Raw genomic sequence first — 57,671 nt, forward strand, 5'->3', positions numbered from 1 at the left:
AAGGACAACAGCGCAGGCACACCGGAGCTGATTAAGGAATTGCAGAGTCATGTCAAGGAAATGACAGCCCCTTATAAATATCCGCGCAAAATTGAATTCATCACAGATCTTCCGAAGACTACTTCCGGCAAAATACGGAGAATTGAGCTGCGGGAGCAGGAGAAGCGGTCCGTGCAGGGGTAATGGATTTAAGTATCGTATCAGTGTGTAATCGAGTAGGAGGGGGCGGTAAACCCCCGTCTCCGGGTAGAAGGGCCACCCAACTGGTGACCCGAACCCCCACAGAACCCGGCGTGCGGATTTCCCGCACCGGGCTCTTCAGAACTGGTTTTACAGCATCGCGTATGTCTTCAACCGTTGATATGGGATGAAGATTTTCGGTCGCATCAGTGGAAACAATGAACGTAGTCGCTGGTATTCCTCCCAAGTCACGTAGCTCTTCCGGCTTCGTCTACTGAGTACCTTCCGCCAATAGGTGACGGCTGTGGCGTACACTTTACTCAGACACCTCATGTTGCCTGCCATTCCATAGTAAGCGTAATGTCCTTGCAACATTTGGTTAATCTTCTTTGCCTGTACCTCCAGCGGTTCATGCTGCATTCTTCTCATGGTTTCCTGCACGTTTCCCATACTTCGCTTCAGTCGCTTCTTCTCTGTCTTTCTGCCCACCATGAAATTCCCTTGCCGGTTTCGCGTACAGTAATGCGTAAACCCTAGAAAGTAGAGCGTATCCGGCTTCTTCTTCCCTTTTCTTTGGCTATGTTTGCTCGCAAATCTCCCAAACTCGATTAATCTGGTTTTGCTCGGTTCCAACTCCAGCTTGAACTTATGAAGCCGATTTACCAGCGCTTCCTGAAAACGGATGGCGTCGCTTCGGTATTGAAAACATACGATAAAGTCGTCGATATACCGAATTAGATAGGCTTCGCCTCTAAGCCGCGGCTTAACTGCCTTCTCAAACCATAAGTCCAGCACATAGTGCAGGTACACATTGCTTAAAAGCACACTAATGGAGCCGCCCTGCGGCGTACCTTCTTCACTGGCGTGGACTTTCCCGTCTTCCAATACGCCAACTTTGAGCCAGCGCTGGATCAGCCGGAGGATTCGCGGATCACCCATGCGATGTTCCACAAATTTCATCATCCACTCATGATCCAGGCTGCCGAAGAAATTCTTTAAATCGGCTTCGAATACCCAACCCACCTTTTCTCCGGCTATGATCTCATTCAGTGTTGCTAACGCGTTGTGCTGCCCTCTGCCCGGTCTGCCTCCAAATGAACAATTTAGAAAATCTTGCTCATAGATAGCGGTTAGTATCTCTGCTGTGCACCGTTGTAAAGCTCGGTCTGCCACGGCCGGGACACCTAACGGACGTTTCTCCTTCTTTCCAGGCTTCGGTATCCAGACTCTTCTTACGGCTGGCGGTTGGTAGCCTTTCCGGTGTATGGACGTGAGCATTTCTTCTGCCCACACCTCGAAGCTTTTCACAGCCTCGTCTCGGGTAACCCCATCCACACCGGGAGCCGTTCGTCTGGGAATATGCTGCAGACAGTCTTGTAGCCGTTCTTTAGAGATGTGGTGGGTAAGCGAAGTGAACTGAAGTTTCGTATCTTCTCGTGCTTTTGCTGCTATTCTTTCCAATCCTGTTGTCATGGCTAGGTTCTTCCTTCCGTTGTATGAAGGCCTGTGTCCTCCCGTTGTATGGAGCCCATGTTGCCTTAGAAAGATTCCATTTCTGCTGACCGCTTCCCCATGTAGCAGGCTCTCCCTGCCTCGGAGTACTATCCGTCAGTAAGACTTCCGGCAAGTCTTTGAGCCTCCCTTGCTTTGTAGGCTTGTTCGGCTCTACCAAAAAAAAAAAAAATTGGAACTGCCGGATCTCCCTTGTTCCCAAGAAACCCTTGGACAGCATGCTGTAGGTACGAACCCCGGAAGCCCCGGTCACCCTCTTGCCCTATCGATGATGCCGGTTCTGCCTTCTCCACAGAGAAATAGGATCGGCTGCTTCAACCACGTTTGATTTCGGGGCTAATTATCCTCTTCACTTGATTCCGGCCTACTGTCTCCCTGTCTACGCTTCGCCGTACATGTTACCATGCACCACGCAAGACTCGGTACAGGACTGCTGGCTAGGCTTTGTCCTGATCACCATTTCAGGCGATACGTGTTTCTTGAACTTGCAAGGCGCAACTCTCACACCACCGTACATGCGGGTCCGCATACGGCGGTTCCAAAAGGTTAACAAAGTTCCAGATAACGTGAAAGCAAACTTTTCAGCCCTTTCGCTTCCCAATAGGAAGTCGGAAGGGCGTTATTCGTGTTCCGGGACATTTCCCATGCGCCTCGTCTCGAGTTAGCCATCATAAAACAGACCCACTCTGGAACCCCAAGCGCCCGGAGTTCGCGGATTCGTGTGCGTACTCGTTTCCATTGCTTCCATAGACACATTCGGAGTCTTCTCCGAATCCACTGGTCCAGCGTTTGGAAGTGTTTCTTAGCTGACGCTAGATGGAAATAGCCGATCCACCCCATCAAATACCGGTTCAGTCGGCTAATCCGTTCTTCCATTGAAATGGACCATGTTCGTTTGGTTAGCTCGCGAACTCTTTCTTTAACTGTTGAAAGAGTCTTTGGGGCTAGTCGAATCGTTGCCTGTTTCTGGCTTAGGAAACTGAATCCTAAGAACTTCCGATGCCAAGGTCTGGCTACCGCACTTTTCTCCCGGTTCACTTTCAGTTTTAACTTTCCTTCTACAAATCGGCTAACCGATTCCATGACCCGTTCGCCTGCTCGCTTACTCGCCACAAAGATGTTGCAGTCGTCCGCATAGCGTACGAATCGCAACCCTCGCCCGGTCAGTTCCTTATCCAGATCGTCCAGTAGAATGTTTGCTAGAAGCGGACTGAGCGGACCGCCTTGTGGCGTTCCCTCCCGGCTGCGCTTAAGCTTTCCATCCACCATGACTCCGGCGTTTAAGTAGGTACGCATTAGTGTCAGCACACGTTTGTCCGTTACTTTCCGCGCAACTCTTGCCATTAGCATGTCGTGATTCACCTGGTCAAAGAATTTCTCCAAATCCAAGTCCACGACCCATCTCAGGCCACTTTGAATATACCTTTGGGCTTGTTTAACTGCGTCATGCGCACTCTTCCCCGGCCGAAAGCCGTAGCTGTACCAAGAGAACCGTGCGTCAAAGATCGGAGTCATGACTTGTAGAAGTGCTTGCTGGAGAAAACGGTCCATCACGGTCGGGATGCCTAGCAGCCGTACGCCACCTCCGGGTTTGGGGATTTCCACCCGTTTGACTGGCGCAGGTCTATAAGTTCCCGCCAGGAGTTCAGTTTTCACCGTTTCCCAGTGCGTATTCAGGTAAACTTGTAGATTCGCTACCGTTACACTTTCCACACCAGGTGCTCCTCCGTTTTGCACCACTCGCTTGTACGCGAGCCGAAGGTTATCTCCTTCGAGCATTCGCTCCAGCAAGTTGTTCTGGTCTTCGCGAGAGGAAGGGGCGACTTGTGCCGACGAAGAGCTCGGCGCTCCGGCATACCCTGGCGGCTTCACCACTTCTCTTTGCCGCAAGCTCTCTTGCGAGATATTCTGCTGTCGTTGCTCTTCATACGAACGCATCGTTTTCCTCTCTCCTTTCGGTTCAGCCCTTCCGTAAGCTGTTGCAACAGCTTACGTACTATGGCCTCTGCTGACTCCTGCCGGTTCAGCGCAGCCTCTCGGCTACGGTTACAAGTTTTTTTTCTTGCGTATCCGGCAGGTCTCCCCAGATAAGAACGTCATCTTTCCGCCCGCGCCTGCCCAAGTTTACGGCTGCAGTCTTTGGCAGCTTAGGATTTCGTCATGAGTGGGTGACTCATCCGGCTGCAACCGCCTCAAATTGGATTCGTGTACCTCAGGCCGTGCTTTTGCCTCCAGCTTCCTTCAGATTCCGCCTCACGGTGGACACCCTTGCTCTTGGCTAACGGTAGGCGCTTGCCAGCCCCCGTTCGGGACTTTCACCCTAGAGATGACGCCCATGCTGGGCGTACAACCTAACAAAGAGCAGCCCGGATCCGGGCTGCTCTTTGTTGCAGGTACAGTATCTATTTTATCATTCGGACTGCTTAACGCAGCAGCAACATCAACGATTAACTGAACCGAAGCCCTTGCCCATCGTATTCCTCATCCCCGCTCCGCGTTTGACAGCCAATAGCATAAAAACAAAAACCAACCCAAGCACAAGCGTTGTTACAAGACTTCCCTCTACTCCAAAATCTCCTCCGGTCATCCAATCGGCACCCGTTAATTTCAGCGAATACAACCCATGTGGTGTATTTCCGCTGACTGCGATGCCCAGTACATACCCTTGAAACAGATTCCACGAGATGTGCAGGGCTATCGCAAAATATAAGTTTCCTGTCCGGATGACCATCGTTGAGAAGATAAGGGCTATCAACACAATATTAAGAAAGCATATCCCGTTGTAGCCCGGATTGGCCATATGCGCCAGTGAGAACAGTACTGAGGTGATGGCTACGGCCCAATAAAGGCCCACGCGACTAGCCAGCAGATGCTGAATAAATCCTCTGAACAGAATTTCTTCGCAGATTCCAGCTATGACTGCGGTGATGACCAGATCAACCATATCTAGCCGCATAAATTGAGGGTTGGCCCACTCCCCCTGAAAGGTTGCTGAGCCGAACCCCCACAGCAGCAGAGAAATACATGTCAAGAGTAGCATTCCGCTAATAAATCCTTGAATGAATCTGGCTCCGTCAGGCCGCGGGAGTCCAATAGAGATTAAGGGAAGTTTATGCAGGACACGTACCGTAAACCATACGGTGATCAACATATAAAGACCATTTGATTTGAATATCCGCACCCAGCCGTCCTGGTCGAACCATTGCCGGGAATCCACCCGCAGCGAGACCCCAAATGAGACAATCATTGTAATAGCAAATATTGCCGCTGTCAGCAGCAGTATCTCCCATCCTGCTCTGATTTGGCGGTTTTTATTTCTAAATAGATTATGCATCTAACCTGCACCTTCCCTTTACCAGTCTGTCCATTAGACGGTAAAAAAGAAAGAAAACCTGCAACAGATTTGGATTATTCCGCCCAATATTCCGCAGCCGGATTGAGGGCTGAACCTACCTCGCCTTCTTTGACTAAATCGCAGTCGAGATAACCTTCCTCATCTAAAAAATAAACTTCCTGCTTATAGAATTCGCATAACGTCTCCAGAAATTTCTGCGGTGAATCATACATCACAACCAGGTCGCCGTAGTCATGCAGCAGGTCGCAAATCCGCTCTGTTCCGTCAGTGGAACGGTAGTAGCAAATAAAGTCGCTGCCGTAATTGGTCAAGATCGGAAGAATCACTCCGTCTGTCCGGTGGCCCTTCTCCTCCAGAATGCCTGCCAGCACCTGCATTTCCTGCTTATATTCCTTGATATGAATCAGCCTGTATCCCGGTATGAACTCAATCAGGCTCGGTTCTTCCTCATCGCTGCCGGTACCGGAAACCGTGCTGTAGATTACTTCTAGAAGCTCCGGCACTTCGGGTACGATGCTGCTGATTGAAGAGTTACCGTCTTCCGGACGGCTTCCCAGGCTGGCAATATAATTGGGGCGTAATTCCCCGGAGAGCTTAAGAAATTCCTGAAATTGCTCAAAGAGCGGTTCGGTTGATGGGTTTGTGTTCATGTTGTCATCCTTTGTGTAATTGATATAGGAAAAGATTGCTGCTGGAACAAAAACGAAAGAGCCAAGGGCTTGTCCAGTCCTTGGCTCCCCGCTATATTACTGCTAACTATTTCGTCGCTGAAATCCACAACTTCTCCAGCCATTGATCAAAACCCTCGCCCTTCTCACCTTCGTAAGCATCGTAGACGTCGATTCTCATCTTCTTCAGCTTTTCCTTGAACTCTTCATACGAATGGTCTTTAGGGAGACTCTTCTTGATGCGCAGCGCAATCTTGGATACGCCTCTGAACAGCTCTGCCTTATTCTTCGACGGCACCTTCACATCTTCGCCGAAGGCTTTCAGCTTCTCATACGCAGCTTCTTGAACGGTATATACAGGATCGCTAATCATCAGGCGATTCAGAATATCGATAATTTGTTTGTGCTTCGTCTGTCCCAGCTCTTCCACTGCAGCAAGACGCGCTCTCCAATCCGCCGAACGGCCGGCGGCTTTCTTCAGCTCCTCGTAATTCTCGGGCAGCTCTTGGTTCACTTCTTCATTATTCAAACGATACAATCCCCTTCTTGGTTAAATCTGCTGATAGTGCAATTCTACCGTACTGCACTCCTTGATTTCAATCTTTTGGCCAAACATTAATACGCCGTAAAAAAAATCCTGCAGAATCGCCTTCGACTTCTACAGATTGCGGGCATCTTCGATGTGCCTTATGCCTGATACCAGCGCGGAATGACTCTACTGAAATAATCATAATCCTCCAGTGCCATTCTGCCGCGTGTCATCATGCATTCAATGTCGGCTGCCCCAAAGGGGATCGACCACTTAATCGAAAAAAGCGAGCTGTAGGCCACGTACAGTGCCTGCCTGTTCCAAAATTCCTCTGGAGGCGTTCCTTCGAAATATCCTTCAAGCTTGCCTACGGCAAACGGAACGCTCCGGTCTCTGTCAAAAAACTGCAGCTTATAGAACTCTTCAACATAATCTCCGTTATCCCAGCGGTTAAAGTCAATTACTCCAATCCCGCCTTCAGGAGTGTAGATGAGATTGCCCATGTGAAAGTCCCCGTGCTGGTAGACCTTTTTCACATTATCGATAAGCCCGATATTTTCTTTTACATAAGCAATAGCTTGCTCATCGCCCTCCAAATGATACGGGCAGTCTTCGTATTCTTTGATCCGGGCCAGAATCTTCGCCTGCATCTGTACTTCCCATTGAGGAAGGTCATTGCAATTCGGGATGGAGTGCATCAGCTTCAATATCTTTCCCGCCTCCACACCAAGCTCATACTGTTCCTTGGCCGTTAGCGTAAGCAGACAGTCCTCCAGCGGACGACCCTCTACCCACGTCAGCAGCATATAGGTATACCTGCCTTGGCCGCATATTCCGAAATCAATCACCCGTGACATCGGGAAATCAAGCTCATTAAACAGCTTTACAACCTGATGCTCTGCCTGCTTCCGCTGGAAGGCTTCAATGCCTGAGATCCTCAGCAGCAGCTTGCGCCCGGCCTCATCCTCAACATAGTACTTTTTATCCTTCGACCAGCCCTTAAGTACCGGTTCAATGATTGTCCACGATTCCGCCCCGTGAATTCCGCTTAGTTCCTCATGCAATTCCCTCTCCCCCTTAAGATCTAGAAGTCAGAGATTCCCCAAACAAGCTTCTACTTATAACTATTTTTTATTCAGTTCGGGCAACGTCAGTGTCGCTCTCCACATCTTGTGGCACCGGATAAATATCTTAGCATAAATGGACGCTACTGGAAATGCAGTATTAACTGGCCAAATCAGAATTATACACTCGAAAAGTGGGGGATCTCATTCCCCTGTAATGGATGAAAGTGGTAAAATATTTGCACAGACGGATTCACTTCAGCCCTAATCTGTTCGAAATAAGAAATAGGAGAAGGTGATACTCATTCCAGCAGTTATTGCAGCAGGTTGCATTGCGGTCCTTGCATTGGCCGGACTAGTCTTGAGATTCCTACAGGTACGGAAGCAGATGAGCGCCTGTGAGATCATATTTTCTGAGCGTTTAGCTAATTTCTATGGTCTTTCTTCCCTAGGCCCAGGTCAATTCCGCGGAAACGGCTGGCTGGCCTTGACCAAAGATTCCCTGATCTTCAAGATGTATTTTCCGGCCAAAAGCTTAACCATCCCTCTTGAAACGATAAACAGGGTGGACACCGTACGTACCCATCTGGGCAAAACCGGAAAAGCGGGTTCCTCCCTGCTCCGTATCAGCTATCTCTCTGGAGATCACGAAGAAGCTGCTGCCGCCTGGAACGTGGACCATACCGCACAATGGATCGAAGGGATTAGGGCAAACGGTAGAACTGGCCTCTTTTCCCGGGAAGGAAATCGGCATCTATAAAGAGGCATCCGGGTGCTCTACAACGAGATGAAGAATGGCCAATCCGTCCGGCAGACTGCTTCCAGTGTTTGAATTTTCATTGCGGATTTGGGCAATCCTAGAGTTTCTTACATGCTTCTATTGCACATTGTATGTTTAATTAATGACATATCCAATGCAAGAACAATACACATCATCCACATAAAAATTGACAAATTTCGGATGACGGTGTTACGCTCACAATGCGTTCTTTAAATAGAACAAATCCGCCAACGGATCTGTTCACATTCCACTAAGGAGAGTCTCTATGACTGACCGGTATACCCTTGATAAAAGGAGCTTATCTAAGGAAGTATTACTTCTTCTTGCACTGCTTACAGCTGACAGCATCGATGATATGGCGGAGCGGAATCCGGAGCGGTTCGCGGATATCGACTGGGAGCTGATGATCCGGCTATCGCTGCATCACCGCGTTTATCCTTTTTTATATCCCAAGCTTAGCCGCATGCAAGGTGAATCTGTACCGTCGTTGGTTACCCAGCGTTTGAAATGGGAGTACCGTAGAAATACCGTCCAGATGCTTCAGCTCAGCGGTGAGATGGGGAATATCGGCGAATCGCTTGCCCGGCTGAATATCCGTTCTCTGTTTCTGAAGGGTCCGGTGCTTGCACAGGATTTATACGGTGATATCTCGCTGCGCACCTCGCGTGACCTCGATTTTATTGTGCCGATGGAACAGCTGACTGAGACAGAAGCATTGCTGGTCTCTCTCGGTTACGTGAAAGAAGAGGAATTCGAGAGCATATTGGGAGACTGGAAGTGGCGCGAACATCACAACACCTTCAATCACCCCGCCAAAAACATCAAGGTTGAGGTTCATTGGCGATTAAGTCCAGGGCCTTCTAAGGAGCCGGATTTTGATGAGCTTTGGAAACATGCACGGACAAGCAGCCAGCTCGGACAAAACGTCCATTACTTGGGCAGGGAGGATTTATTCCTGTTTCTGGCTGCGCATGGGGCAAGGCATGGCTGGTCGAGGCTGAGATGGCTGCTGGATATCAAACAGCTGCTTCTGCAAGAGCCTGACGCCGGCGTGTTGACCGGGCTGCTCCGGCGTTATAATTACGACAGCGTTGGCGGACAAGCCTTGATCCTCGCGGCGGATTTGCTGGAAGCGCCGAGTGCTCCTGGTCTGTCCGGGTTGACGGACAAACCGAAGGCTCGCCGGTTGGCACAGCTTGCACTTTTCTATGTGGCACGTATGGTTAACCTGCACAATCCGCCCCTGGAGCCCGAGGTGGAGCGGCATTACAAATATTATCAGCCGGCGATACTTACGCCATGGCATCAGTTCCTGTATGCAGCGGGCTTCCTTTATCCTTATGCGGTGGATAAGAACACGCTGCCCCTGCCGAAGCCACTGCATTTTCTTTATTTCCCCCTACGCCCCTTCTTATGGACTTGGCGGAAACTAACCGGCAAAGAGAATTAACTTTTTACATAAGTGTGATAAGGCAGCTGCTACAGGGCGGGCCAAATACAATTGTACAACGTGGACGGAGATACACGCCTGTGGTTTGGGTTTGGGTTTGGGTTTGGGTTTGGGTTTGGGTTTGGGTTTGGGTTCATAGTGCGGGTTCGAGTTCATAGTGCGGATTCGACTTCATAGTGCGGATTCGAGTTCATAGTGCGGTTCGAGTTCATAGTGCGGTTCGAGTTCATAGTGCGGTTCGAGTGCGAGTACAGGTGGGAGTGCGAGTTCGGGTTCCACCCTTTGTTTGGTTAGTTGTATTTCGTGCAGTTATAATCCAGCTTTTCGTGTTCGATATGGATATAATTGCACTCCTTACATCTATTTTGAGGAATTCAGCTAAAAGTGAGCAAATTCCTGTTTTTAGTTGCACAGACTACATCTAACTCCTAGAAACGGCCGCCGCGGCACCAAATAGCTGCAGTAACTACATCTAACTCGGCTGCTGTCCAAATCAAACCTTCATCTATATAAGCTAACCTTGAGATTGCGGCGGAGTGATGATTTCGCGTGCTTAATCGGAGGACGGCACAAGAGAAGTATGTGTGTGGCGATGGGTGAGCAGGGTATCGGGTGTGCGAGGCGTTGGGTGAACTGAGTTTTGAGTGAGCGGAGTATTGCGTGTGTGGGATGTTGGGTGAACTGAGTTTGGGTGAGCCGAGCATCACGTGTGCGGGGTGTTGGGTGAACTTATACAAAGTGCCGAGCATGGGGTGAGTAAGCATCGCGTGTGCGGGATGTTAGGTAAACTGAGTTTTGGACGAGTCTAGCTTTGCGTGTGCGGGTTGGGTGGTCGAACATCTAGTGCTGTATGTGGCAGTTAAGCCCACTAATAGCGTCAGTGGGCTTAGAGAGCATTTTCAGTATTTATAATAAGAACTATCAAGGAATCTGGTGTACTTCATACACTAGATTCCTTTCTTTTGGAGCTCAACTTGCATTCTGTTGTATTTCGTACACTAGATTTCTCAAATATAGCTGCATATCGGCGGTTCTGCGAAATTTGACTGCACAAAGTACAGTAGAACCGAAATATACTTGCTTTCAGTGAAATTCTGCTGTACAAAGTGCAATCATTTTCAAGTTCCATGCCAAATTGGCTGATAGATGTGACACCAAAAGCCCCTCCCTGCCGATTTCGGTAGAGAGAGGCCATGCTATTCGTCCATTCGTTCATTCGTTCATTCGTTCATTCGTTCATTCGTCCATTCATCCATTCGTCTACTCATCTATTTGTCCATTCGCCTGTCATCTATCTATCCCTCTAAGATGTCCAGTCGTCAACAGGCTTCGCCAGCTTCAACCCGAAACTGTGCGTCGCCTACATCGCCTCTTCCTGACTGCTGAGCAACCGGCTGAACATGCCGCCTTTTTCTGAGGCCAGCCCGCCGAACATGCCCTGCTGGATGACCCGCCCCTGGTCGATGACCAGAATCTGATCGGCTCCCCGGATGGTGGACAACCGGTGGGCGATCACGATTACCGTCACGGAATGCTTTAGCCGCTCGAGCGCTTCCTGAATCCGCTTCTCGTTTTCGGTATCGAGCGCGCTTGTTGCCTCATCCAGGACCAGGATGGAAGGCTTGCGGATAATCGCGCGTGCCAGCACCAGACGTTGCCGTTCGCCGCCGGACAGGCGGATGCCCCGGTCACCGATCAGCGTATCCAGTCCTTCCGGCAGCTTGCGGACAAAATCGGCCGAAGAAGCAAATTCCAGCGCTTCCCACAGTTCTTCCTCGCTGGCATCCGGTTTGATCATCGTCAGATTATCACGGATCGTCGCGTTGTAGAGGAAAGGATCCTGCGCTACATAACCAATGGAGCGCCGGTAAGACAAGAGGTTGTCTCCTGAAATAGACTGACCGTCGGCCAAGATCTCGCCCGATTCCGGCTGCATCAGGCCCATGAGCAGATCGACTAGCGTGCTTTTTCCTGCGCCCGAACGTCCGACAATCGCCGTCATCTTATTAGCCGGAATCACCACATTTACCCCCTGGAGCGAATATTGCGGCTCCTGCGGATCATAACGGAAGTTCACATTCCGGGCTTCCAGGCTTTGCTTCAAAGCCATAGGTGTAACTTGCTTCGCACTTTCCCCTTCCGCACCGTGTTCAGCAGCCTGCAGGCATTCTTCCTGTAGCGCCTGAAGCTGCTTGAAGGAAGGCAGAACGGAGGCGAGCTGCTCCATCAGCGACTGAAGGACAGCAAAAGTCGGCCACAGCCGGGCAAACACGAGGATAACCAGCAGGAAAGATGGGCCTTCCGCGTGCAGAAACCGGAAAGACACGAAGATAAACGCAGCGATCAGGAGCGTCGACGACATTTTGTACAGCAGCTGGGAATTCGAGCGCAGTCTTGTATAGTCCAGCTGCTCTTTTTTGACCTCAGCGGTAAACCCATGAAGCCAGTCCAACCGGGAATGCTCCAGATTATTGCTTTTGATATCCTTGATTCCGTTCAGTTGGTCCGTGATTCCGGCTAAATACATCTGGCCGAGCTGGGAGCTGCGACTGCCCAGCCTCTTGGCTTTGCGGATGAATCTGCGGGAGAACAAGGACAGCAGGACCGCACATACCAGTACAGAGAAAGTCATCTTAGGGGACAGCCAGAAGGCGAAGCCGATCTGCACCAGTGTGAACAGGAGCGAAGTGAGAAACTGCAGAAAACAGCTGATTCCAGCGAGCACCCTCGCCATTTCCGTGGTCATTACATTGATAAGGTCCGAGGTGCGTTTTTTGAGGAAAAAGGCCCACTCTGACCGCAAAAGTGCGCTGTAAACATCATACCGCAGCTGCCGGCTGTAGCTCTGCTGAATCTCCACATTACGGACCGCGACGAAACGCGAAATCAAATTTTGACAGAGTACGATAAAGACATACCCGCCGAGCACAATCCCAAGCGCCGTCGTCTGCGGCAGCTCTGACAGAAAACCGAGCATAGGTATACTGTACCCCGCTCCTGTTCCGCCTAGCTGAATACCGGCCATTCCCAGCATCGGTACAAGCAGCAGAATGGCTGAGCTCTCCAGCAGTCCGCTGATGACCATGCCAAGTAGGTTAAGGTACAGTTTAACTCCGGACAAGCGCTGAAGCTGCCGGATGTAATAGATTATGGCTTGCATGGTCCCACCTCGATTACTCGGCTTGTAACACTTTGGCAAACTTCTCCACAACTACAAAACCCTGCATGGCATCATCGCCGGATACATAATAAGCTCCGCTGCGCAGCCAGGCATGGGCGATCATTTGACCTTGCTTATCTCTGGCAACCCCCATATAGAGTGTGCTTTCAATCCCGCGTCTCTCTAACATCTGTAGTCCAGCCACTGCACGGACCATACAGGTGCTCTTCCAGGGCGTATAACGGCTGATGACACGAATCGCTTTCGTAATATGCTTAATCCGGGGAATATCGGCCGCATTGGACACCGCAGAAGTCTCCTGGGACTGTATCCCCAGCCGCGGAGCCGTTCTTGCAAACGGAAAAAGCAGCTGGATTCGCACCAGAAAAAGCCTCCATAATGCCTCTGGAATCAGTGCCACAGCAGCCTTGTCAACGGTCAGCAACAGGCGGATGCGACGGAGGGTTGTCATAATCCGCTAACAGTTACGACAAGATCCTCATCCAGCAGACTTTGCACAAAAGCAACCACATCCTGCTCGGCAAGCTCCGCCGAAACTTCAAAAATCTCCTGGATGGTCTCCACAATCCGTCTTACGGTAACCGGTGATGCCAGGGCCGACCAAATCTCTCCGCCAACCTCACCCAGATTGTAGTACTTGCCATTCTTCACATTCAGCATGACTTTCTCGCCGTCCATGTCGCTGGCGATATTGCCCTCACGCTGCACAAGGACCGTTTCGAGGGACAAAATATTTGTAGTATTCATAGGTTCATCTCTCCTCCACTTGATGTTGGATCGTTTCATATATAAGCGAAGCTTGTGCCGGGGCACTGAAGCCTGCTTCAGGACGGGTAAGCCGGTACATCGGCAGCCGGTTAACGAAAGAGGCCAACATGCCAAAATGCCATTCGCGGATCCCAATCCGGTCAATCATTGCCTTTTGATAAGTGTGATTAAATAAAGTATGGAACCGTTCCAGGCCGCTGATGGCGTGTAGGGTTACCGGGCTTTCTCCGGCCGCCGACAATTCAAACACACCTGCGAGCGGCAGCGGTTCAGCCTGGAAGCGGTCATGCACAGGAACGGCAAATTTAGTTTCACGTTCGAATAACGGGCGGTAAGAGGACGAATTCATTCCCAAATAGTCCAAGCTTTGCTGCCACAGCTTTTGCTGCGGATAACCTGGAACTGCTAATGGATGTCCATTTTGCACCATAACGGGAATAACGTCGTCGCTGATCAGCAGGTGGCCCTGATCCATCAAATAGGAGGCGAGTGTCGATTTACCTGCCCCTGAACGCCCAACCAGCGCGTAAGCCTTGTTGTCCAGTACAAGCGCACTGCCGTGAAGAGGGAGAATTTTTTTTTGCATCAGCAGAACGCCCATACAGCTTCCCAGAATAAAGAGCCGTACACAGTCGCCGTCCGCACCTGGTGCAGGTGACACTGTAATCGTACTGCCGCCCCGAATGGAGAAAATAGCGGTGTCCTTGGCTTCAAACATAACTTCGTTCCCTGATACACCCAGGCTGGGTGTGATCTTCGGAATGGCCTGCCAACGCTCCGACAAGTCTTCTTGAAGGACCGACACACTGCCGATCAACCCCGGCTGGTCAGTAAGAGGAAGCTCCGGCAAGGGGAATTCACTATGAATTTGCAGACCAAATGCTTTATAAGCCAAGCCTTGAACGATACTCGCCATACGACTCACTCCATCCTGTAAATTCACATGTTCTAAAAGGTGATGATGAAAAGATAGCCCTTCTCCCCCTTCAGCAAGCATAGGGGGATGAGGGCCGCACGACCAAAAGCAGTCTTAGGAGTAGTGCACAATCTCATCCGGATCATCTTGGAAGGAGTCGGCGAGTTTAAATCCTGGTCCAGCCATAGTCATTTTAACGTCGAGCACTTCCAAAGCAGGCTTGCTGTATTCCTTTTTCATATTCTTTCACCCCCTTTCAGGCGTCTTGCTATCAGGATAATGATTTCAGAAAGCGGTAAAATACAAGTCCCCGTGTAAGGAGGCGGAACTCCGAATTGTAAATCATCTCCGGTTTAGGCTCACTAATCCGGTCCAAACATCCCGCAAGCACATTGTTGTTCAAGTAGGCTGCAGTCCGGGGGTCCTTAATCATTTCCCGAAGCTCTTCGAGGAAGCTGTCCCACTGCGGCAGCATCCGGAGAATCCCGTCTGCTCCCTGCACCCCGCGCTGCTTCCGGTTCATTCTGACCTCATCCGGCAGACGTCCCTCCATGGCCCTGCGAATCAGGGAACGGTCCACACCGTTCTGGACAAACTGTCCCTCCGGCACGGACAGGCAGAAGCGGATCACGCGCAGATCATTCGTGGGATCACGGTCCCATACCCGGTACTTCAGCGACATCTTGGTAGCCACTGTTCCGTTGACATTCCAGATATGCGGCTGCTCAAAATGCTTCTGGCGGATATCATAAACCGTCTGCGAGGAGGGTCTACGGTCCATATTGAATTCCCGAAGACGTTCATGGACCTCCGTTCGTTTGGCAAAATCGGGATGAATCAGCTCAAGCTGCATCTCCCGTTTGCGGGGCAGCAGCCGCTCAAGCGACGGAAAGGCCTTTTTGCCGACGATCTGCAGCACCTTTCTGCGGTTCGCTTCCATCGACTGATTGTATTGCTTATTCTCACGGTAGAAAGAGAGCCACCGGAATTCACGAATCAGCTTGGCCTGATAATCCAGCGCAGGTCCCCAGGAAACACTCCAATTGCCTCTTTGTCCACTCAGCAGAACACCAAGTCCCTGCTGTTGTGCCTGTTCAAATATGCCTTTAAGCCAGTAAGAATTTTCAATGAACTTGTAGGGCATCTCCAGAATATCCAGCCATTCGTCAATCTCGGTATAAGGACTCTGCCCGGGAAAGTTCAGAAAGCTCGGCTCAATATTCCCTACATGATCAATCGTCTCCTGAATAAAGGGACGCTCATCTGCTACCCTTTTGCCCAGATTAAAACCGGTAAAGCTGTCTACAGGATAATAACTGAAGGTATGCAACGGTTTCCCGCGGCGACGGAGTTCTTCAGCAGCGAAGCTGACTACCGAGCCGGAGTCAAGCCCCCCGCTCAGGTTGGCACCGGCGGCAAGATGGGTCCGAAGCCTGTCTTTGACCGCCTGTCCGAATACTTCGCGGAAGGCTTCCTCGTATTCCCCGTTGGAGCCAAGACGCAGTTTAGGCGGTGCCTGCAATATAAAGTAACGGGAGAATGTAATTTTCTCCCCGGTGATGGTCATGGAATGTGAAGGAGGCAGCTGTTCAATAGCTTGATAAACCGTTGAAAAGCAGTCCGTGGCATCGACTCTATTCTGAATAGCCAGAAACTCTGAGACCCATTCTTCATTCAGCTTATGGCTTACACCCGGCATAGAAAGCAGCGGATGAATAACTGTGCAAAAAGCGAAACTTTCAGTGGATCTATGAAAATAGAGCGTCCGGTTGCCGGAGAAGTCTCTGGCTCCGAAAAGGGTTTGCTTGCGCTCGTCCCAGATCATGAAGGCAAAGTCTCCTACCAGATGAACGGGTGTCTGATCTCCCCACTTCTCGTAGGCGAGCAGGATGAGCAAGCTGTCGGGTATGGTGTCCCGGTCTTCATAGGGCACCTGAAGCTGCCCAAACAGCTCGCTGCGGTTGTCGATAATGGCATCCGCTGTAATTGCCAGCCTCCGCTCGGGATCATAAAACGGCAGCTTTTCGTTCAAGGATTGTGGAGTAATCCACTGCGCACGGCAACCAAGGAAAATCCCCTGACCCTGCCAGCCCCTGGCATCATCCGCAGGATAACGGCTCAGCTGCTGCATAAGACTCGGTCCCTGATCAGGATTCAGATTATGGCGCTGCAATTGGCAGATACCGGCGATTGCGCTCATTTTGTGGCCTCCACCTGTATAAAAAATCTCCACTCGGCTCTTAAAACCCGGCAGGAGTTTTCCAGCGTTTATATTTTAATAGTTCTTAATAAAGAACACTTCTTAATATATAAGATAACGGTATTGCCATTCATTGTGAATAGCACCTAAGACTACTTTTAGGTATCCTTTAGCGTATTGACCTCAGTAGACTTTTGTGGTAGGACAAAATAACACTTTTGACCGTAACGGGTTATCAATCACTTAGTGCCGTCGGTTGATTGTTGTTCGGCCATTGCTTACTATAATTAATAGTATCGGCAACCTGATCAGTCAGCCACAGACAAGCAATCATCCTAAATATAACGATTAAGGAGTGTCTATTGTGTCAAATAAACTGATCGGCGCGGCAGCAGTCATCCTGAATCTGGAAGGGCATGTCCTTCTGGTTAAACACAGCTACGGGAAATACAATTGGGAACTGCCCGGAGGGTTATCCGAGGCACAAGAGTCGGCAGAGGAAAGCGCGCGGCGCGAAGTGCTGGAGGAAACAGGTCTTAAGGTCACTCCAGAGTCTTTAACCGGGGTCTACTATGACCCGGGTAATGACATGCACCATTTTGTTTTCACTTGTAAAGAAGACTCATATCAAGCACCTAAGCCCTGCTCGCCGGAGATTGTGGAGTGCAAATATTGTGCTGTAGACGATCTGCCCCGGCCCATTAGCGATTTCACAGTGCAAAGAATCCTGCACGCGCTGAATCCCGCCAGCCAGCAACTTTTCCATGTGATCGGACCCAGACAATGGACCGAGTAAAACCAAACAGGATTCATATCATTGGTCCCGTCGGCAGCGGCAAATCCACCTTAGCAAGAAATCTGTCCTCCGCATTAGATATCCCTTATTACGAGCTCGACAACATCGTATGGAGGCGGACAGAAGGCGGTGATGTCAGGAACAGCGTGGAAGACAGAGACCAGATACTGAATAATATCCTTGCCTCTGACAAGTGGATCATTGAAGGCGTGCATCATAAATGGGTAATGCAATCCTTCGAGCAGGCAGAGATGATTATGTATCTGGACACGCATATCTGGAAAAGGAATTACCGCATATTCAAACGATTCGCCATACAAAAACTGGGGTTTCAAAAAGGAAATTATAAACAATCCTTTGAAATGCTGAAAAAAATGTACATATGGAATTACGGACATCAGCAGAAAGAGCGGCCTGACATTTTTGCAGCCTTGAAGCCGTATCAGGATAAGCTGCTTGTGTTACGGGACAACAGCAAGCTTCACAAGCACATTAAGCTATAAATCCGCCTGTATTATTGCTGGAATCGTCCCGTAACCCTATAGTTCGGTATATCAAGCGATACATTAATGTTGAACGCAAAGTCAATTTTGTTGTCATGGAAGGCTATTGTATAGGTGACCACATATGGCGTTTCGATGTAGAACAGGATGAGTTGAAGCTTGCTGGCATTTTCCCAGAGTGCATACGTGACCACCTCCTGCCGCTCTTGGGATAAGTCTTTAGGGAATACATCTACCCCATGAAGCGGCTTGGAAAAATGAAACAGAATGACGTTATCCCGCTCATCCCCATAGAACATATGAAGCTCAAGTTGTTCGTCTTTCCACTCGAAAATGATTTTTTGGAGACCGTGGGGATTTTCATTGATTAAATAACCTCTGTTGACCAGATTCGGTATATTTTCCGGTATAGGCTTGAAGGCAGGAACAGGATAAGCCATAGCCCCCAACCGGTGCTGGAGCTTGAGCATATCCTCAGAGTGACTGGAAATCCGTTTGACCCCACCTTGGTCTAATCGATCGATAATGAACTTATAAATCAAGTCTAAAAGATGCTGCAGCTTCGTCATATTCTCAAAGGCCGAGGTGGCGGCAATGACTATTTGCTGTTCAGGAGCCACAAAACAGAGCTGGCCAAAAGAGCCGTCCCCCCGAAACGCCCCACGCCGGCATAGATGAAATTGGTATCCATAGCCTTGTGCCGAGTCGACCCGGTCTGCTCTGGCGAGGCGGCGGTTGTCACTTTGTTCCGTAGTAGCTAATTCGATGTACTGCTCAGAAACAATTCTTTTTCCCGCATACAGTCCTTTATTCAGCAGCAACTGGCCCAATTTCGCGATACTTTCAATAGATAAGCTTAATCCCATCCCGCCTGCTGTAATGCCCAGCGGACAAGTCTCCCATGATGGGCGGGGTATGCCCAAAGGCTCAAACAATCTTGGCATCAAATAATTGACCAGACCCTGTCCCGCAACCTGCTCCATAATGGCAGACAGCATATAGGTAGAATGCGTGCTGTACACATAATAACTTCCCGGCTCATGCGGAACGTCCTGTGCCAGAAATGCCCGCACAAAGTCCTGCTCCCTGGCCACAGCAGCATAGATATTATCATGGTGGCCTGCGTTCATGGATAAAAGATGGTGCACCGTCATTTTCGCCAAGTTGGCAGAGATCCGCTGCGGCAGCTTGTCCGGAAAGAAGGAGATCACCGGGGCCTCCAGTTCCATGAGTCCCTCGTCACAGGCGATGCCTACAGCTATGGAGGTGACGCTTTTGCTCAGCGAATACAGCAATTGCGGGCAATCCGGACGATACGGTGTCCGCGAGAACTCAGCCGTTACCACTCCGTTCTGCAGCAGCATAAACTGGTTCACCTCAAGCTCCCGTTGTTCGATCGCAATGAAGAAATCTAAGAGGTCTCTGGAAGATATCCCGTGATGATCGGGGATACCTCTGGATAACTTCATGGTTTATACCTCCTAATCTAAAATATTATATAGAATGAACTTAAAAACTTGAGATAAGGAAAAGGAGCAACGGAGGGGGATTTTGGAACTGGAGGAGCGGTAGTGTCCGCCTTTGTCTTCGGATTTCTACCGCTAATAGCGGTTAAAATCAAGAAATTCTTACGACAACAGCGGCCGGAAGTCCAAATATTCACCGTAGTTGCGACTGATCCTGTACTCTAAAACCTTAAGTTCAATCTATATAGTTGTTTTATCGTTACTATTTGTTTTCCGAGTGTATTAATTCATAGTATAGAACAATTACGATAGAATATAGTCTAGTCAAATCTAATCAAGGAGTTGGACCTATGGACACCGCAGATAGCAGCCTTATTATGTTATCCATACCTGAAAGCTTTGAAAGTGAACGGCTGCTGATCCGCGCCCCACATTGGGGAGATGGTCTTGCTGTAAACGAGGCCGTCAAAGAAAGCATTGAGGAATTGCGTCCGTGGATGCCTTGGGCAAACAAAGTGCCTACCGTTGAGGAATCCGAAGCAAGCATCCGCCGCTCGCGGCTGGAATTCCTGGAGCGTACAGATCTGAGGCTGCTCTTATTCCGGAAGGAAACGGGGGAATTGATCGGCAGCAGCGGCCTGCACCGGATCGATTGGCAGTCACGCAAGTTCGAGATTGGATATTGGGTTCGTTCCGCTTTCGCTAGACAGGGGTACATTACAGAAGCCGTAGATGCCATTACGAAATACGCGATTCAGGAGCTGCAGGCGAACCGGATTGAAATCCGCTGTGATTCCCGCAATGTGCAGAGTGCAAGAATTGCTGAGCGTTCAGGCTTTACCTTGGAAGGGACGCTGCGCAACGACAAATGTGATGTAACGGGTACTTTAAGACATACTATGATATTTGCCAAGGTTCGGGGTGTAGAGTACGGAGGGGAGTGAATTCCCCCATTGTTCCTAGCTATAATAACGAAAAAAGCAGGCGCCGTTTGCATAACAGCGTCTGCTTTTTGGACTATCCTGATTACGGCGTCGGCATCCCGCCATTGGCATTCAGCGTTTCACCACTGATGTAGCTGGACTCCTGGCTTGCCAGGAAGACATAGGCCGGAGCCATTTCGGCGGGCTGGCCGGGACGGTTCAGCGGCGTCTTCGCCCCGAAGTCCTTCAGCACCTCTTCCGGCTGGCCGCCGCTGACCTGAAGCGGGGTCCACACCGGACCGGGAGCCACAACGTTCACCCTGATCCCCTTGCCCGCCACCTGCTGGGCGAGTGATTTGCTGAACGTATTAATCGCAGCCTTGGTGGTTGCGTAGTCCAGCAGAATCGGTGCAGGCTGATACGCCTGAATCGAAGAAGTATTGATGATCGTGCTGCCCGGCTTCATGTGTTTGATCGCCGCCTTGCAGAGCCAGAACAGCGAGTACACATTCGTCTTGAAGGTGGCGTCGAACTGCTCCGTAGTGAGATCGGCGATATCGGTGACGAATTGCTGCTTGCCCGCAATATTGGCCAGAATATCGACTCCGCCCAGTTGTTCGACAGCGGCGGCAATCACCTGCTCGCAGTAGCCCTCATCCTTGAGATCGCCTGGCAGAGCGACTGCCTTACGGCCGGCTTCCTCTACAAGCTTGACCACTTCCTTCGCGTCAGCCTCTTCCTCCGGCATGTAGGACAGGACTATATCAGCACCTTCGCGGGCAAAGGCAATCGCCACCGCGCGGCCAATCCCGCTGTCTGCTCCGGTAACAATCGCTTTGCGTCCGGTAAGCCGTCCGCTGCCGCGGTAAGTTTCCGCACCGTCATCCGGCTTCGGATGCATCGCCTTCTCCAGTCCCGGAGCGGGCTGCTGCTGCTGGAACTCCGGCGTGGCTTTCTGATATTGTTTCACAGGGTCCTGAATCGTATATTGATCACTCATCGTAAATTCCTCCTCAGTCCAAAATGATTCGACTCTTTTCTCTTTATGTAACCAGAACTGGGTCCTCTAAACGAAAGATTATTTCCAATCCGCAGCAAAAGGCACAACAAAAAGGCCGCCCTTACGAATAAGGATGCGGCCTGATGCTGTTAGGATCGGGAGAGAGTCCCGCTATAATTTGCTGCCTAGTTCACCGGAATCGTATAGAATAGCCGCGAACTATTGCTGTTGGTGTACCAGACAATATTGCCCCCGCTGACGACCGGATTGCATTCGGATAATACAAAATGCTTAATCGTCTGGATCGCACCTGCGGCTTGCCCCGAACCATCGATGAATACATATTTCAAATCACCCGGATGATTGTCCTTATCAAATTCCTGCCACAGCACCATGAATTTGTCATCCGTTATCTTCACCAGTTTCGGTATGGAGGCAATACGATCGGTGCCTGCATACTTAGCCAGGGTGATATGGTTAACGGAAGCGCTGGCAAGGCTGTTCTTGGGCAATACATTCAGCATAATATCCCGCTGATCCTTATCCAGCCCAACCATCTCATAAGAGGTGTAGTCTTTAACCAAGGAATGGTCGATGCTGTTCATAGCGACAATATAATTGCCTGCGGACATTTCGAATCCGCCAACCGAAACCCCGGTGGCATTCGCCCCGGTTCTCCCCGGAATCTGGAACAGGTCCACCTCGCTGTAACTCTTGCCGTCGCCTTTATTCAGGACAATTGAACGGGGATAGGCATCGCCATGATCCACAAGCACATGGCTGCTTCCATCGAACAGCACATATTGATCGAAGGAGTGGCTGACATGATTTTTCTGAAATCTTCCCATATCATTGGTCACGGTCATGGTGCCGGTGTTCACGATAATTGTGAGCTGGGACTGATGGTTTAATCCGTCTTCTGTCGTGTATCTTTCACGGCTGGTGTGGAAGACAAGCGTATCTCCCTGCTCGGCCATCCTTCCGGAGGCTGCATCAAAAGGTACTACCGTGTAGCTCTCCCCGCCTTTAACGGACACACTGTCGATACGGTTGAAGCTTTTATCATAACGGACGATGCGAATGACCTCTTTGCTGTTATCCTCTTCACGGTTCTCTTGTCCAAACGCAATATAGTTGTACTTCACACCACTGTAGAAGCCGCCGAACAGCGGAAGCTCATATGCTACTTTTTGAGTTGCTGTCAATTCATATTTGGCATTGTACGTTTCAATCGCAACCTCCTTGCCCGCCTCAATGACGCTTACTGTCCCGTCGCTATTGTTGACAAGGTAGGACTCTATTGTACTTTTCCATCTGGGAAAATTAGAAGATTCGGCATTGCTCTCCACCGGAGCCCCCGTCTTCACGCGGTACGCATGGTCCGGAACCTTAGAGTACATCGCCAGCTGGTTCAGCTTATTGTCGTATTCGAGCTCAAAGGGAATCTTGGCGGCCAAATCTCTCAACTGAAAATAATTTCTGCCGTCAATCGTGTAGGCCTTAATAGACTGCAACTGCCCGTCAAGCACCACCTTGGAATTGGACAGTGTAGCGCTATAGCTGCTGCTCTGGCTGTAATATTTGCTGCCTCCGCTCTCCTCAGGCGTATAGGCTTGTCCGGTTATGATCTCAATCGCGTTGTTTTTCTTATTCCAGGTAATATCGAACTGGCTGGAGGTTCCCGAGAAATGTTCGGCGATATCACGCAAGCTGTAATAATTATTGCCGAGTATCGCGAATCCGTTAGACTGTTTCTCTTCTCCATTAATAAATGTGCTGCTCTCTGCCACCTTAGCCTTCACCGCATTGTCCGCAAAGGTTGTGCTGCCAAAGGCTGGTGTAACCATTAACAATATAAGCAGCAGACTAAATAGCTTTTTCATTCGTTGTTTCCTCCATCGACTATAATTTTGCTAAGAATACTCCTGCCTGCTCCAACATTGAACCTTACCGAATGCCCCCGTTTCCGCTTGGTCTAAGAACCGCTATACTATGTATGTTTTTGTTGCTTTGGTGCCTTATGAAATAGAATATTTACTTACTTACGCAGTTTCTCCCTTTTTTCTTGGCCCGGTATAAGGCGGTGTCCGCAGACTTCATGACCGTATCCGGCGTTTTGTTTTTTTCATTTTTTTGGGCAACGCCGATGCTTATCGTTATGTATATGGGCCTGGCTGATCTCGTGCTTGCAGATTTCGATTTGCGCTTTGTTTTGCCTTTTCCTCTATTCTTCCCCCGCAGTGTAAAAGCACGCTTAGCCACTTTCTCGCGCAGCTCTTCCAGATGCGGCAAAGCATCCTGAATGCTTTTACCCGGGAACAGGATCGTAAATTCCTCACCGCCATAACGGAAGGGCCTTCCGCCTCCGGCAACCTCTCTTAAAGTAGAAGCCACCAGCCTTAGCACTTCATCCCCCGTATCATGGCCATAAGTATCATTGAATTTCTTAAAGTGATCGATGTCCAGCATGGCAATCGCATAATTCATCCCCAGCTTCATCATATCCTGCTTCAAGGCCCGCCTGGAAGGAAGTCCGGTCAGCTCATCGGAGAACGCCATCGAATACGAATCCTGAATGATCGAGGTAATCAGAATGATCCCCGACACGCCCCATAATATGGCATACCGGATAGGATCATACTCGCTATGCAGCACATATAACATTCCCGCCAGCACCGCAATGAAAGAAATATCCTGCGATGACTTCTGGGAAACTTGCCTGATGATAAGTCTTATCCCCGCCAACACAAAAGCAACCAGCGAGGCTTGCGACAATGGGGTGAGATCACGCAGCGTTACAGGCAGCAGATCCTTGCCGATCCGGTGCAGAATGGCGCTTTGGTCCGGGTTCAACAACCATACGGCTGCTGCTGCCTGAGCCAATATAAATGCAATGCGGAGAAGTCCCCATAGACTGAATATCCCGCGCTCCTTAAAGAAAGAGAAGATCAGGACATTAACAGGAATCACCAGGCAAAGAATGGAGTGAAGATCGGACACCGACACCTCGCCACCCGCGCCGGGCAGCTCCCGCAAATATTGCAGTGAGGCCAGACTGAGCGTAAAAATAAGGAGCAGAAAAAACTCCCGGCTGCGGTTGAATTTCCAGGAGAGGACGCCTCCGATCAGAAAGATGGGGTAGGGGGCAAGCCTCACAAGCTCCAGCTGCGGCTGGGAAAAGGTATGTGTGTTATTGGCAAAGAAGTACGCCAGCACAAGCAGAGCAAACGGCAGTATGATCGTGGATGCGACTTTGAGTATATTTTTCAACGTTCAATAAATCCTCCGTGTCCATTCAACTATACTTATTTATCGGTTACATGCCCGCGCCCGCTTAATTATGAATCGCACCTTTTTACCCGCCTGCACATAAAAAAACCTATCCATTACCGCGGATAGGTTTGTCCGATCTATAGCATTTGTGAATGCACATGCGTTAAGTACGTTTAGAATTCCTCATAGGTCGCCGGATCTTGATCCGCGATACGCCCGGATGCTGAGGTTAGTCCCGAAATTGTCTCCATTTCCGCTTCAGTCAGAGCGAAATCAAACACGTTCAGGTTATCCCGCTGATGCTCTACAGATCCTGCTTTGGGAATCGGAACCGCTCCAAGCTGGACATGCCAGCGCAGGATGACCTGGGAGATTGACTTGTTATATCTTCCGGCAATTTCAGCAAGCTTGTCATTCTCCAGAATACTGCTGCCGCGTCCGAGCGGACTCCAGGATTCGGTCACGATTCCGTGCTCTTTATGCCATCGGCGCTGCTCTTCCTGGTTAAACAGGGGATGCAGCTCGATTTGGTTCATGCTTGGCGCTACTCCGGTTTCCTTGATCAAACGCTCTATATGCTCGGGCAAAAAGTTGCAGACCCCTATGGAGCGGATCAGCCCTTGCTTCTTGGCCTCGATCATCGCCTGCCAGGCCTCAACGTATAAATTCACATTGGGGTTCGGCCAATGGATGAGATAGAAATCATAATAGTCCAATCGGGCCCGATATAAGGATTCCTGGATCGTTGCCACCGCTTTGTCATAAGCGTGATGGCGCCCCGGCAGCTTGGACGTAATGAACAGCTGATCCCTCGGCACAGAGCTTTGGCGAACCGCTTCGCCAATCGTTCCTTCATTCTCATAATTAAAGGCGCTATCCAGCAAGCGATAGCCGGCATCAATCGCTGTTGTAAGACTTTTTACACCAGCCTCACCCTTCAAGCGGTAAGTCCCAAATCCAATCGCAGGCACCTTTAGTCCATCGTTCAATTCAATTTCCGGGATTCTTTCAGTCATCGTTACTCTTCTCCTTTGTGTCGTGCAATCCCCAAACGGGCTGCACTCTATTTATGTTGAAGACGCAAACGCGCTTGCACCCAGTTTTATTTTACCTTATTTAGTCTGGAAGTGTCGCCTCTACTCCCCTTCGAATGCCCGCTTCAGCGCCGCGATATCCAGCTTGCCCATGCCCATCATCGCCTCTGTAACTCTCTGCGCTTTGAGCGGATCGGGATCTTTCAGCATTTCTTCGAGGACGGTGGGACAAATCTGCCAGGACAGGCCGTATCTGTCCTTCAGCCAGCCGCATGGCCCTTTGGAGCCGCCTTCGGACAGTTTCTCCCACAGATGATCAACTTCTTCCTGTCCCTCACAGTTGACCAATAAGGAGATGGCTTCGCTGAACTTAAATTCCGGTCCGCCGTTAAGTGCAGTGAACGATTGCCCGTCAAGCTCGAACGTCACCGTCAGAACCGTTCCGGCGGGCCGCTGCTTCCGCTTCGGTATCGAACCATAAATTCGTAACTATTTTCTGCATCACAGACTCCTCCAATAGTTTCATATTCCGCTCGTCTTATTCTTCCACGTACCAGAACTCCCTATACTGGCGGACTGCCAATGGATAATCTTCTACATTACTCCACGCTGTGTTGCCGTATCGGTTCACCGGGGCTAGAGTTCCTTAGATAGTTTGGGCCATTAACAAAATAGCAGCTATAACCAGGACAATAATTATGCTGTAACTTCCTCCCATATGAATATCATTTTATACGACTACACATTAAAAAAGAGACGTGGCTCTCTCACGTCCCTTTTTCTTCCCAGTTCTACATTCTCATTTTTTCGCTAACAGAGAATCCGCATATTAAACAAAATGTCTCGTATCATTATTCCGACCAAAGTTATAGGTCGCGAGCAAGAAAAAGACCACGGCAAAAGCGAATAAAATCAACAGATTAAATCCTATCCCGCCGAAGTTCTCCCCGCTCTGCAGACTTTCGAACGACTCCAGTACCCAAGTCTGGGGCAGGAAGCTCGCAATCCGCTGTACCGCCTCCGGCATCACACTAACCGGGAAGAAGCAGCCGGAGATGAAGCAGGTCGGAACGATAATCAGATTCTGCAGCGCACCCGCAGCAGCCGTACTTTTCGCCACAGACACGATAACAAGCGAAATGCTGACGGATACCAAGGCGAATAAAATCAACAGCCCGAACATCTCCCACATAGCTACGCCCGGATCGAGCCGGAATACTTCCCGCATAACGAACAAAGTAACAGCGATTTGGGCAATCATTATCAGCAAATTCACTATAATATTGGACAGCACATATGTCCGGGCGTGAACAGGTGAAGAGAGAATGCGGAAATACGTGCGGTTCTCCCGATTTTTCAGGATCAGCTCCGACAGGTTTACCGCCGAGGTCATCATGAACATGATCAGGAAACCAATGGATTGAAAAGACATTTCCTGCGCAGCAGAGGTATCCTCCACCCATTCGGACTGCAGCTGGAATTCTGCGCTCCGGTACTCCTCATACAGCTCATTAAAAGCAGTCTCCTCTCCACCGGATGCTCTGCCGATAGCCGCCACATGATCGATATATCCATACAGCATCGACTTGATATATAAGGTTGCTTCCGCCCCCTTTAGCGACTCTATTTCGATATGACCGGGTTCGCCTTGCAGCACACTCTCGGAATAGCCGGATTCCATAATGAGCCCGCTGTCCAGTTTGCCGCTGGCAAGCTGGGTTGTGAGTTCATTTTCCGTCACCTCTGCTAGTTGTATATTATCCAATCCCCGCATGAAGCCTAGCGTATCTGCGGCAATTCTGCCTCCGGTGTCCTTATTCACAATACCCACCTTGAGCACAGTTGGCCCTTGCGAGCCATAGAGCAGTGTACACAGTAGAATTCCGGCAACCGGAAGGCCAAAATATAAAATCAGAGCGGAACGTTTCCGAAAAGTAGCTTTCAAGGTCCTCCAGACCAGAAACCAGATATCCTGCTTCATTTACATGCCCTCCTTATGCCGCATAATCACAATCGCCGCCCCCAGAAACAATGCCGCCAGTCCCAGGTTCAGGCCCATAACCGGCCAGGCAGCTGACAACCGGTTTCCATAGATCACCTCAGTCAGCGCATGATTGGCCCATTGGATCGGTGACAGCTTAACCACCCATCCCATCAGCCCCCCTCCATCGCCTACAGGAAAATATGCGCCTCCCGCCAGTGAAGCAATCTGCAGTACAATCATAATAATGCCTTGTGATGCCGCTCCCTTTAGAATATAACTGCCGGCCAGTCCGAAGCTGATCGCCATAACCACTTCCGACAGCAGCACACCGAGCACGATTGACATATGTTCTCCCCAATAGGCATTGAACACGTATTTGCTGAACAGGATTAACACAAGGACACATAACATATTAATAACCAGACTGCCCATCAGCTTGCCCGTCAGCATCTCCCGCTTCGATAAAGGTGCCGTCATCAGTCTGGGGGCTGTGCCCCGTGTAATTTCATTCTTAATCAGCCCCGATGCAGGCATTGCGCTCCATAATCCGATCATCACGGTCATCGCCAGCGCATAATAATCAATCGAACCCGGCTTCCGGTCAGGAACAATCGATACCTCTTGAATATAATTCCGCTGTGCAGGGTCAATGATCATCAGTTCCGCCTTCCCCGGCTGGAGCCGGCTCACAGTCTCAGCTGCATTATAGCTGTCTGTAAACGAAACCAGCATTCCCTGTACTATGCTGCTCTCAAGTGTACTGCGGCTGCTTCCATATAGTTCAATCCCGCTATCCTTAAGCTCTATGTAGCTTGCATACCGGCCCTTCTCTACTTCTTCACGTCCGTTCATCCCTGTCTGCAAAGGATCCATCTGTATCCCGGATTTATCTGCTTCTAAAGAGAACAGGCTGAATGCCCGGGATAAGGGTTCATTTGCGCTCATATCCTTCACAATCACCTTTACATTCCCGATACTGACATTGCTGTTAAACGCATTAGTCAGTGTGAGCCCGAGAATAAGGATCAGCACAATCGGGAAAGCGAGCATGAACAGCATCGTGCCCCAGTCGCGGACCCCCTGTTTTATCTCCTTGAATGCAATCGACAACATATTCACCGGTTATCCTCTCCTTTCCCAGTCAGTCCCGCAAGCTGCGTCCTGTGAGTGTCAGGAACACGGTTTCCAGACTTGGCTCCCGCTCCTCCACCGACCGGATTTCCGCCCCCTCGTCCATCAGCTTCTTCAGGATCCGGTTCAGATTGTCCACCGCCGCATCGCTTTGAATCACAATAACCTGCCCGTCCTGCTGCACGGTACGGATGCCCGGTATGTCTTTCAAATGTTCTCCTTCCCCTCCGCCTGATGACTTCAGCTCCAGACGGATATCCTTCCTATCCGTAATGCTCGCTTTCAGCTGTTCCTTGGTGCCTTCGGCTATAATCTTGCCATGGTCCACAATGGCGATCCGTGAGCACAGCTCCTCGACTTCCTCCATGTAATGGCTTGTGTAAATGATCGTGCTGCCCGTTTCATTCAATTGCCGTACGGAGGACAGGATGTAATTGCGCGACTGGGGATCAATTCCCACGGTTGGCTCATCCATAATAATCAGCTTCGGCTTATGGGCGATCGCACAGGCGATATTCAGGCGCCGCTTCATGCCTCCCGAGAAGGTCTTGGGAAAGGCCTTGGCTTTATCGCCCAGCCCCACGAACTCTAATGCCTCAAGCACTCTTTCCTTCAGCACAGTTCCTCTCAGTCCATATAATCCGGCAAAAAAACTCACATTCTCATAAGCGGTCATATCCTCGTAGATGGCTAAATCCTGCGGCACAATGCCAAGATTCAGCTTGGCGAACCGGCTCTCCTTCATAATATCCTTGTCCAGAATGCGGATTTCACCTCCACTGGGCCGCAGCAGGGAGGAGATCATATTAATGGTTGTGCTTTTCCCCGCACCGTTAGCTCCGAGAAATCCGAAGATTTCGCCTTCCCGGACCGTTAAGGACAGGTTATCGACAGCCAGAAAATCGCCGAATTTCTTCGTCAGGCCTCGAATATCCAATACATTCATGCCGGAATCCCTCCAATTTTTCAGTGGCTTGCTGCCTGTTCTTCTTGTGCAGTTCTATTGTAAGAAAAAAGGATGCCCTTATGTCAGTGCATAAGTTCATCTTTAAGGTATGAGAATCTACTATTCTTCCAGGGAGCAGGGTGAATAATCTCACCTGTCTCCGTATGGAATCAATGTGGTAACCGTGAATCCCCGCTTGCCGTCTGCAATCACAGTCCCGCTTACCGCCGCCGTCCGCTCTTCCATTCCGCTTAGTCCAATCCCCTTGATGATCCTGGCCGCCCCTTGACCATTGTCGGAGACAACAGCTTTAATATACTGCTTGAGTACCCTGATCTCGACATGCACTGCTGAAGCCACAGCATATTTAGCTGTATTGGTCAGCGCTTCGGATACATTCTTATGTATAATTCCCCATTGCAGCGGAGTAATGACCTCCATGTCACCAGCATGTACAACTGATGTCATCAGACCTGCCTGAGCACCAAAGGACTCCACAGCCTTATTTAAGCGGTGCAGACCCAGCTGCTCCGTGGCCGGCTTGTTATTGTGCAGCGTGAGCCGGATTTCTTCAATTCCCTGCTTGGAGATGTTTATAGCGTTCTGAAGTAATCCTCCTGCTGTTACAGGATCCGTGCTTAGCAGCCTCTTCGCTGCCTCCATCTGGATCAGCGCACCGGTCATCGAATGCCCGATACCGTCATGAATCTCCTGAGTCAGCCGGTTACGCTCCTCCAGCTTGACTGTGTACTCCGAAGTTTTGATCAAGTCATGGCTCTCCAGCAGATGCTTGGCCTTCTGCTCCAGGTCCGTGCGCAGCTGCTCCAGTTCTCTGGACTGTGTGCAGACCTTAGCCACCGCTTGTCTCAGCACCGCATAGCTGAGAAAGCTCAGTACAGCAAGGCCGCTGTAGAGAACAAGCATGGAAGGGGGCAGGTAGAGCATCGGCAATAGCACCAGCAGTAGTCCCGCAGACAACCCCCACCTGCTTCTGGCGCTGCGGAATTCCGCGAATTCATAGACAATAAGCGGAAACAGCATCCAGAAAGACGGATGTGTGTAAATTGCACAGCCTATAAGATAGACCATGAGCAGCAGAAGAAGTGCCTGCCGGAACAAAGCAGTATGCACAATTGAGATCAGCAGATTCATGGCAATGTAGATCAGAACAAGCAGCACCAGCCAGCGATCAGGCTCCACAACTGTGAAATATGCCGTAAAGATGACCAACAGCAGCAGCAGTATTTTGTTGCCGGCTATCCATAATTGCATCATGCAGCCACCATCCTTTCGCTCAGCGGGCCTGTCCCTTCAGATAATAGATGGCGATCTGGGTACGGTGCTGCAGCGCCGTCTTATTCAGAATCGAGGTAATATAATTGGCGGTTGTTCCTTCGGAAATAAACAGCTGGCCGGAGATCTCTTTATTTGATAAGCCCTTGGCAATCAGCGCCATCACCTCCAGCTCCCGCTTGGTGAACAGAGTACGGTCAAAGGGTCCAGCCCCAAAAGGAGTGGTGTGCAAAGACTCTTCCTGCGGGCTAATCGCTGAGGACTTCGGTGTTTCTGACGTCTCTGTCATCGCAGCCCTCAGCTTATCCAGCATCACATCCTGAATCACGTTGTTCCCGGCCTGCACACTCTTAATAGCATCACGGATACGCTCCGGATCATTGTTCTTGAGCAGATAGCCCTTTGCCCCGAAACGGATGGCATCAAGGATATAGGCATCATCATCGAATGTCGTTAAGATGAGCGGCTTGGTCGCCGTCTCTAACACCAGCAGCCTTGCCGCTTCCACGCCATTCATGTTTGGCATGCGCACATCAAGCAGTGCCACATCAACCTCATGCGTCCGGCAATAATCAACGGCAGTTCGGCCATCCCCTACCGTATCCAGCACCTCAAACTCTTCAAATGTGTTCAATATAATCTTCATCCCCTCACGGATGAAGGAATTATCATCAGCAATCAGCACCCGGATCTTCATGAAGCAGACTCTCCCCTAACAGATTTCAAAGGAATCTCCAAAATAGAAGATCCTGAATCAGACCCCCTCATTATACATGTTATTCCATTTAAGAGCAGTAAGCTTGAAATATGACATACTGCCGTCACTGCTCTATGGTATAACTAGAATAAAAACGAGGTGTGTGCTGTGGCAAGCTATGAATATTCGTCCAAAGAGGAACTAATCGAGACCATTCATTCCAAATATGTGCTGCTGGATGCAGAATTTGACGGGATCGACGACAGCCAGAGGGATGCTAGAATACCTGAGGTGGATAAAACACCCGCCGAAATTATCGCCTACCAGCTTGGCTGGCTTCCGCTTGTCATGGGCTGGGACAAGGATGAACGGGAAGGCCATGAGGTACACATGCCGTCACCCGGCTATAAATGGAACCAGCTTGGCGGACTTTACCAGTCCTTCTACGAGCAATATGCCTCATTATCCCTCGCCGAGCTGCGAGACCTATTCCGCCAGAGGGAGCAGGAGTGGCTGGAATGGATCGGTACGTTAACCGAAGAAGAGCTGTTCACCCAAGGCACCCGCAAATGGACCGGCAGTAAGGACAACTGGCCGATGGCCCGCTGGATTCACATCAATTCAGTCGCCCCGTTCACCAACTTCCGCGCCAAAATCAGAAAGTGGAAGAAACACAGCGCGGCGGGGAACCCGGGTAATGTATAACAAATGTTGAGCAGCTCTGACTCATGAGAATTACTTGTTACCACGGTCCCCATTCGTCATTTATAAAATGACCGAAGAGGAAGATACCTTTGTTTACTCCCCCCAATCGGGTAAGTGGCTAAATGGACATTTGCACCTGACAAGCCGACCATTATCAGCGGAACACTATTAAAAACAAGCAGGAGACCTTGGGCTCCTGCTTGTTTATTGTTCCCGGTTGGATTGGGTTTCTACGAGAAGCTGCTGAATGAGGAAAACAGTATTCCCAATAGAGTTTATTCCTCGAGGGAATCTCCATTAGTCAACGTCTTAATGTTTATCCAACCTCCTCCTGATAATCCTGACGGCATTACTTCTTTCCCATATAAATCCGCAAGCGTGTTCGCAACTTGTATGCGGATTTCATTTAATCCCGGACGCATGGCCTTTGTGATGTCCCAGCGATACGGCGGCCATAGGCATGTTCCTACGAATTGTCCATTGATTAGCACGGATGCCGATTCCCTTACGTCCTCAAGCTCCAGTTCGATTTGCTGCTGCGCTTCGTCAACCCCGATGTCACTCATCATAAAGTTTTGCATATAAACGGCCTTGCCTGATAAATGAGGATATCCCTGTTCACTCCAGTATCCGGTTATAGGCTGAGGACTGGCAATTAATACGCCTTCTTCATTTAGTGCGAAATCTCCTATCAGAAATAAAGGGGAGGCTACCCGAATCATAGGCTCCAGGAGTGAGATGGTTAGCAGTTCGATCAAATTTTCACCCGCATGCACATAAGGTGTCAAATTCACACTTTTAAAAAAAGGATCCTGCCAGCCCGCAGTCTCAAGCGCCGGCAGTCTATGCCCGTTGATATAAATCTCCACACTGCGGCGCCTGGATAAAAAACCGATATGTGAAGGCACATACTGATCAATATCATCGGTGACCAGCCGTATCTCCTTGCCGATTGCCGAAGCATCAATCATGAGCCGGGTCCGATAGGTGTTGGTTTGGCCGGGCATCACCGCATTCATCCGTGATTCGCGGTCATTAAATGTCACTTCCCAACGATCCAGAACCTTCACATTGGGATCTTCCAGCTTAAAATCCCAAGATGAGGGAAGCAGGATAGTCTTCTCTAAGGAATACAACCCTTCCAGCAGTTTCCCAGGACCGGATTTGACAATACGAACGATCCGCAGTTCGCCAGGCACTAGACGGAATTCATTCGACTCCCTTTGTGTAAGAATAATTCGCTCGCCGTTTTCCAGCTTCCACTCCTCTACCCTTTCCATCGGTTGGGTCAAGCATTGGATCTCCGCCGTTTCCTCCGACCAATTCATCATCCAGAAGTATTGTTCGCCCTCTACCCACCGGCAAGTCACGATGACCCGTTCTTTCTCCGCTTCCGGTATGAACCAGCGTTCGGTTACTTGATCAACTCCTGGAAACTGCCGCAGCTGTTCACACAAATATCGCGCATCATCGGCAGTCACCTTCGGTTCGGACAGCAGCAGCGTTTTCCCTTGTCCATACACATGCCATTCTTCTTCCCCTGATTGCGGGAAAAGAGGGTTCAAATACTTATTCAGCTCCGGGTCATCTGTCTGGTTAAAGCTATCCGAAGGCACTTCTCCGATCGCGATCAGCAGCCCCCCTTGGTCCACGAACTTGTTCAGCTTGGCCGCCGACGCGACAGACATAACCTTCATACGAGGCAAAATAACAGCCCGATACTTCTCCTGCGACTTCGTAAACGTTAAATGACCCTGTTCTGCAAAACTACTCTGGATTTGGCTGTCGTCAGCGTAATCGTAGTCGAGTTGGTTGCGAATTAATCGATCGGACAGTAGAGCATGCAGCACATCCGAAGCGGGCTTAAGCTCTGCCCTTCCATTGTCGAACATTTCCTGATAGACCGTATGCACGGGGCTAAGCAGCAAAATACGGGCATTATGATGACCTATGCTCCCCATGAAGCTGAGTCTGGCGATATAATCGGCAAAAGCTTTATAATGGTCCCAGTGGGGCGCATGATAAAATTCCGTCTGCGGAAAATCCGTCTTGCGGTACCCTTCGAACGAATAATAAAATGCATGGGGAATAAACAAGTTAACGCCCAGAAACGCCATAAAATTGGCATCAAGTCTCCGTTGACGCATGGAATACCCGTGATCACTGGCTCCAAACGCTTCGCAAATGACGCGATTCTTGCCTTCAATATGGGCCACCGACGACGCGCACTTGACGGACAGAATACGATAGGGATTCTCTTTGGTGCCGATACCTGCTTGCAAATAATCGACACCGGGATAATCAAATTCCCGCAGCACCTGCGTCTGATTCCCCTGCGAACGTGCCTGACCCCAGATCGGTTCTTCCAGCGTATGACCGATATAGGCCAGCCCGCGAGCTTCGCACCATGAGCTTAATCCACGGTGATACGCATCGATATACCAGTGCGTAAGAGCCGCATAATAATCTTCACGTACTTTGTGGCTTGTATCTTCCACCTGAAAAAGCAGGGAGCCGAGATGGGAGAGAAGCGAGTATCCGCAGTGCTGCTCGAAACGCTCCGGAAGGTTTCGCGTCCATGCCAAAATCACCCCCGGCAAGCTTTCCTCCAAATGATCCACGCTTGTTTTCATCGCTTCTACTCCAGAAAATCCGTCGTGAATCATGAGCCCAGGCTCGTCGGTAAATACTCCTTGTATGTTCGTCCCAAAATGTGCAGACAACCGATCGAATGGTGCATAGCCCAGTTCGATAAATTTATTCACAGCTTCCGGATTCATCGTATCCAAGTAATAGCCTCGCGCAAAGGTTACCTTCTCAGCGACCTCGCATTCCCAAAACGCGAGGATTACATAATCCCCGTCTTCCTCCGGTTGCCAGGATCGACCGTATAAATGGGTCAAATCATACGGTTTATCCTGCAAAACAACCTTTTCCCCATCATTCTGTTTTATGCGGTAGGCCAGAATAGAAATCAATGAATGATGATCTTCTAAGGCAAAATCTATCAAGCATTCCCTCTGCCCATCCGTTGGAGAATATCTCTTCTCTTCCACCCGCAAATAACGCATCCTGTACTCGGGGAATTGCTGGGTCAACTTGCCTCCGAAAGTTCCGCTAGGCCAATTGTCCTCATCATATAGCCAGGTTTGCATACCGAGTCTGCTGCATTCCTCGATGCAAGTTTCGAGCATATCAAAGTAAGCCTCGGAGAAATACTCTTCGGTCTTGCCGTGCCTCGAGTGAAGTACAACACCGCCAATGCCTTTCTCATGCATTTCCTGTAATTGCCAGCGCAGCATTTCCGGGTTGTAGTCATGGTTTAGAAACCAGAACGGTTGCGGTCTGTAAGTTATGCCCGGATTTTGAAATAGCTTTCCCAGCTCCTGTGTATCTATCATTTCGTACCTCCATGGTTTGATCAGAAACCCGTTGAATTAATTTATCATTCTCTTGTCAACGGTTTTCCTTCCGCTCAAAGAGCCTTTTTGCCAACTAGCGCCCACGTATCCTTCAGGAGCTTGATATAGATTCCGCCTACAACGCTTCGGTGCTGAAAATTCATCTGCCTAGCGGTATTCGTGTCATACCAATCAGAAAAGGGAACGCGATCTGGCGTTTCATTTAAAGCGTCCCATAGGGGTTCAATCAAGCTGACAAAATCCTCCCGCCCGGAAGCCAGGGAGGCCGCCCAAACAAGCCAATCAGCTTTGGTATAGGCTGCTCTGCTATCCATCGGAATCCCGTATTTATCCTGCTTCTTTAAGTACCAGGAGACTTCTTTTTGAATAATGGCTTCATCAAAAATATGCGTAGCAAAGAGGATATCCCAGATCAGGTTATACTTTAGGCTCCACGTTCCATCCTGGCCGAAAGCAAGCTTATAATGATCCTGATCTCTAGCCAGCTCCTCCCATTTAATCGCCATCTCTTCAGCCGCTTTCTTATAGCGTTCAGCTTCAGCAGAATGTCCCATCATACCTTTAAGAAGGGAATAACTCGCTACGCCCATAATGGCCTTAACCGATAAATTGGCGTTTCGTGCCAGATGGCCGGCAAAGTCATCCGTGCATAACTGATTCTCAGGATCGAGCCCGTACTCAAGCAAATAATCGGCCCAAATGGACAAAAGCTCCCCCTGCTCAGTTGCGAAATCGGCGTGTCCATCCGTCAGACAAACTGCGGCTGCCATAATCAGCATATTGCCGCATTCCTCAACCGGCATTTGACCTTCTAAGGCATTCTCCGAATAAACCTGCCCGTTGGCAATTGGATATTGTCCGACGTCATGTGGAGCAAATTCGAACGGCCAGGCATCGCTGGCTGCATATTTAAAAATCGGCCTCATCATCGCTTTAACGAGTTCCGGATTATAAAGCAAGAACAACGGAATGGAGGGGTAACTTACATCCACTGTAGCAATACAGCCATTGCTGTAGCATTCCTTGGACATAAATAAGAGCTTCCCCTCAGAATCAGTCACCAGCTTGTGCGCAGCGATCGCCTGCCGGTAAGCCAGCACCAGAAGCTCTGCGTATTTCTCTCCGCCTGAACGTACTCCGTCCGCCCATAACTTTTGGTCGAATGCCGTACACTTCTTGATGAGATCAGGATACTCTGCGAACGCATCCCCAATCATTCCAAGGGCCGTTGTTCCGCTCTTTTTCCAGTAGGCCTGAAGCTTATCTCCGAAATATTCAATGGCATAAACATCATCATAGGCCAGCACGAACAGATTTGAAACTTCAGCAGCACCTACTTCCCCGCAATCCCAAGTGCAGGCCATAACAGGCTGGTGCTCACGAACAGCTTGCGGCATATCCCCCTTAAGGCTCGCGACAATCTCATCTTTGCGCACAAATTGCTTTCTGATTTCAGCTGAAGCCAGATAGGTCCGCATTTCAGGGGATTTTTCAACTGCCAAATAGAACTGGCCCCAGTCAATTCTCAAATCGTCACCGGAACGGTTTAAGTAAGCTTGTTCCTCATGACTCATCTCAAGAACAACCAGTTGGCCCTCCTCATGCTGCTGCCATACTACCAGCTGATCACTGGAGTCGACACACCATTCTGCAGTGACATCGAAGTAGATGTGCACGTTATGGGGCTTATCATCCACCGAGCAGACGGAAAGCTGCACATAAGAGGCCGGTCGTGACAGGAGCTCCAGGTTATCCATCAATAGCGGTGTGGTAAAGCGCATCTGCAAGCGGACTCCCGATTCTTCATAACAATAGGTGCTGGAGAGAGGTGTTAGCTGAACTTCCTGTTGCTTCATCGCCTTCGGTTCGGCATAATAGTTTTCCGCATTCGGCTCGACCCGGCCAGCAAATCGATATGGAGTACCGTCAATAATAATTAATCCCGTCATTGCATTTCTTTTGCCGGTCCAATGTCTCGTAAAGTCATCGCTCAAACGGTCAGCCATAGACCATACGCTAAAGTACGGATCAACCGTCACCAAAGGTATTGCTGGAGGGCGAATGTTTGTCTTCATCCTAATCAATCTCCAATCATTGTTTATTAATCTGAATACGAGCACTCCCTGCATCATGCTCGTAACGAATGAGCAGGGTTCGGGTCTCCTCATCCCACACAAAAGGAAGCGCCGCTTCCTGTTCGTTGATATGGATCGTTGCACTCACCGGTTTAGCTGAACAATGAATTCTCGCTGCTGCGTGTACAGCTTTTGGCCCTTTGACGTAAAAAACGATTGAACTCGAATCCTCCGTGAAGCACTCCGTTCTCGAAGAGGCTGCGATAACCCCGCTGTTGCCCGCATGGTCATATTCGAGGTCATACAAGAGAGCCTGCTGGCCCGGCTCTACCTTAACATGTCTAACAATAGGCAACCCTGGATCAAACAGATCCACATAACAGCCCGCTAATTCAAGCGGATGCTCATGGACGGACTCACTCATCACTGAGGCAACAACATAAGGGCCCCGTTGAAGCATGAAGTGATTTGCAGGTTCCCAGCATATTTGAGGATCATTCAAGCCTGCCATCGCTTCCCGAACCGCATCACGGAGCCTGTTTCCCGCAGCCGTACTCTCCGCAAAGCTTTCGGGCCGAACAGGCAAGTACACCAGCAACCCCTTACCAATCGACGTCATTCTCTCTGAAGAATCAGGAGATAGTCCCAGACCTTCAAAAAGATGCTCGCGCGGGGAATGGTAGTGACGTTTGCCTTGGTTCCACCATTCCTTAACCTGATGATATGGATCACTGTCATCGCCGATATAGATCAAGGCTCCGCCGTCTCTCACCCATTGCGCCAACGTGCTGTGAAGATCGGGGTACTCGGGCTTCATGAATTCATAGCTCAGGATCAACACCCGGTAATCATCCAAATAACCCGGAAATCGTCTTGCATTATCGAGCTGAACCGGTCTTACAGGCAGGCCATGCTTGACAAGCGGAAGCGTTAATCCGTAAAAAGAAGAGAAGTTCAGCAATTCGAGCGCATATTCGTCCGTCAGTTCAACTTCGTTCGTCCCGTCATACTTCATCATAAAGCCAGCAGTTTCAACACCCGGGCGCATGCGTTGGTACATGGCTGAATCAGCCAACAAAACCCCCACCTTGACATCGTTTCCAAAGACCCGAATATCCGGTTGATCCATGTTGCCGAGGGCATGCATAAGTGTGAGCAAAACGGTCCCATAATCCGCAGGAATTCCTTCCTTGCCTGTTCCGTCCGCGCTGGGATACTGCCCCTCGAAGATCCGCTTGGGCCATGGGGCAACCTCATAATGGGACACCCCGGGATGCAGCAGGGATGCCGTCAGCGTCTTGAAATAATTTATCCTGTAGTCCTCCCATGTACGTTTGGGATCATCTTCTATGGGGTCGTGCAGGAACCACACGCGGCGATCCGTTCCGCGTACCAACTCCTGCATAATTCCATATTCCAGAAACGCTGTTTCAAATGTTCTCTCCGCGCGGTTGCCTTCGTAAACATTGGCTGTGCGTGAGGTTCCTGTCCATACTTGGGCGATATACCCATTGATGGAGGGTAGATCAAGCAGTCTTGATTCCGGACTGACAATCCGCCACTGCGTATAATTAATCAGACTGTGTGTCGGTACGAAAAACCGCAGCGGCCGGTCATAGCGAACCAGCGAATATTCCTTGAGAGCTGAACAAAGCCGATCCAAACACCTTGTATACAAATAGGCTTTCAGCTTGGAGGCGTGATATTGTGCATTCTCTGATTCATGAGGTGGAATCCATGGCTCGTTATAATAATTTCGCCATTCCCGTTTAAATGCCTCAGAGTACCCGCCCTCCACCCAGAATTCCGGCTCCTCCAGATGGATAGCATCAACTCCCGCATCCACAGCAGGACGAATCTGTTGAATCAGATAATCGGAGTAGGCCACTGTCGGCACCATGTACGGGATGTCAACCGATGTCCCGTGGATGATGTTCTCCCCATCCTTGTATTTTTGCGCTTCGTCCCAGTGAGAGCGACCATCAAAGTTGCCGTTCAGGTAATCCTGATAGCCGCCCCAGGATACTCCTGTCATCAAATGCACCTGATATCCCTTCGCCTTCCATTGCTGAATCCGTAACGGCATTGAGGGATTAATTCCGTAAACCATCACAAAATCCGTCTGCAGATCGTAAGCTTCTCCGTAGGCACCCCCCTCCTGAAAACCGGTACGCTCTTCCTCGCGGCCTCTCTCCTTCATTACTTCATCTCCCTTGTGCTCTGATTATGCAAGCTGAACACGAATGGTCTTAATTTCAAAGGGTGCAAAATGCAGCTCTGCCCGTGAATCGTTATTTTGCAGAACTTGGATCGGGTTTTCCATCAAATCCGCCTCTTCAATTGAAAGGCAATCCAGTCCGATGGAAATCATCCCTTGCGCCGCAGTCCCCGCCGTTTCGTACAAACGAACAATCAGATGATCGCTGTCTTCAGCCTTTTTCACGGCTTCAACCATTACATAAGGATTGTCGACTTGGATCAACTGAATAGGAGCATGCTGTGCTGTATCTGCCTGAATCACCTCCACCACCACCATAGGGGTGTTCAGTTCATAACCTTTACGATAAACACTTGCTTGAATGAAATCTCCTGCATGCGGATACAAAGCATAAGTAAATTTGTGCTCTGCCCGGTCTGCAGTTGGGTCTGGATAAGCAGGACTTCTGAGCAAATTCAAATCGAGAACATTGTGCAGAGCGCTAAATCCATATTTGCAGTCATTCAGCAGGGCCACGCCATAATCCGGTTGAGAAAGGTCGATGTATTGATGTGCGCAAATTTCATCCTTGGCAAATTCGATCAGGGTATTGCGGGTCGTCGGCCGCTTTAAATAGCCAAATTGGATCTCACAATTGACTTGATCGCTGGACACACTGGTCGGGAAGGACACTCGCAGCATCTTGCCCGATTCGCGCCAGTCCACCTCGGTTTCAAACTCCACCATCGAACCGCCCATGGTCAATATAATCTTCTGTAAGAGTATTGATTCACCATAGCGATATTCTTGCCGGACAACCGCTTGCGGCCCCTCTATATGGGCTGTACTTCTCACCAGCGTCATGGCTCCGGCAACCGTCTCGCGGTAATCATGCGGAAAGTCCCAGGCATCCCCGTCATCATGGTAAATCATAAAGACATTTGCTTTCGTCCCAGAGTGAAGTGCCTCCCGTCCGCAAAGCTTATCGTACACAGAAACGATACTGCCATCCTCATCGAACATGACCTTAAGCTTTTCGTTCTCAAGCTCGCGGCTGCCCGCCATCAACCCTTCAACAACGGACACCTCATGTTCAGCCTTCTCAAGGGTTCTGTATCCCATTGCAGGTACGCTGACCAAATGCCAATTACCGTTCCATTCCACCCACTCCTGCCGATCCCATGGCAGCGAGTTGAACAAGACGGGCTGGTTGGACCATCCGGCCATGCTGGCAATTCTTTTATAAGTATCTTTCGTCATCGTATGGACCTCATCGAGCAGTATGGCATAACGCTCAAGCGATTCATCATAGACTCTCGCAATCGAGGAACCGGGCAGAATATCATGGAACTGGTACAGCAAGACTTCCTTCCAGATCTCTTCTAGCCTTGCTGCCGGATAGGCTTCACCGTGGGCGGCCCATAACAGCGATGCTGCAAACTCCAGCTCCCGCAAGGCTTTCTCCATCTTGCGGTTATACCGTTTATTGCGTCCCTGCGTGGTTAACGTCCCCTGATGCTTCTCCAGGTATAGCTCCCCTTTGAACGTTTGGAAGCGGGAGGCCTCCTTGTCCAGCCGTTGGAAAAAGTTGATTGACGGCTCTTGAATAACCGGTGGGACACCCAACAGATTCTTCTCCCGGGCCAGTCGCTCCAGATGCTCTTCTCCTGGTCCGCCTCCCCCATCGCCAATGCCAAACAGCATGAGTGCATTCTCAGACACATTCCGGTCTAAATAGCTGTTCTCGATCTTGACGAGTGACCTTGGCGCAGCAGGACTGTTGTAGGTATCCTCCGGTGGAAGATGTGTCAAAACCTGAGTTCCGTCAATTCCCTCCCAGATAAAACTGTGATGCGGGTGCGTATTATATACACTCCATGACAACTTTTGGGTCATCATATAATCAACCCCCGACTTTTTCAGTAACTGGGGAAGACTTCCTGTGTATCCGAAAACATCCGGCAGCCATAGCACCTTCATTTCCTGACCAAATTCTTGCTTAAAGAAGCGTTTACCATATAAAATTTGCCGCACTAGCGCTTCGCCGCCAGAGATATTCGTATCCGGTTCAACCCACATTGCACCCTGCGGCTCCCAACGGCCTTCCTGTATGCGCTCCTTTACCTTGTCGTACAGCTTCGGATAGTACTCCTTCATCCATTGATAAAGCTGTGGTTGACTGGCGCCAAACATGTAATCCGGATACTTTTCCATATTGTACAGCGCCGTCGAGAATGTACGCGCACCCTTGCGAACCGTTTCCCGAATCGGCCACAACCAAGCAAGATCCATATGAGCATGCCCGATTGCACTTACCGTCAAGGAAGGATCTCCCCCGCGTTTGTTCAATTCCCCGGCAATCCGTTCGCTTGCCCGGCGCACGTTATCAGTATTAATCTCGGACAATTGATTCGCTGCATCATATAAGCATTGATAGATTCGGGTTTTTCTGATACTGGTCTCCGGCAATTGCTCAGCCAAATCGATCAACACTTCAAAGTCGTAGTACAGCCTCCGGGTTTCTTCATGACAAACGGCAATAACAGCTTCCTTTAACCTGCCGCTTCGATAATTACCGAACAGATCATTGCAGCCGCCATCCGCCCATAGGTTAATAACTTCCCCGCCTTTGGCAGCCGGACTGAAGTCCACTACTCTTTTTCCGGGAAGTCCCAGGCTGTAATCGAATTGCGAGTTGATGTTGGTTAGTCCCTGGCAAGGTGTACCTTCATGATCCACCAGGCAAAGCTCTCCATTGACGTCGATCAATAGCACAATTTTGCTGCCAGCCTGTGAGTCCGGCACCATTCCTCCAAAGTGAAACCATGCACAATCCCACAAGTCTCCCCACTTATCCCCCGGCTCTAAATGGATTTGTTGTCCGGATGTTCTCTCCGCATATACGACGGGTTCTGGGGTTACCCAAGCCGTTACAGCTAATAAGGATATTGGCTCATAAATAGATTTCTCCAACTGCGACATGGCAGCCTTCGCCTTTTTCAAAAAAATAGAATTGGTTTCATACGGCATTCTCTATCTCTCCTTTTGACCGTGCGTTTAATAATGAAGTAAAGAGGACTGACGAAAGGCAGTCCTCCTCATCCACCTCATAGAATCGTATTAGTTCGTTATAGCTTCTGCCTTTTTCTGAGCATCGTCCATGATGGATTTAATATCCCCATTGGTCATAACCGATTTCGTTACAGCATCACCGAATAGTTGCCAAACCTTGGAATTCTCTTTTGTGAATGTTGGCAAACCTTGCACGTTTCCTGCCATTGCCAAGTAATGCAGATACATCTCCGGATGGTTGGCTTTGTAATCATCCGACTCTGCAATCGTTTTTAGAACCGGAGATCTCACACCGGTATCCGCGATAAGAGTCTGCACTTCCTCACTGTACATAGCCCGAATATATTCAAAAGCCGCTTCTTTGTTCTTGGCTTCCTTAGGCACGGAGTGGAAAGCCGCACCTATTGTAATATTGCCCGCTTTGCCATCGGAAGACAGTGGAATTGGCGCCATTCCATATTCGATGCCAAGCGTTGAACTCTCGACTGCACGCCATGGACCGTCGATCAGATAAGCAATTTGCCCTTTCTTAAAGGCATCGAAGTAAGTACCTTCATTCGTATTCATCATTAATCCAGCAGGATGATAGCTGTTCAGTTCTTTCATGAAGGCAATCGTCTCCAGGTTGGCTTCACTGTTGAAGGCTGGTTTACCTTGAGCATCTGCGAAGCCGCCGCCATTGATGACCAGCAATGTGCCATACCGTAAATATCCGCCGGCGTTAGGTCCACCGTACACGCCTCCCCCGTAGAATTTACCCTTACCAGCTTCAGTTACCTTTTTCAGGTTCGCAGCCAGCTCATCCCACGTGGCAGGAGCCTTATTGGGATCAAGGCCTGCTTCCTTCACCAGCTTCTTGTTCCAGAACAAGCTGTTTACACCCGGTTGGGAGGCGAAACCGTAAATTTTCCCGTCATACTCCATCGGCTTCCAGGCTGCCGGTGCAATATTCTCGCGGATATATTGATCCATATCCGCCGGGAAAGGCTCCAGCAGTCCTTGCTGGGCGAAACCAGGCATCTGGGTTTCTCCAACGATAATATCGGGTATGTTTTTCGCAAGGAAGCCTGCTGTCTGCTTCTGAATCAGCGGGTCACCCCAGCCCCAGTCTTCCGTTTGCAACGTAATATTTTTGCTCTTCAACTTATCGTTGATGATGGTCTGGTAAAAGTATCCAAATACGTTCGTATTCACTTTACCGCCTGGAGTATACGTAAAGTCAGCTTCTACAGGACGAGGACTTAGAGTTTCGTCTGCAATCAATGCTTTCTTCTTTACTCCGAGCAAATCGGACACGATGCCGGCACCCACGCCGACAGCTCCTTCATTTAAAACCGTAATCGTAACATTCCCCGTCTTGGCAGCATCTGTTGCCGCTGCCTTCTCTGTTGCCTTCGCTGTTTCATTACTTGTGTCAGCAGCCCCGTTATTTCCTGAAGAGCAGGCAGTCAACCCTATTGACATCATAATGACTAGAGCAGCGTTCGTTATTTTTCTCGCTTGCATCCTTTAACCCCTCCAATATGAATAATGATTTGCAGATAGACAATATCACAACCAATTAATACATCTAACATATTTATTTATATTAAATATGTCATATATATTCATCCTTTAATCCCCGTACTGGCTAACCCTTGAACGATATACTTTTGAAAAAAGAAAAAGATCAACAGGGCAGGCAGGGTGACGCCTAGACTTAAGGTGATAATCAAAGGATAGTTAATTACAGCACCGGGACTGGCCCCAACAGAGGACAGCTTTGTTATTGCAGCCGGAAGCGTTTGCAAACTATCGCTTGAGGTATAAAAGAAAGGTGTAATAAAGTCATTCCAAGTACCCAAGGCTGTTGTTATGGCTATAAAAGCCATAATAGGGAGCTGCAAGGGGAATAGGATTTGAAATATTAATCGGATGGTTCCAGCCCCATCCATCCTCGCGGCCTCATCCAGCTCGATCGGAACCTTCTCAAGCGATTGCTTGACCAGAAAAGTTCCCATGATATTAATGGACGGCCCCCCGATTAAATAAATCCACCATGTGTTTAAAATCCCTGTTCCACCGGTGAACACATCATTGCCTCCTGAGAAGGGAAATCTGGCAAATTCCAGGTAGGTCGGGATAATGGCCAATGTTGTCGGAATCATTTGAGTAGCGAGCATGATTAAGAATAAAGTTTCTTTCCCTTTAAATTTCAAGCGGGCAAATACGTAACCGGCCAAAAAAGAAGTAGTTAGCGCCCAGAACGTATTGTAAACGGTGCGAATGATGGAGTTCCGGAAGTAAACCGTCACCGCCGCATCCATCGAGCCCATAATCAATGCTTTATAGTTGGCCAGCGTTGGTGCTTTGGGAATCGGAAATACCCCTAGTACCGTTCCGCTAAATTCAGTTTTATTAAAAAAACCTGCCATTACCATGAAGATGAGAGGATAGAGCAGCACCAACCCAACACCAAGGAGGACGATGTGACTGAATAGATGAACCGGACTGAACTGGCTTTTAATTTTTATGCGCAACTGTTCGGACATGACTTATTGCCCCCTTTTGATTGGTTTATTGGGAATAGTCATTCGTTTGTCCGATGCCGTAGACCAGTTATAGTAAAATACTGTAGCCACGATGACGATTGCTGCCATGATCAGCGACGACGCTCCAGCCATGCCTAGGTTGAAATCCCAGAAGCCGTCACGATAAATCCGGAATACGAGCACCTCTGTCTGTCCATAAGGTCCGCCATTGGTAATAAACAATACCTGCTCGTAGATCTGAATCGCCCCAATCAAGCTCGTAATAACAATGTAGGTTGCAATTGGCTTCAGCCCAGGCAGTGTGACAAACTTCAATTTAGCCCACCGGCCCGCACCATCGATGTCCGCAGCTTCATATAAAGTCTGATCTACCGATTGCAATCCTGCCAGCCAGATAAGCGCTGCGGCCCCGACACCCTTCCAGGCCGAGTAGATTACGATCCAGAAAATACCCCACCCGGCAGAATACTGCCAAATAATCGGTTCTTTGCCGATGGACTTCAAAAAATTATTAATGACCCCATTATTGGTATCGAGCAAAATATTAAATACCTGAGTGGTTGCCACAGTCGAAGTAACTGCTGGAATATACCACAGCGACCGATAAATGCCTTTGCCCATTAAGGGCATATTCATCAGAATAGCTGCTCCGAAGCCGGCCGTTAACGTAACCGCTGTCACTAAACCGCCTAACCAAATGGATCTCCATAGTGCTCCGGTATATACCGGGTCTTTGAAGAAACTAATAAAATTATCAAACCAAATAAAGTCCGGTGTATCATTTAACCCCACCCAATTAAAAAAACCGAGAAAAAAACCAAAAATCGTTGGAGCCCCTGAAAGAACCAGCCAAAACAACAACATCGGTGTAAGTATGACCGCAGCGATGACAGCGTCTCTATGCCTTCTCATCATCCGTTTGAAAGAAGATTGCCCGCGGATCTGGGCCGTTTTATCCATATGCAGTACCCCCATTGCTATAGTTAAAGCCTCATTTCCCCCTGCCCTTAACCACAACCTTCCTCATCTATGTATTTGCAAAACAAATATATAATAACATATCAATTATGTCAAGATATTTGCTATATCATTTATCTCCAATAAAAAAAGTACTCACTGAATTTCTTCATGTAAGTACTTTTATTGATACATACTTCTTATTAAACTAGGCATTCCGCAGTCGAGTCGCCTTCCTTTAGCTCCGGCTTTAAAATCACCTTGTGATACTTGTGGTCAGGGTTCGGGGCCTCTTCCAGCATACTCAACAATATCTTGGCCGCCTCTTCGCCCATAATCCCCTCTGATTGAGATATATACGTTAATGCTCCCGGCTCGTCCATACCAGGGGAGGGATCATCGAAAGTGAGAATAGAGATATCCTGCGGTACCTTAAGTCCAATTTCTTTGCAGATGGACAGGATATGTAGCCCTAATCTGCCGTTGAGAGTAATAAAGGCGGTGGCCATCCGGTTTTTGATAAATCGATAGAGCGGATGCTCCGTATCCATCCCCTTATAATCCACGTGAAAGTCTGTCAGAATAAGCGCCGGATTAATCAGTGCCTCTTTCTTCTTCAAACCATCCATGTAGCCGTTAATCCGATCCTCCACAGTGATCGTTGGAAGCGGGGAGTCTGAACAAATCGCAATATCGCGGTGGCCGAGGTCCCACAGATAATCTACAGCAAGCTTTCCGCCGATCATGCCATCGCTGCGAACAATATTGGTTTCCACTCCCGGAAAATAACGGTCAATCAGGACAAAAGGAAACTTGTTCTGCTTAAGAGACAGAATTTCCTCATTATAGGTTTCTGTATCGCAAGGAAATATAATCAAGCCTGCTGCACCATTTTTAATTAGGTCGAGGATTGCTTCTTCTTCCCGTTCGATAGAGTTGAAGGTTTGAACAATGTGCAGGCTATATTGGCTCTCCTCCAATATATTATTAATCCCCTGGATCAACCGGATGGAGAAATAATCGACCAGAACAGGCATTACTAATCCAATTATTTTTCTTCCTCCACCTGCAACTGAAATGACAGTATTCGCTGTCTTGTTGGCAGATACGACTGTCGGTCCCAATGATGTATAGGATTTATCTACTGGCAAACCCTGCAACCGGAATTCGGATTCAAGCTTGTTCTTGTGATGAGATACAATTTCGTGAATCTCCTCGCTAACAAAGCTGCCTTTTCCGGGAACACGATAAATCCAGCCTTCCTTCGCCAGTTGCATAAGAGCATTAGCAACCGTTATCCTACTGACGGAAAATTGTTCCATCACTTCTTTTTCCGAAGGAATTTTATCATTCTCTTTCAATTCACTATTCAAAATAAGACTTTTAAAATACTCCTGGATTTGTACATACAGCGGCTGCCTTTCGTTATACATAAAATTGCTCACCTAACCTTCTTCAATTATTAATTATGTTATATCATTTATGTCATTTAGTCAATGTATATCATAATGTGTGGGGTCCAGAAAGGGAGAGCAGGACGGAAATGCTGATTGCAGAAGACCCCCTGAATGAAGAGAAGAGGCCGGTATTCTCCTTGATCAGCTCATAGCTGGCGCGGATCGCCATCTGCAACCTTATCCTCTGTTGTGTGGAGAATACACAGTTTCATGTGATTACATTGGATTACGCAGAAAATATCTTTAAACCGGGGAACGTCATTTATAAAATGACCGAAGAGGAAGAGCTTTAAGCTCCAATAGAAGAGATCCTATAGAACGCTGTCTGCCTGAAGGGGACGGCAATATATTGCGCATTAGCAGCAAGTGAAGGTTGCTATCTTGAGATGGCTATCGGGTGGTGAACAATTGGAGCCTTCCTATCTAATCTCCACTACAATTTGTTTGATTGCAGCTGCGCTTATAGTCAGGCTGGCAAGGGTGTCCAGCCAATGATCGCCTGCGCTGACAAATTCAATTTCCAAATCCGCCGCAGGCTGGTTAAGCGCAAGAACGGCTCCTGCGCTGTTTCCACTGTCGAAAATGAGCATACTGCGCTGGATGGCGGATATGCTGTAATGATTTTGCCTGAGCATATAGATGATGCGTAGCCTTGCAATTTCTTCATCTCCATAGACGCGGGATTGATCAGGCTGCCGCGGAACACAGATCAGCCCGTTGCGCTCCCAATTGCGCAACACTTCCGGTGTGACTCCTAACAAAGAGGCGGCTTCCTTATGGCTATACACATTCCCTGTGCCGGGCAGCTGGCCTTTCTCGGTCCAATTCTTAAGCAGCGACGCTGTTTCCAGTGCAGAGGCATATTCCTTCTCCAATAGATGCTGATAGGCTTCAGCATTGGTTAACGCCAGCTCCACATCCCATGATTTAAGGGCAGCTGCAACCGAAAAGGCGGTGTTTCTTAGAGTGCGGTTGGTATAGGGGGTACCGAAGATCAATCGGCAAACCCGAAGCTGTGTAAGATGTCTGTATGTAAACTGCCGATAGCGGTTTTCCGTGCGTTCTACCGGTGAGATCAGCCCTATTCGTTCATAAAACCTTATCGTATTGGGATGTACGCCCAGCTCCTGAGCGATTTGTCCTGTCCTATAAAATGCTTCACCGGATGTATTAAGAATCGGCTTGGGCTTCGCGGCTGATTCACCGGGGATAAACTTCATAATCTCTCCAATGTCACAAGCAAGCGCTGTGCAAATCCGGGCCAGAACGCCAAGATCGGGACGCTTGATTTCATTGGTGATATACAGATTCAGCTGACTTCTCTGAACGTGCGCAAGCTGAGCCAGCTTCCCGCTGTCAATGCCTTTCCTGCTCATGACTGACCCAAGAATAATATCGAAGTGTCCCCACTGTTCCGGCATGCAACCACTCCCTCTGGAAAAAAGATACATCTGTTATACCACAGAAAACAACAGCTATCAAATAGAACCCTCCAGTTTTGCACCACCCCTCCCCCGGCATGATAAACTCCTGTCATCAAAGGAGGATGAATCTATGGCGTATCATATCGAAGCAAATGGACTAACAAAAACATATCGTATTCCAGTCAGGGAAGCCGGCCTTCGTTCGGCGTTCGGCAGCTTGTTTCGTCCGCAGTTTAATGAAGTTAAGGCTGTAGACGAGGTGAGCTTTGCCATAGAACGCGGTGAAATGGTCGGGTTCATCGGGCCGAATGGCGCAGGCAAGACCACGACACTCAAAATGCTCTCCGGGCTGCTCTACCCGACTTCGGGCAGTGCAACGGCGGCGGGGTTTACCCCCTGGCAGCGCAAACCCCAATATCTCAAGAAGATCAGCATGCTCATGGGCAATCGCAGCCAAATGCAGTGGAATAACACCGTGTATGATACGATGCACATTTTCAAAGAGATCTACGGAGTGCCCACAGCGGATTTCAAAAGACATCTTGTAGAGCTTGGGGACATGTTCGATGTAGGTAAGCTTATGCAAAAACGAGCACGCAACCTCTCGCTCGGTGAACGGTCCAAATGCGAATTTATTGTCACCCTTCTGCATAAGCCGGAAATCCTGTATCTGGATGAGCCGACACTTGGGATGGACGTGACAATGCAATTAAGGCTGCGGCAATATATGAAGGAATATAACCAGAAATTTGGTACAACGGTTATTCTGACAAGCCATTATATGTCCGATATCACTTCGCTTTGCTCCAGGGTGATGCTGATCAACGGCGGACATTTGGTCTATGACGGTAAGCTGTCCAGCCTGACGGACAAGATCACACCATACCGGATCATCAAGCTGACCCTTGAAGAAGAGAATCCTCCGCTGAGCCCGGAGAGCCTTCAGATAGATGGAATTCCCGCAGAATGGATTGAGAATAGCGGGAATGAACACACCCTCCGGGTAAAGAAAGAGGATGTCGTCAGGGCCAGCGGAATGCTGATGAGCAGGTATATCCTCATTGATTTCGGAATCGCTGATCCCCCCATTGAATCAGTGATTGACACTATATACGCAGAGGGGATCACTGTATGAATATCCGCGGCGGAATAGCGATGATTCGGGGCCAGCTCTTCAATTTCATGTCGGAAAAAGGATTCTTCTGGACGCTTGCACTCGGCTGGATGATCGGACCTGTGATCTATATGATCGTCTGGTCGACGGCTGCGTCATCCGGCACAATCGGGGGATATGACAGGAATGCCTTTGTTCTATACTATCTGTGCCTCATCCTTATCAATCAAATGACGTATCCGACGACACACTGGTCAACGGCTCAAGCGATACATAATGGCTCGATATCCTCAGCGCTGCTGCGTCCGTTGCCTCTTATTTATGGAGCGGTCGGACAAGAAGCAGCTGTCAAAATGGTGTGCATCCCGTTTGTCGCGGTTGTGGTTACGCTGCTCGGGTTATTGCTGGGCGTGCAGGCCAGTTTTACATTTGTGTCCGTAGCTGCCGGCCTTGCGGCCCTTATGCTTGCACTCATGATTCGCTTTCTGCTCGCCTACATCCTGTCCCTTCTCGCTTTTTGGACACAGCATTCCTCGGCACTGCTCAGCGTCAACGATACCTTCATCTTTCTGTTCGGCGGACAGGTGGCTCCGCTTGCCTTGTTCCCCGGACAGCTTAACCAGCTTACGCATTTTCTGCCCTACAGGTACATGATCTCTTTCCCGGTGGAGGCGCTTATGGGCACATTAAACCGTGAGAGCATGATCCGGGGCTTCACCATGCAGCTGCTCTGGACTGCTGTATTGATGCTTGTGTGTTATGGTGTAAACCGGTACGGCCAGCGTAAATATTCGGCAGTGGGAGGATAATCATGAGATATTTCAGACTAATCTTTACCTTCATGAAGGCGGCGTTTCAGAATGAGTCAGCATATCGGCTGAACTTTGTTATGAATTTTTTAAGTGCGGTGTTAGGTCTGGCAGGCGGTATTGGGGGAATTTATATTCTCTACGTCAACAATGAGGTCCTTAACGGCTGGACGATGCCGGAGACTCTGGCTGTACTCGGCGTTTACATGCTGGTGCAAGCCGTAAAAAATGTTGTGATCGGCCCCAGCATGAATAAGCTTGGCGGCATGGACGGCGAGATTGAAAGCGGGACGTTTGATTACACCCTATTGAAACCTATATCGACCCAATATTATATCAGTGTGCGGGAATGGTCTCTCTGGTCGATTTTGCATATCGCCGTTGCCACAGGTGTAATCCTTTTCGCGATAGACGGCATGAACAGCGAAATTACCCTCCTAGCCGCTGCTCAGTTTCTGCTTGCACTAGTTATTTCACTCGGAATTCTGTACTCCGTGATGCTGATTCTGAGCTCTGTCGCTTTTTGGTACAGAGGGACCTACATGTTGTGGATTATGGAAGATATCCTGCAAGCGGGAAGGTATCCGATCGGCATCTATCCGCGCCCGCTCCGGTTGGTCTTGACATGGGTGCTGCCTGTCGGGTTCATCGTATCGGTTCCGGCTGAAGCACTTGTCCAGAAAGCTGAGCCCCTCATGCTTGCGGCAGGGGCCGTACTTATGGTCATCCTTTTTACAGTTGCGACACTCTTCTTCAACCGCAGCCTCCACAAGTATTCCAGCGCATCCAGCTGAACAACCAATTTGGATGATCCCGACGAAAAACTGGGCTGGAAGCACCACGCTGCCTGGTTGCTCCACTTTTACGATGGCAGCTTCCCAGTTGTACAATTCAGCTTTGAAGCGTAATCGCTCTAACTCTTATACGACGTAAAGAGAACGTCCATTTCAGGATGTTCTCTTTACGTATTTTAATCGATTGCATAGCCGATCGTCAGGATGAACCCGTACAGCTCGTAGCCAATCTGAGTATATAGGCGAATGGCCTTCTGATTGTTTCCATGTGTGCCCAAGGTGGCGATTGATTTGCCCTGCTGCTTCAGATGCTCCAGAGCTGTGCATATCATGCTCCGGGCGACGCCTTGTTTCTGCCATTCCGGTATGACAAAAACACTTTCCGTTGCGCTCCGCTCATCCGTGATGCGCCATGTGGACGTGTTGCCGATCAATTGATTGCCAGCAAACGCACAAAAATTGACCATTTCCGGCGATCCCTGCATCCAGCGTAAATGGTTCATACTCCACGCGACACCGTCAAAGGAAGCAAGCTCAGCTTGATGGTACTGTTCCAAAGCCTCGCTGTTATCTAGTAGAAATGGCAGCACCTGCACCCCTCCGGTAAAGGATAGCGGGGAATGTCCTGACTGAGGTCGAATCTAAATACGACAATCGTGTCCCGGATGGTAAATCCGCGGGCCAGGTAGTAGCTCAAATCCTTGAGATTATCCGCATCTAAATATTCAGCCAGTACAATGCGCTTGTCCAGATGCTCGGCTTTAATTTCTCTGGACCGTATAATTAACGCATCCGTCAGGGCATCTTTGATCTGTTCATCCTCAACACCGTCCGCAAATAGGATTTGAAACTTTAGATATCGGATGAAATCCTTATCTTCATCATGTCCAGCCGCATGAAAGGTCTCATGCTCCATCAGGTGGGCAACTGCTATAATTTTATCTTCCCCACTCACTGCGCATAACATATTTCTCTTATCCAGATCGCCATGATACAGATAGGTCATATTAAGAACAAAATCCAGGCTCCCGATCTGCTCCGCATCTTCTTCTTTCGGATTTCGGATTACAAAGTCCTTCATTACTAGCATCGCCCTCCAATTTTCTCGGGTACCGCTTACTTTCCTAATTCAATATTGACTGAGTACACTGCACCCGGCAAGGTAGACTTTAAATATAGTCATCTATAGCTTTCGTTTTTCTTCATTTTTGCATGGTATAGTAAAATATCTAATAGGAAATAAAACACAGTTTAGTGAGAGGTGGAAGCTAATGAAGGAGCCGTATACAGCAAGGCTTGTGCTGTTCGCACAAAACGCACAAAGTATCAAAAAGGAGTTCCCTTGGCAAAATGCGCTGGTCAGCCGGTTAGCGGCATTATTGTACACAACAGAGGATAAGGTTGCAGATGAAGGGGCGATCCGCGCCAGCTATGAGCTGATCAAGGAGAACACCGGCCTCTTCTCCTCATTCAGGGGGTCTTCTGCAATCAGCATTTCTGCCCTGCTCTCCCTTTCTGCCGACAGGGAAGGACAGCTTAGAAACACGCTGTCCGTATATGACATGTTGAAGGATATCAAATTCTATGGCTCCGATTATCTGGTCGTGGCGGCTTATCAAATTGCCGCAAACCAAGCGCCGGATCAATATCTGCGCACGGTAGAGCGGGCAAAGCGGTTTTATGACTACATGAAGGCGAAGCACCTTTTCCTCACGGGGCAGGATGATTACATCTTCGCCGCCATGCTCGGCCTGTCCGATATCGATATCGAAAGCGGCGTGGAACGGATGGAGCAGCTTTATGCCACGCTTAAGCCCGAATTCCGGTCCGGCAACAGCGTGCAAGCCTTGACACAAGTACTGGTTCTTGGCAATCAAGCCAAGGCGGCGGCGGACCGAGTACTGGCCTTACGCGATGCCTTCCTTGCACAAAACATCCGCATGGACAAGCAATTCACCCTCTCTTCGCTTGGCGTGCTGTCCCTGCTTCCCCTAAGCAGGGAAGACATTGTGAACGATGTCTCCGGGACCTTCGAATTTCTCCGCACGCAAAAGGGGTTCGGCAAATGGTCGATCACCGAGCAGGAGCTGCTGCTGCTGTCTGCTGCGCTGGCAGCGATTAAAGGGGTGGATGAAGTGCAAAACGGTATCTTGAACACGGTGCTCTCCACCAGCATTACCAACATCATCATTGCCCAGCAGACTGCAATCACCGCAGCTGCGGCTGCTTCGGCTGCCGCGGCGGCCTCGTCAAGCTGATGACGGGAGAAAATCGGGAACGCATACGCCGGATTACAACCAGAACGGAAGCTCTGCTATCCGGTCTATTGGACATTTGGGAAGCATCGGTACGCCTTACCCATCATTTTCTCTCTGAACAGGATATCGCTGCTCTTCGGCCTGTGGTTCTTGAAGGACTCCGGGAAATCGGCCATTTGCTTGTGTTCACCGATGAACAGGAGCAGCCGCTGGGCTTCATAGGGGTGCAGGATCATAAGATTGAGATGCTGTTCGTAGCCCCTGCGGCGATGGGGCAAGGCATCGGCAGAAAGCTGGTTGCCCGGGTTTTTCAAGCACTGGATGTACACGAGGTGGACGTGAATGAGCAGAATCCCCAAGCTGCAGGGTTCTACGAGCATATGGGATTTCAAGTGTTTGACCGTTCAGCATTGGATGGGCAGGGAAACCCTTTTCCTATCCTGCATATGAAATTATCGTCCCTTATTTGACAAAAAGCCAGCCGATATCGGCTGGCTTTGCTCATATTGTTATCAAGCGTTATTCCACTGACTTGAGCGCCTCAATCATATGAATCCGTTTGAGCTTGATATGCATGAAAACCATAACAATCCCCGAGAACAACAAGGTTAACAGCGCGGCATACACATAGCTGGGCCACTTGATGATTGGGGCGAACATCGTCGCATCCAGCTCAGCCGTCCTCAGAACGAAGCTGTGCAGCAATATGCCGAGCCCGGAACCGGCCACAATGCCGAGTACACTCAGCAGAATATTCTCGCGGTAAATATACAACGTTACTTCCTTATCATAAAAGCCCAGCACCTTGATCGTCGACAGCTCGCGGATCCGCTCGGACACATTGATATTGGTTAAGTTGTAAAGTACGACAAAAGCCAGTGCCGCCGCTGACACAATGAGCACCAAGGTTACAACGTCCATGCTCTTCATGGTATCGTCGAAGGCGGAGCCTACACTGCTGGAGAAGCTGACCGCAGCAACACGCTCACTAGCCGTCAGCTTTTCACTGAGTCCGTCTTCCCAGGCTGCATCCTGCACGCCATAGTTCAGCAGTTCTGTGTTGAATACCGGTTCTTTCCCGAATACAGAAGAATAATACGCCGGTGTCATGTACACATAGTGCATCACATAGTTCTCCGTAATCCCCGCGACCTGAATCTTGAAGGTTTCGTTCTTGTTGTCCACGACGGTTAACTTGTCGCCCGGCTCCAGCCCGTACAGCTTAGCCAGCTTCTCCGAGACAATAGCCCCCTCGTCCGTAAGCTTTCGCCCTTCTCCACTTATCCGGTCCCGCAGCTCCACATATTCGGATAACGAATCAACATCTGCTGGTATGAACAGATTCACATCCTGGTCATTTACACCGCTGGCGCGTGCGGTCATCGTTTCCTGCGCCACATTCAGCGTCCCGGTAATGGCGGACTCCCCGGTGATCAACTGCTCATAGGCATTCCGTGAACCGGCAGACACATCATCATGCAGCGCTACAAGCGCATCATATTTCATAATCGTGCCGAATTGCTCTCCGGCGATGCTGCCGATCGAGTCCTTAAGGCCAAACCCGGTCAGGATCAGCGCCGTACAGCCGGCTACACCGAACACAGTCATGAACATCCGCTGCTTGTAGCGGAACAGATTCCGTGCGGTAACCTTCTGGACAAAATTCAGCCGTTTCCAGACAAAGGATATCCGCTCCAGTATAATCCGCTGCCCGCTCTTCGGCGCCTTCGGACGCATCAATACGGAAGCGTTGCTGCGCAGCTCTACCCGGGAAGCAATCCAAGCCGTGAGCGTAGTGCAAATTAGCGCCACAATTACGGAGAGAATGGAATACGAGGGATAGAAGCTCTTGACGATATCCGGCAGGTTATAGAGTGAACTGTACGCATTATAGATAATGGTAGGCAGCAGGGTGAAGCCTACGGCAAGCCCAACTACCGAAGCCGCCAGACTGGCAAGCGTGCCATAGACCATGAATTTGGCCATAATGTCACGGTTACCATAACCAAGCGCTTTAAGTGTTCCGATCTGCAGGCGGTGCTCCTCAACCATCCGTGTCATGGTCGTCAGGCTGACCAGCGCAGCAATCAGGAAAAAGAACACCGGAAATACGCTCGCAATCGCCGACAACCGGTCAGCGTTGTCTTTATATTCGGTATACCCCGGACTTACATTCCGGTCTGTGACATAGATTTTGGGCAGCTCCAGCGCTGCGAGCTGCTGCTTGGCAGCAGCCACCTCCAGGGGGCCGCCGGACAACGCTTTCCCGCCTTCCGCCCGCAGCTCCGCAAGCCGCGCTTCCGGCACGCCGGATAACGCCTGCTCCACCGCTTGGGTATGCTGTTCGATCAGCGCCTCATACTTCGGCGAATAAGCCTTCAGCCCGGCAGTATCCGTGAAAGACAGATAGGCTTCCGTATAAACCGGCAGCTTAAAGTCTGCCTCCGGGATAGCGGCGAACGCATCCGCCGTGCCTTTGCCAATCGTACTGGTCCCCCGGTTGTTCTTCTCAATAAACTGGGGGCTCCGCACAAAGCCCACTACGGTATAATCCAGTGTCCCGAAGTCGTCTGACAGCTCAGTATCCTTACCGTTTCTGCTAAACGTTACCTTGTCTCCCAGCGCATATTCTCCGGCCAGCACGTCATCCAGCACGATTTCTCCGGAATGCTCCGGTAGATGTCCTTCGATCATGCGGTATTGGTTAAGCGTTGCATCTGTATTGTAGGAAAAGACCTTAAGGATCAAAGCATTGCCGCCGGCGAACACATCCGCGCTGTAACCCGGCTGAATCTCACCGATCCCCGGCACATCCTTCAGCAGCTTAAGGTTGTCTTCGGTCAAACCGTAGGTGCTCTGCACTTTCAGATCCATCAGCCCCGTCTCCCGGTAAAAGGTTCCGGCGGTATCCAGCATATCCGGCCCGGCTGCCTTGATTCCGGAGAAAAAGCAGACGCCCAGCATAATAATTGCAAATATTGAAATAAAGCGGGCCTTGGTGTGCCCGATTTCACGAAAAATATCTTTCCATAGCGCTCGTTTTTTCATAGATGCCTTCTCCTTACCATTCGATATCGTCAACGGATACCGGCGAAGGATTGGTTACCATCTTCCGTACCTTAGCGTTGTTGATCTCAATGACCCGGTCTGCCATCGGGGCAATCGCCAGATTATGCGTGATTACGATGACCGTAGTTCCGGTATTG

Annotated in this window: 48 protein-coding genes (2 of these 48 cut by a window edge); 12 read left to right on the top strand and 36 right to left on the bottom strand. The window is 49.6% G+C overall.

Annotation, left to right across the window (positions count from 1 at the left end):
- On the top strand, positions 1–183 hold the 3' end of the coding sequence (locus NYE29_RS05645) for an acyl-CoA synthetase (protein ID WP_340899622.1). The gene continues 1,359 nt to the left of window position 1, outside the view; only the last 183 of its 1,542 coding nucleotides appear in the window; its start codon lies beyond the left edge, outside the window; it ends in the stop codon at positions 181–183.
- Between the two features lie 147 nt (positions 184–330).
- On the opposite strand, the gene ltrA (NYE29_RS05650) is transcribed toward NYE29_RS05645, so the two are convergent.
- The 6 genes from ltrA (NYE29_RS05650) to NYE29_RS05675 all read right to left on the bottom strand — a co-directional run bounded on the left by ltrA (NYE29_RS05650) (position 331) and on the right by NYE29_RS05675 (position 7,308).
- Positions 331–1,653 carry a group II intron reverse transcriptase/maturase gene (gene ltrA, locus NYE29_RS05650; protein WP_340894771.1) on the bottom strand — a complete coding sequence of 441 codons (1,323 nt, stop codon included), beginning with the start codon at positions 1,651–1,653 and terminating at the stop codon, positions 331–333.
- Between the two features lie 585 nt (positions 1,654–2,238).
- Positions 2,239–3,630 (bottom strand): group II intron reverse transcriptase/maturase, encoded by a 1,392-nt coding sequence (ltrA, locus tag NYE29_RS05655; protein ID WP_340894772.1) that lies wholly within the window; start codon positions 3,628–3,630, stop codon positions 2,239–2,241.
- A 502-nt stretch (positions 3,631–4,132) separates the two neighbouring features.
- Positions 4,133–5,026 (bottom strand): CPBP family intramembrane glutamic endopeptidase, encoded by an 894-nt coding sequence (locus tag NYE29_RS05660; RefSeq protein ID WP_038586042.1) that lies wholly within the window; start codon positions 5,024–5,026, stop codon positions 4,133–4,135.
- A gap of 74 nt (positions 5,027–5,100) precedes the next feature.
- Positions 5,101–5,697 (bottom strand): hypothetical protein, encoded by a 597-nt coding sequence (locus tag NYE29_RS05665; protein ID WP_340894774.1) that lies wholly within the window; start codon positions 5,695–5,697, stop codon positions 5,101–5,103.
- A 106-nt stretch (positions 5,698–5,803) separates the two neighbouring features.
- Entirely contained in the window at positions 5,804–6,244 is a 441-nt protein-coding gene (locus NYE29_RS05670) for a HEAT repeat domain-containing protein (RefSeq protein ID WP_076114491.1), read from the bottom strand.
- Positions 6,245–6,402: 158 nt separating this feature from the next.
- Entirely contained in the window at positions 6,403–7,308 is a 906-nt protein-coding gene (locus tag NYE29_RS05675) for an aminoglycoside phosphotransferase family protein (RefSeq protein ID WP_340894775.1), read from the bottom strand.
- A 487-nt stretch (positions 7,309–7,795) separates the two neighbouring features.
- Here NYE29_RS05675 and NYE29_RS05680 point away from each other — a divergent pair, with 487 nt between their 5' ends.
- Both NYE29_RS05680 and NYE29_RS05685 read left to right on the top strand, forming a co-directional pair.
- Complete coding sequence (locus NYE29_RS05680; protein ID WP_340894776.1) at positions 7,796–8,068, top strand: hypothetical protein; 273 nt, start codon at positions 7,796–7,798, stop codon at positions 8,066–8,068.
- A 286-nt stretch (positions 8,069–8,354) separates the two neighbouring features.
- Positions 8,355–9,539 carry a nucleotidyltransferase domain-containing protein gene (locus tag NYE29_RS05685; protein ID WP_340894777.1) on the top strand — a complete coding sequence of 395 codons (1,185 nt, stop codon included), beginning with the start codon at positions 8,355–8,357 and terminating at the stop codon, positions 9,537–9,539.
- Positions 9,540–10,899: 1,360 nt separating this feature from the next.
- Here the strand turns inward: NYE29_RS05685 and NYE29_RS05690 are convergent.
- The 6 genes from NYE29_RS05690 to NYE29_RS05715 form a co-directional block, all read right to left on the bottom strand.
- Complete coding sequence (locus tag NYE29_RS05690; protein WP_340894778.1) at positions 10,900–12,699, bottom strand: ABC transporter ATP-binding protein; 1,800 nt, start codon at positions 12,697–12,699, stop codon at positions 10,900–10,902.
- A 13-nt stretch (positions 12,700–12,712) separates the two neighbouring features.
- Positions 12,713–13,171, bottom strand: coding sequence for a lasso peptide biosynthesis B2 protein (locus NYE29_RS05695; protein ID WP_340894779.1), 459 nt, complete (start codon positions 13,169–13,171; stop codon positions 12,713–12,715).
- Positions 13,168–13,467 (bottom strand): lasso peptide biosynthesis PqqD family chaperone, encoded by a 300-nt coding sequence (locus NYE29_RS05700; protein WP_340894780.1) that lies wholly within the window; start codon positions 13,465–13,467, stop codon positions 13,168–13,170. Before NYE29_RS05700 ends, NYE29_RS05695 begins: the two co-directional genes overlap by 4 nt.
- A 4-nt stretch (positions 13,468–13,471) precedes the next feature.
- Positions 13,472–14,404, bottom strand: a complete 933-nt coding sequence (locus NYE29_RS05705) for an aldolase (RefSeq protein ID WP_340894782.1) — start codon at positions 14,402–14,404, stop codon at positions 13,472–13,474.
- Positions 14,405–14,518: 114 nt separating this feature from the next.
- Positions 14,519–14,644 carry a paeninodin family lasso peptide gene (locus NYE29_RS05710; RefSeq protein WP_038586022.1) on the bottom strand — a complete coding sequence of 42 codons (126 nt, stop codon included), beginning with the start codon at positions 14,642–14,644 and terminating at the stop codon, positions 14,519–14,521.
- 31 nt (positions 14,645–14,675) lie between these two features.
- Positions 14,676–16,604: an asparagine synthase-related protein gene (locus NYE29_RS05715; RefSeq protein WP_340894784.1), complete on the bottom strand. Its 1,929-nt coding sequence runs from the start codon at positions 16,602–16,604 to the stop codon at positions 14,676–14,678.
- 364 nt (positions 16,605–16,968) lie between these two features.
- Between NYE29_RS05715 and NYE29_RS05720 the strand changes: the two genes are divergently transcribed.
- Both NYE29_RS05720 and NYE29_RS05725 read left to right on the top strand, forming a co-directional pair.
- On the top strand, positions 16,969–17,400 hold the full coding sequence (locus NYE29_RS05720; protein WP_052091810.1) for an NUDIX domain-containing protein: 432 nt from the start codon (positions 16,969–16,971) through the stop codon (positions 17,398–17,400).
- Positions 17,388–17,903, top strand: a complete 516-nt coding sequence (locus NYE29_RS05725) for an AAA family ATPase (protein WP_340894785.1) — start codon at positions 17,388–17,390, stop codon at positions 17,901–17,903. The genes NYE29_RS05720 and NYE29_RS05725 overlap by 13 nt, the downstream gene beginning before the upstream one ends.
- Positions 17,904–17,914: 11 nt before the next feature.
- On the opposite strand, the gene NYE29_RS05730 is transcribed toward NYE29_RS05725, so the two are convergent.
- Positions 17,915–19,372 carry a serine hydrolase domain-containing protein gene (locus NYE29_RS05730; RefSeq protein ID WP_340894786.1) on the bottom strand — a complete coding sequence of 486 codons (1,458 nt, stop codon included), beginning with the start codon at positions 19,370–19,372 and terminating at the stop codon, positions 17,915–17,917.
- A gap of 347 nt (positions 19,373–19,719) precedes the next feature.
- Here NYE29_RS05730 and NYE29_RS05735 point away from each other — a divergent pair, with 347 nt between their 5' ends.
- On the top strand, positions 19,720–20,313 hold the full coding sequence (locus NYE29_RS05735) for a GNAT family N-acetyltransferase (protein WP_340894787.1): 594 nt from the start codon (positions 19,720–19,722) through the stop codon (positions 20,311–20,313).
- 82 nt (positions 20,314–20,395) lie between these two features.
- On the opposite strand, the gene NYE29_RS05740 is transcribed toward NYE29_RS05735, so the two are convergent.
- The 10 genes from NYE29_RS05740 to NYE29_RS05785 all read right to left on the bottom strand — a co-directional run bounded on the left by NYE29_RS05740 (position 20,396) and on the right by NYE29_RS05785 (position 31,650).
- A complete protein-coding gene (locus tag NYE29_RS05740; RefSeq protein WP_076110293.1) occupies positions 20,396–21,292 on the bottom strand; it encodes an SDR family oxidoreductase in 897 nt (298 codons plus the stop codon).
- Between the two features lie 185 nt (positions 21,293–21,477).
- Positions 21,478–23,175, bottom strand: a complete 1,698-nt coding sequence (locus NYE29_RS05745; RefSeq protein WP_340894789.1) for a hypothetical protein — start codon at positions 23,173–23,175, stop codon at positions 21,478–21,480.
- A 151-nt stretch (positions 23,176–23,326) separates the two neighbouring features.
- Entirely contained in the window at positions 23,327–24,562 is a 1,236-nt protein-coding gene (locus NYE29_RS05750; protein ID WP_340894790.1) for a GGDEF domain-containing protein, read from the bottom strand.
- Between the two features lie 176 nt (positions 24,563–24,738).
- Positions 24,739–25,581, bottom strand: coding sequence for an aldo/keto reductase (locus NYE29_RS05755; RefSeq protein ID WP_340894791.1), 843 nt, complete (start codon positions 25,579–25,581; stop codon positions 24,739–24,741).
- Positions 25,582–25,701: 120 nt separating this feature from the next.
- Entirely contained in the window at positions 25,702–26,028 is a 327-nt protein-coding gene (locus NYE29_RS05760) for a VOC family protein (protein ID WP_340894792.1), read from the bottom strand.
- Between the two features lie 400 nt (positions 26,029–26,428).
- Positions 26,429–27,580: an ABC transporter permease gene (locus tag NYE29_RS05765; RefSeq protein ID WP_340894794.1), complete on the bottom strand. Its 1,152-nt coding sequence runs from the start codon at positions 27,578–27,580 to the stop codon at positions 26,429–26,431.
- A complete protein-coding gene (locus tag NYE29_RS05770; protein WP_340899623.1) occupies positions 27,581–28,696 on the bottom strand; it encodes an ABC transporter permease in 1,116 nt (371 codons plus the stop codon).
- A 28-nt stretch (positions 28,697–28,724) separates the two neighbouring features.
- A complete protein-coding gene (locus NYE29_RS05775; RefSeq protein WP_076110286.1) occupies positions 28,725–29,660 on the bottom strand; it encodes an ABC transporter ATP-binding protein in 936 nt (311 codons plus the stop codon).
- A gap of 150 nt (positions 29,661–29,810) precedes the next feature.
- Positions 29,811–30,935, bottom strand: a complete 1,125-nt coding sequence (locus tag NYE29_RS05780) for a sensor histidine kinase (RefSeq protein WP_340894796.1) — start codon at positions 30,933–30,935, stop codon at positions 29,811–29,813.
- 19 nt (positions 30,936–30,954) lie between these two features.
- On the bottom strand, positions 30,955–31,650 hold the full coding sequence (locus NYE29_RS05785) for a response regulator transcription factor (RefSeq protein ID WP_340894798.1): 696 nt from the start codon (positions 31,648–31,650) through the stop codon (positions 30,955–30,957).
- A gap of 168 nt (positions 31,651–31,818) precedes the next feature.
- Between NYE29_RS05785 and NYE29_RS05790 the strand changes: the two genes are divergently transcribed.
- Positions 31,819–32,355, top strand: coding sequence for a ClbS/DfsB family four-helix bundle protein (locus tag NYE29_RS05790; RefSeq protein WP_340894799.1), 537 nt, complete (start codon positions 31,819–31,821; stop codon positions 32,353–32,355).
- A 275-nt stretch (positions 32,356–32,630) separates the two neighbouring features.
- On the opposite strand, the gene NYE29_RS05795 is transcribed toward NYE29_RS05790, so the two are convergent.
- The 9 genes from NYE29_RS05795 to NYE29_RS05835 all read right to left on the bottom strand — a co-directional run bounded on the left by NYE29_RS05795 (position 32,631) and on the right by NYE29_RS05835 (position 49,487).
- A complete protein-coding gene (locus NYE29_RS05795) occupies positions 32,631–35,756 on the bottom strand; it encodes a glycosyl hydrolase (RefSeq protein ID WP_340894801.1) in 3,126 nt (1,041 codons plus the stop codon).
- A gap of 74 nt (positions 35,757–35,830) precedes the next feature.
- Positions 35,831–37,852 (bottom strand): glutaminase family protein, encoded by a 2,022-nt coding sequence (locus NYE29_RS05800; protein WP_340894802.1) that lies wholly within the window; start codon positions 37,850–37,852, stop codon positions 35,831–35,833.
- Between the two features lie 16 nt (positions 37,853–37,868).
- Positions 37,869–40,052 (bottom strand): hypothetical protein, encoded by a 2,184-nt coding sequence (locus NYE29_RS05805; protein ID WP_340894804.1) that lies wholly within the window; start codon positions 40,050–40,052, stop codon positions 37,869–37,871.
- 24 nt (positions 40,053–40,076) lie between these two features.
- Positions 40,077–43,079 carry an alpha-mannosidase gene (locus NYE29_RS05810; protein WP_340894805.1) on the bottom strand — a complete coding sequence of 1,001 codons (3,003 nt, stop codon included), beginning with the start codon at positions 43,077–43,079 and terminating at the stop codon, positions 40,077–40,079.
- Between the two features lie 90 nt (positions 43,080–43,169).
- A complete protein-coding gene (locus NYE29_RS05815; RefSeq protein ID WP_340894806.1) occupies positions 43,170–44,627 on the bottom strand; it encodes an extracellular solute-binding protein in 1,458 nt (485 codons plus the stop codon).
- 101 nt (positions 44,628–44,728) lie between these two features.
- Positions 44,729–45,652: a carbohydrate ABC transporter permease gene (locus tag NYE29_RS05820; RefSeq protein ID WP_340894808.1), complete on the bottom strand. Its 924-nt coding sequence runs from the start codon at positions 45,650–45,652 to the stop codon at positions 44,729–44,731.
- Positions 45,653–45,655: 3 nt separating this feature from the next.
- On the bottom strand, positions 45,656–46,612 hold the full coding sequence (locus NYE29_RS05825) for a carbohydrate ABC transporter permease (protein ID WP_052091807.1): 957 nt from the start codon (positions 46,610–46,612) through the stop codon (positions 45,656–45,658).
- A 200-nt stretch (positions 46,613–46,812) separates the two neighbouring features.
- Positions 46,813–48,042, bottom strand: coding sequence for a GntR family transcriptional regulator (locus tag NYE29_RS05830; RefSeq protein ID WP_340894809.1), 1,230 nt, complete (start codon positions 48,040–48,042; stop codon positions 46,813–46,815).
- A 443-nt stretch (positions 48,043–48,485) separates the two neighbouring features.
- Entirely contained in the window at positions 48,486–49,487 is a 1,002-nt protein-coding gene (locus NYE29_RS05835) for a MerR family transcriptional regulator (protein ID WP_340894811.1), read from the bottom strand.
- Positions 49,488–49,620: 133 nt separating this feature from the next.
- Between NYE29_RS05835 and NYE29_RS05840 the strand changes: the two genes are divergently transcribed.
- From NYE29_RS05840 to NYE29_RS05850, 3 genes are read left to right on the top strand one after another with little or no spacing between them, the layout of a single operon-like run.
- Positions 49,621–50,625, top strand: a complete 1,005-nt coding sequence (locus tag NYE29_RS05840; RefSeq protein WP_340894812.1) for an ABC transporter ATP-binding protein — start codon at positions 49,621–49,623, stop codon at positions 50,623–50,625.
- Positions 50,622–51,413 carry an ABC transporter permease gene (locus NYE29_RS05845; RefSeq protein ID WP_038585969.1) on the top strand — a complete coding sequence of 264 codons (792 nt, stop codon included), beginning with the start codon at positions 50,622–50,624 and terminating at the stop codon, positions 51,411–51,413. Before NYE29_RS05840 ends, NYE29_RS05845 begins: the two co-directional genes overlap by 4 nt.
- A gap of 2 nt (positions 51,414–51,415) precedes the next feature.
- A complete protein-coding gene (locus NYE29_RS05850; protein WP_076110279.1) occupies positions 51,416–52,207 on the top strand; it encodes an ABC transporter permease in 792 nt (263 codons plus the stop codon).
- 176 nt (positions 52,208–52,383) lie between these two features.
- On the opposite strand, the gene NYE29_RS05855 is transcribed toward NYE29_RS05850, so the two are convergent.
- Both NYE29_RS05855 and NYE29_RS05860 read right to left on the bottom strand, forming a co-directional pair.
- Positions 52,384–52,797, bottom strand: a complete 414-nt coding sequence (locus tag NYE29_RS05855) for a GNAT family N-acetyltransferase (protein ID WP_340894815.1) — start codon at positions 52,795–52,797, stop codon at positions 52,384–52,386.
- A complete protein-coding gene (locus NYE29_RS05860) occupies positions 52,779–53,288 on the bottom strand; it encodes a hypothetical protein (protein WP_340894816.1) in 510 nt (169 codons plus the stop codon). The genes NYE29_RS05855 and NYE29_RS05860 overlap by 19 nt, the downstream gene beginning before the upstream one ends.
- Before the next feature lie 190 nt (positions 53,289–53,478).
- Between NYE29_RS05860 and NYE29_RS05865 the strand changes: the two genes are divergently transcribed.
- Entirely contained in the window at positions 53,479–54,465 is a 987-nt protein-coding gene (locus NYE29_RS05865; RefSeq protein ID WP_340894817.1) for a DUF4003 family protein, read from the top strand.
- On the top strand, positions 54,465–54,935 hold the full coding sequence (locus tag NYE29_RS05870) for a GNAT family N-acetyltransferase (protein ID WP_340894818.1): 471 nt from the start codon (positions 54,465–54,467) through the stop codon (positions 54,933–54,935). Before NYE29_RS05865 ends, NYE29_RS05870 begins: the two co-directional genes overlap by 1 nt.
- 49 nt (positions 54,936–54,984) lie before the next feature.
- Here NYE29_RS05870 and NYE29_RS05875 read toward each other — a convergent pair whose 3' ends face one another.
- Positions 54,985–57,513, bottom strand: a complete 2,529-nt coding sequence (locus NYE29_RS05875; protein ID WP_340894819.1) for an ABC transporter permease — start codon at positions 57,511–57,513, stop codon at positions 54,985–54,987.
- Between the two features lie 13 nt (positions 57,514–57,526).
- Positions 57,527–57,671, bottom strand: partial view of an ABC transporter ATP-binding protein gene (locus tag NYE29_RS05880; RefSeq protein WP_076110274.1) — the final stretch only. It continues 557 nt past the right edge of the window; only the last 145 of its 702 coding nucleotides appear in the window; the start codon falls outside the window, past its right edge — the gene reads right to left on this strand; its stop codon occupies positions 57,527–57,529.

The organism is Paenibacillus sp. FSL M7-1046 (genome assembly GCF_038007405.1).
Lineage (GTDB): Bacteria > Bacillota > Bacilli > Paenibacillales > Paenibacillaceae > Paenibacillus_AQ.

What these genes read in the sequence shown, in the direction of transcription:
- NYE29_RS05685 (WP_340894777.1), top strand. Translation starts at nt 8,355, where the DNA reads ATGACTGACCGGTATACCCTTGATAAAAGGAGCTTATCTAAGGAAGTA.
- NYE29_RS05770 (WP_340899623.1), bottom strand. Translation starts at nt 28,696, where the DNA reads ATGTTGTCGATTGCATTCAAGGAGATAAAACAGGGGGTCCGCGACTGG.
- NYE29_RS05820 (WP_340894808.1), bottom strand. Translation starts at nt 45,652, where the DNA reads ATGTCCGAACAGTTGCGCATAAAAATTAAAAGCCAGTTCAGTCCGGTT.
- NYE29_RS05830 (WP_340894809.1), bottom strand. Translation starts at nt 48,042, where the DNA reads ATGTATAACGAAAGGCAGCCGCTGTATGTACAAATCCAGGAGTATTTT.
- NYE29_RS05665 (WP_340894774.1), bottom strand. Translation starts at nt 5,697, where the DNA reads ATGAACACAAACCCATCAACCGAACCGCTCTTTGAGCAATTTCAGGAA.
- NYE29_RS05765 (WP_340894794.1), bottom strand. Translation starts at nt 27,580, where the DNA reads ATGAAGCAGGATATCTGGTTTCTGGTCTGGAGGACCTTGAAAGCTACT.
- NYE29_RS05780 (WP_340894796.1), bottom strand. Translation starts at nt 30,935, where the DNA reads ATGATGCAATTATGGATAGCCGGCAACAAAATACTGCTGCTGCTGTTG.
- NYE29_RS05755 (WP_340894791.1), bottom strand. Translation starts at nt 25,581, where the DNA reads ATGACTGAAAGAATCCCGGAAATTGAATTGAACGATGGACTAAAGGTG.
- NYE29_RS05875 (WP_340894819.1), bottom strand. Translation starts at nt 57,513, where the DNA reads ATGAAAAAACGAGCGCTATGGAAAGATATTTTTCGTGAAATCGGGCAC.
- NYE29_RS05850 (WP_076110279.1), top strand. Translation starts at nt 51,416, where the DNA reads ATGAGATATTTCAGACTAATCTTTACCTTCATGAAGGCGGCGTTTCAG.
- NYE29_RS05660 (WP_038586042.1), bottom strand. Translation starts at nt 5,026, where the DNA reads ATGCATAATCTATTTAGAAATAAAAACCGCCAAATCAGAGCAGGATGG.
- ltrA (WP_340894771.1), bottom strand. Translation starts at nt 1,653, where the DNA reads ATGACAACAGGATTGGAAAGAATAGCAGCAAAAGCACGAGAAGATACG.
- NYE29_RS05775 (WP_076110286.1), bottom strand. Translation starts at nt 29,660, where the DNA reads ATGAATGTATTGGATATTCGAGGCCTGACGAAGAAATTCGGCGATTTT.
- NYE29_RS05785 (WP_340894798.1), bottom strand. Translation starts at nt 31,650, where the DNA reads ATGAAGATCCGGGTGCTGATTGCTGATGATAATTCCTTCATCCGTGAG.
- NYE29_RS05700 (WP_340894780.1), bottom strand. Translation starts at nt 13,467, where the DNA reads ATGAATACTACAAATATTTTGTCCCTCGAAACGGTCCTTGTGCAGCGT.
- NYE29_RS05690 (WP_340894778.1), bottom strand. Translation starts at nt 12,699, where the DNA reads ATGCAAGCCATAATCTATTACATCCGGCAGCTTCAGCGCTTGTCCGGA.
- NYE29_RS05870 (WP_340894818.1), top strand. Translation starts at nt 54,465, where the DNA reads ATGACGGGAGAAAATCGGGAACGCATACGCCGGATTACAACCAGAACG.
- NYE29_RS05805 (WP_340894804.1), bottom strand. Translation starts at nt 40,052, where the DNA reads ATGAAGGAGAGAGGCCGCGAGGAAGAGCGTACCGGTTTTCAGGAGGGG.
- NYE29_RS05725 (WP_340894785.1), top strand. Translation starts at nt 17,388, where the DNA reads ATGGACCGAGTAAAACCAAACAGGATTCATATCATTGGTCCCGTCGGC.
- NYE29_RS05735 (WP_340894787.1), top strand. Translation starts at nt 19,720, where the DNA reads ATGGACACCGCAGATAGCAGCCTTATTATGTTATCCATACCTGAAAGC.
- NYE29_RS05730 (WP_340894786.1), bottom strand. Translation starts at nt 19,372, where the DNA reads ATGAAGTTATCCAGAGGTATCCCCGATCATCACGGGATATCTTCCAGA.
- NYE29_RS05860 (WP_340894816.1), bottom strand. Translation starts at nt 53,288, where the DNA reads ATGAAGGACTTTGTAATCCGAAATCCGAAAGAAGAAGATGCGGAGCAG.
- NYE29_RS05710 (WP_038586022.1), bottom strand. Translation starts at nt 14,644, where the DNA reads ATGAAAAAGGAATACAGCAAGCCTGCTTTGGAAGTGCTCGACGTTAAA.
- NYE29_RS05865 (WP_340894817.1), top strand. Translation starts at nt 53,479, where the DNA reads ATGAAGGAGCCGTATACAGCAAGGCTTGTGCTGTTCGCACAAAACGCA.
- NYE29_RS05810 (WP_340894805.1), bottom strand. Translation starts at nt 43,079, where the DNA reads ATGCCGTATGAAACCAATTCTATTTTTTTGAAAAAGGCGAAGGCTGCC.
- NYE29_RS05695 (WP_340894779.1), bottom strand. Translation starts at nt 13,171, where the DNA reads ATGACAACCCTCCGTCGCATCCGCCTGTTGCTGACCGTTGACAAGGCT.
- ltrA (WP_340894772.1), bottom strand. Translation starts at nt 3,630, where the DNA reads ATGCGTTCGTATGAAGAGCAACGACAGCAGAATATCTCGCAAGAGAGC.
- NYE29_RS05840 (WP_340894812.1), top strand. Translation starts at nt 49,621, where the DNA reads ATGGCGTATCATATCGAAGCAAATGGACTAACAAAAACATATCGTATT.
- NYE29_RS05705 (WP_340894782.1), bottom strand. Translation starts at nt 14,404, where the DNA reads ATGGCGAGTATCGTTCAAGGCTTGGCTTATAAAGCATTTGGTCTGCAA.
- NYE29_RS05715 (WP_340894784.1), bottom strand. Translation starts at nt 16,604, where the DNA reads ATGAGCGCAATCGCCGGTATCTGCCAATTGCAGCGCCATAATCTGAAT.
- NYE29_RS05800 (WP_340894802.1), bottom strand. Translation starts at nt 37,852, where the DNA reads ATGAAGACAAACATTCGCCCTCCAGCAATACCTTTGGTGACGGTTGAT.
- NYE29_RS05845 (WP_038585969.1), top strand. Translation starts at nt 50,622, where the DNA reads ATGAATATCCGCGGCGGAATAGCGATGATTCGGGGCCAGCTCTTCAAT.
- NYE29_RS05815 (WP_340894806.1), bottom strand. Translation starts at nt 44,627, where the DNA reads ATGCAAGCGAGAAAAATAACGAACGCTGCTCTAGTCATTATGATGTCA.
- NYE29_RS05825 (WP_052091807.1), bottom strand. Translation starts at nt 46,612, where the DNA reads ATGGATAAAACGGCCCAGATCCGCGGGCAATCTTCTTTCAAACGGATG.
- NYE29_RS05745 (WP_340894789.1), bottom strand. Translation starts at nt 23,175, where the DNA reads ATGAAAAAGCTATTTAGTCTGCTGCTTATATTGTTAATGGTTACACCA.
- NYE29_RS05740 (WP_076110293.1), bottom strand. Translation starts at nt 21,292, where the DNA reads ATGAGTGATCAATATACGATTCAGGACCCTGTGAAACAATATCAGAAA.
- NYE29_RS05835 (WP_340894811.1), bottom strand. Translation starts at nt 49,487, where the DNA reads ATGCCGGAACAGTGGGGACACTTCGATATTATTCTTGGGTCAGTCATG.
- NYE29_RS05795 (WP_340894801.1), bottom strand. Translation starts at nt 35,756, where the DNA reads ATGATAGATACACAGGAGCTGGGAAAGCTATTTCAAAATCCGGGCATA.